This is a genomic window from Billgrantia tianxiuensis (assembly GCF_009834345.1).
Lineage (GTDB): Bacteria > Pseudomonadota > Gammaproteobacteria > Pseudomonadales > Halomonadaceae > Halomonas > Halomonas tianxiuensis.
In genome coordinates this window covers 4,952,827-5,009,687 of the sequence record NZ_CP035042.1, presented here as the reverse complement: position 1 = coordinate 5,009,687, position 56,861 = coordinate 4,952,827, and the positions used below count along the sequence as shown (strand labels likewise).

Annotated in this window: 54 protein-coding genes and 1 pseudogene (1 of these 55 running past the window's edge); 40 read left to right on the top strand and 15 right to left on the bottom strand. The window is 62.1% G+C overall.

What is annotated here, in order from left to right; all coding sequences use genetic code 11:
- The 3 genes in view from EKK97_RS23480 to rdgB are tightly spaced (at most 28 nt apart) and all read right to left on the bottom strand, a layout consistent with a single transcriptional unit that may run on beyond the window.
- Window positions 1-395, bottom strand: the 5' portion of a protein-coding gene (locus EKK97_RS23480; protein ID WP_159555627.1) for a YiaD family glycine zipper/OmpA-like lipoprotein. 283 nt of this gene lie to the left of the window's left edge; 395 of the gene's 678 nt are visible here — the first part of the coding sequence; the start codon lies at window positions 393-395; its stop codon lies off the left edge, out of view.
- Window positions 396-423: 28 nt separating this feature from the next.
- Entirely contained in the window at window positions 424-1,623 is a 1,200-nt protein-coding gene (gene hemW, locus EKK97_RS23475; RefSeq protein ID WP_159555626.1) for a radical SAM family heme chaperone HemW, read from the bottom strand.
- Complete coding sequence (rdgB, locus tag EKK97_RS23470) at window positions 1,623-2,234, bottom strand: RdgB/HAM1 family non-canonical purine NTP pyrophosphatase (protein ID WP_159555625.1); 612 nt, start codon at window positions 2,232-2,234, stop codon at window positions 1,623-1,625. Before rdgB ends, hemW begins: the two co-directional genes overlap by 1 nt.
- Window positions 2,235-2,715: 481 nt before the next feature.
- Between rdgB and EKK97_RS23465 the strand changes: the two genes are divergently transcribed.
- The 4 genes from EKK97_RS23465 to EKK97_RS23450 all read left to right on the top strand — a co-directional run bounded on the left by EKK97_RS23465 (window position 2,716) and on the right by EKK97_RS23450 (window position 7,783).
- The gene (locus EKK97_RS23465; RefSeq protein ID WP_159555624.1) at window positions 2,716-4,083 is read left to right on the top strand and encodes a sigma-54 dependent transcriptional regulator; all 1,368 of its coding nucleotides are present in this window, start codon (window positions 2,716-2,718) and stop codon (window positions 4,081-4,083) included.
- Window positions 4,084-4,582: 499 nt separating this feature from the next.
- A complete protein-coding gene (locus EKK97_RS23460) occupies window positions 4,583-5,254 on the top strand; it encodes a LuxR C-terminal-related transcriptional regulator (RefSeq protein ID WP_159555623.1) in 672 nt (223 codons plus the stop codon).
- 183 nt (window positions 5,255-5,437) lie between these two features.
- Window positions 5,438-6,661 (top strand): sigma 54-interacting transcriptional regulator, encoded by a 1,224-nt coding sequence (locus EKK97_RS23455; RefSeq protein ID WP_159555622.1) that lies wholly within the window; start codon window positions 5,438-5,440, stop codon window positions 6,659-6,661.
- 42 nt (window positions 6,662-6,703) lie between these two features.
- On the top strand, window positions 6,704-7,783 hold the full coding sequence (locus tag EKK97_RS23450) for a transporter (protein WP_159555621.1): 1,080 nt from the start codon (window positions 6,704-6,706) through the stop codon (window positions 7,781-7,783).
- Between the two features lie 53 nt (window positions 7,784-7,836).
- Here the strand turns inward: EKK97_RS23450 and EKK97_RS23445 are convergent, their stop codons facing one another.
- The 4 genes from EKK97_RS23445 to EKK97_RS23430 all read right to left on the bottom strand — a co-directional run bounded on the left by EKK97_RS23445 (window position 7,837) and on the right by EKK97_RS23430 (window position 10,812).
- Window positions 7,837-8,412 (bottom strand): hypothetical protein, encoded by a 576-nt coding sequence (locus EKK97_RS23445; RefSeq protein WP_159555620.1) that lies wholly within the window; start codon window positions 8,410-8,412, stop codon window positions 7,837-7,839.
- A gap of 72 nt (window positions 8,413-8,484) precedes the next feature.
- Window positions 8,485-9,198, bottom strand: a complete 714-nt coding sequence (locus tag EKK97_RS23440; protein ID WP_234287073.1) for a C39 family peptidase — start codon at window positions 9,196-9,198, stop codon at window positions 8,485-8,487.
- Between the two features lie 22 nt (window positions 9,199-9,220).
- Window positions 9,221-9,589, bottom strand: coding sequence for a hypothetical protein (locus tag EKK97_RS23435; RefSeq protein WP_159555619.1), 369 nt, complete (start codon window positions 9,587-9,589; stop codon window positions 9,221-9,223).
- A gap of 89 nt (window positions 9,590-9,678) precedes the next feature.
- On the bottom strand, window positions 9,679-10,812 hold the full coding sequence (locus tag EKK97_RS23430) for a hypothetical protein (RefSeq protein ID WP_159555618.1): 1,134 nt from the start codon (window positions 10,810-10,812) through the stop codon (window positions 9,679-9,681).
- Window positions 10,813-11,855: 1,043 nt separating this feature from the next.
- Here EKK97_RS23430 and EKK97_RS23425 point away from each other — a divergent pair.
- The 11 genes from EKK97_RS23425 to EKK97_RS23380 all read left to right on the top strand — a co-directional run bounded on the left by EKK97_RS23425 (window position 11,856) and on the right by EKK97_RS23380 (window position 22,337).
- Complete coding sequence (locus EKK97_RS23425; protein WP_159555617.1) at window positions 11,856-12,560, top strand: response regulator transcription factor; 705 nt, start codon at window positions 11,856-11,858, stop codon at window positions 12,558-12,560.
- A 137-nt stretch (window positions 12,561-12,697) separates the two neighbouring features.
- Window positions 12,698-13,111 (top strand): CsgE family curli-type amyloid fiber assembly protein, encoded by a 414-nt coding sequence (locus EKK97_RS23420; protein WP_201296972.1) that lies wholly within the window; start codon window positions 12,698-12,700, stop codon window positions 13,109-13,111.
- Between the two features lie 29 nt (window positions 13,112-13,140).
- Entirely contained in the window at window positions 13,141-13,572 is a 432-nt protein-coding gene (locus tag EKK97_RS23415; protein ID WP_159555615.1) for a curli assembly protein CsgF, read from the top strand.
- 11 nt (window positions 13,573-13,583) lie between these two features.
- The gene (locus tag EKK97_RS23410) at window positions 13,584-14,420 is read left to right on the top strand and encodes a CsgG/HfaB family protein (protein WP_159555614.1); all 837 of its coding nucleotides are present in this window, start codon (window positions 13,584-13,586) and stop codon (window positions 14,418-14,420) included.
- 213 nt (window positions 14,421-14,633) lie between these two features.
- Window positions 14,634-15,122 carry a hypothetical protein gene (locus EKK97_RS23405; protein ID WP_159555613.1) on the top strand — a complete coding sequence of 163 codons (489 nt, stop codon included), beginning with the start codon at window positions 14,634-14,636 and terminating at the stop codon, window positions 15,120-15,122.
- Window positions 15,123-15,303: 181 nt separating this feature from the next.
- Window positions 15,304-16,272 carry a hypothetical protein gene (locus EKK97_RS23400; protein WP_159555612.1) on the top strand — a complete coding sequence of 323 codons (969 nt, stop codon included), beginning with the start codon at window positions 15,304-15,306 and terminating at the stop codon, window positions 16,270-16,272.
- Between the two features lie 175 nt (window positions 16,273-16,447).
- Window positions 16,448-17,875, top strand: a complete 1,428-nt coding sequence (locus tag EKK97_RS25225) for a PgaA family protein (RefSeq protein ID WP_236551329.1) — start codon at window positions 16,448-16,450, stop codon at window positions 17,873-17,875.
- A 140-nt stretch (window positions 17,876-18,015) separates the two neighbouring features.
- Entirely contained in the window at window positions 18,016-18,873 is an 858-nt protein-coding gene (locus EKK97_RS26010) for a PgaA family protein (RefSeq protein ID WP_340162991.1), read from the top strand.
- Window positions 18,870-20,828 carry a poly-beta-1,6-N-acetyl-D-glucosamine N-deacetylase PgaB gene (gene pgaB / locus EKK97_RS23390; RefSeq protein ID WP_201296971.1) on the top strand — a complete coding sequence of 653 codons (1,959 nt, stop codon included), beginning with the start codon at window positions 18,870-18,872 and terminating at the stop codon, window positions 20,826-20,828. Before EKK97_RS26010 ends, pgaB begins: the two co-directional genes overlap by 4 nt.
- Window positions 20,825-22,072 (top strand): poly-beta-1,6-N-acetyl-D-glucosamine synthase, encoded by a 1,248-nt coding sequence (gene pgaC, locus EKK97_RS23385; RefSeq protein WP_159555610.1) that lies wholly within the window; start codon window positions 20,825-20,827, stop codon window positions 22,070-22,072. The genes pgaB and pgaC overlap by 4 nt, the downstream gene beginning before the upstream one ends.
- Window positions 22,065-22,337 (top strand): hypothetical protein, encoded by a 273-nt coding sequence (locus EKK97_RS23380; protein WP_159555609.1) that lies wholly within the window; start codon window positions 22,065-22,067, stop codon window positions 22,335-22,337. The genes pgaC and EKK97_RS23380 overlap by 8 nt, the downstream gene beginning before the upstream one ends.
- Window positions 22,338-22,449: 112 nt before the next feature.
- Here the strand turns inward: EKK97_RS23380 and EKK97_RS23375 are convergent, their stop codons facing one another.
- The 6 genes from EKK97_RS23375 to EKK97_RS23350 form a co-directional block, all read right to left on the bottom strand.
- Window positions 22,450-22,830, bottom strand: coding sequence for a hypothetical protein (locus tag EKK97_RS23375; protein WP_159555608.1), 381 nt, complete (start codon window positions 22,828-22,830; stop codon window positions 22,450-22,452).
- 7 nt (window positions 22,831-22,837) lie between these two features.
- Window positions 22,838-24,082, bottom strand: a complete 1,245-nt coding sequence (locus EKK97_RS23370; RefSeq protein ID WP_159555607.1) for a P-loop nucleotide/nucleoside kinase family protein — start codon at window positions 24,080-24,082, stop codon at window positions 22,838-22,840.
- A 28-nt stretch (window positions 24,083-24,110) separates the two neighbouring features.
- The gene (gene hemL, locus EKK97_RS23365) at window positions 24,111-25,400 is read right to left on the bottom strand and encodes a glutamate-1-semialdehyde 2,1-aminomutase (protein WP_159555606.1); all 1,290 of its coding nucleotides are present in this window, start codon (window positions 25,398-25,400) and stop codon (window positions 24,111-24,113) included.
- Between the two features lie 128 nt (window positions 25,401-25,528).
- On the bottom strand, window positions 25,529-26,368 hold the full coding sequence (gene thiD, locus EKK97_RS23360; RefSeq protein ID WP_159555605.1) for a bifunctional hydroxymethylpyrimidine kinase/phosphomethylpyrimidine kinase: 840 nt from the start codon (window positions 26,366-26,368) through the stop codon (window positions 25,529-25,531).
- A gap of 14 nt (window positions 26,369-26,382) precedes the next feature.
- Window positions 26,383-26,814 (bottom strand): protoporphyrinogen oxidase HemJ, encoded by a 432-nt coding sequence (hemJ, locus tag EKK97_RS23355; protein WP_159555604.1) that lies wholly within the window; start codon window positions 26,812-26,814, stop codon window positions 26,383-26,385.
- Window positions 26,815-26,889: 75 nt separating this feature from the next.
- The gene (locus tag EKK97_RS23350; RefSeq protein WP_159555603.1) at window positions 26,890-28,647 is read right to left on the bottom strand and encodes a chloride channel protein; all 1,758 of its coding nucleotides are present in this window, start codon (window positions 28,645-28,647) and stop codon (window positions 26,890-26,892) included.
- Window positions 28,648-28,786: 139 nt separating this feature from the next.
- Here EKK97_RS23350 and argC point away from each other — a divergent pair, with 139 nt between their 5' ends.
- The 20 genes and pseudogenes from argC (at window position 28,787) to EKK97_RS23250 (ending at window position 47,583) form a co-directional block, all read left to right on the top strand.
- Complete coding sequence (gene argC / locus EKK97_RS23345; protein WP_159555602.1) at window positions 28,787-29,821, top strand: N-acetyl-gamma-glutamyl-phosphate reductase; 1,035 nt, start codon at window positions 28,787-28,789, stop codon at window positions 29,819-29,821.
- Between the two features lie 171 nt (window positions 29,822-29,992).
- Window positions 29,993-30,346, top strand: coding sequence for an iron-sulfur cluster insertion protein ErpA (erpA, locus tag EKK97_RS23340; RefSeq protein WP_159555601.1), 354 nt, complete (start codon window positions 29,993-29,995; stop codon window positions 30,344-30,346).
- A gap of 113 nt (window positions 30,347-30,459) precedes the next feature.
- A complete protein-coding gene (locus EKK97_RS23335; protein ID WP_159555600.1) occupies window positions 30,460-31,224 on the top strand; it encodes a transporter substrate-binding domain-containing protein in 765 nt (254 codons plus the stop codon).
- A 112-nt stretch (window positions 31,225-31,336) separates the two neighbouring features.
- The gene (locus tag EKK97_RS23330; RefSeq protein WP_159555599.1) at window positions 31,337-32,008 is read left to right on the top strand and encodes an amino acid ABC transporter permease; all 672 of its coding nucleotides are present in this window, start codon (window positions 31,337-31,339) and stop codon (window positions 32,006-32,008) included.
- A 10-nt stretch (window positions 32,009-32,018) separates the two neighbouring features.
- Window positions 32,019-32,792 carry an amino acid ABC transporter ATP-binding protein gene (locus EKK97_RS23325; RefSeq protein ID WP_267964162.1) on the top strand — a complete coding sequence of 258 codons (774 nt, stop codon included), beginning with the start codon at window positions 32,019-32,021 and terminating at the stop codon, window positions 32,790-32,792.
- A 539-nt stretch (window positions 32,793-33,331) separates the two neighbouring features.
- Complete coding sequence (mnmG, locus tag EKK97_RS23320; protein ID WP_159555598.1) at window positions 33,332-35,227, top strand: tRNA uridine-5-carboxymethylaminomethyl(34) synthesis enzyme MnmG; 1,896 nt, start codon at window positions 33,332-33,334, stop codon at window positions 35,225-35,227.
- Window positions 35,224-35,889: a 16S rRNA (guanine(527)-N(7))-methyltransferase RsmG gene (rsmG, locus tag EKK97_RS23315; protein WP_159555597.1), complete on the top strand. Its 666-nt coding sequence runs from the start codon at window positions 35,224-35,226 to the stop codon at window positions 35,887-35,889. The genes mnmG and rsmG overlap by 4 nt, the downstream gene beginning before the upstream one ends.
- Before the next feature lie 28 nt (window positions 35,890-35,917).
- Window positions 35,918-36,688: a ParA family protein gene (locus EKK97_RS23310; RefSeq protein WP_159555596.1), complete on the top strand. Its 771-nt coding sequence runs from the start codon at window positions 35,918-35,920 to the stop codon at window positions 36,686-36,688.
- A gap of 55 nt (window positions 36,689-36,743) precedes the next feature.
- Window positions 36,744-37,663, top strand: a pseudogene (locus tag EKK97_RS23305) (ParB/RepB/Spo0J family partition protein).
- A 193-nt stretch (window positions 37,664-37,856) separates the two neighbouring features.
- Window positions 37,857-38,255, top strand: coding sequence for an ATP synthase subunit I (locus EKK97_RS23300; RefSeq protein ID WP_159555595.1), 399 nt, complete (start codon window positions 37,857-37,859; stop codon window positions 38,253-38,255).
- Between the two features lie 17 nt (window positions 38,256-38,272).
- Entirely contained in the window at window positions 38,273-39,100 is an 828-nt protein-coding gene (atpB, locus tag EKK97_RS23295; RefSeq protein ID WP_159555594.1) for a F0F1 ATP synthase subunit A, read from the top strand.
- 70 nt (window positions 39,101-39,170) lie between these two features.
- Entirely contained in the window at window positions 39,171-39,398 is a 228-nt protein-coding gene (atpE, locus tag EKK97_RS23290; protein WP_159555593.1) for a F0F1 ATP synthase subunit C, read from the top strand.
- 72 nt (window positions 39,399-39,470) lie between these two features.
- Window positions 39,471-39,941, top strand: coding sequence for a F0F1 ATP synthase subunit B (locus tag EKK97_RS23285; protein ID WP_159555592.1), 471 nt, complete (start codon window positions 39,471-39,473; stop codon window positions 39,939-39,941).
- Between the two features lie 12 nt (window positions 39,942-39,953).
- Window positions 39,954-40,490 carry a F0F1 ATP synthase subunit delta gene (locus tag EKK97_RS23280; RefSeq protein ID WP_159555591.1) on the top strand — a complete coding sequence of 179 codons (537 nt, stop codon included), beginning with the start codon at window positions 39,954-39,956 and terminating at the stop codon, window positions 40,488-40,490.
- A gap of 16 nt (window positions 40,491-40,506) precedes the next feature.
- A complete protein-coding gene (atpA, locus tag EKK97_RS23275; RefSeq protein WP_159555590.1) occupies window positions 40,507-42,051 on the top strand; it encodes a F0F1 ATP synthase subunit alpha in 1,545 nt (514 codons plus the stop codon).
- Window positions 42,052-42,119: 68 nt separating this feature from the next.
- Window positions 42,120-43,004, top strand: a complete 885-nt coding sequence (gene atpG / locus EKK97_RS23270; protein WP_159555589.1) for a F0F1 ATP synthase subunit gamma — start codon at window positions 42,120-42,122, stop codon at window positions 43,002-43,004.
- Window positions 43,005-43,073: 69 nt separating this feature from the next.
- The gene (gene atpD, locus EKK97_RS23265) at window positions 43,074-44,450 is read left to right on the top strand and encodes a F0F1 ATP synthase subunit beta (RefSeq protein ID WP_159555588.1); all 1,377 of its coding nucleotides are present in this window, start codon (window positions 43,074-43,076) and stop codon (window positions 44,448-44,450) included.
- 24 nt (window positions 44,451-44,474) lie between these two features.
- The gene (locus tag EKK97_RS23260; protein WP_159555587.1) at window positions 44,475-44,903 is read left to right on the top strand and encodes a F0F1 ATP synthase subunit epsilon; all 429 of its coding nucleotides are present in this window, start codon (window positions 44,475-44,477) and stop codon (window positions 44,901-44,903) included.
- Window positions 44,904-45,056: 153 nt separating this feature from the next.
- On the top strand, window positions 45,057-46,430 hold the full coding sequence (mgtE, locus tag EKK97_RS23255; RefSeq protein ID WP_159555586.1) for a magnesium transporter: 1,374 nt from the start codon (window positions 45,057-45,059) through the stop codon (window positions 46,428-46,430).
- A gap of 49 nt (window positions 46,431-46,479) precedes the next feature.
- Complete coding sequence (locus EKK97_RS23250; RefSeq protein ID WP_159555585.1) at window positions 46,480-47,583, top strand: SLC13 family permease; 1,104 nt, start codon at window positions 46,480-46,482, stop codon at window positions 47,581-47,583.
- Window positions 47,584-47,621: 38 nt separating this feature from the next.
- Here EKK97_RS23250 and EKK97_RS23245 read toward each other — a convergent pair whose 3' ends face one another.
- Window positions 47,622-48,794 (bottom strand): cation diffusion facilitator family transporter, encoded by a 1,173-nt coding sequence (locus EKK97_RS23245; RefSeq protein ID WP_159555584.1) that lies wholly within the window; start codon window positions 48,792-48,794, stop codon window positions 47,622-47,624.
- 292 nt (window positions 48,795-49,086) lie between these two features.
- On the opposite strand from EKK97_RS23245, the gene EKK97_RS23240 reads away from it, so the two are divergent.
- The 5 genes from EKK97_RS23240 to EKK97_RS23220 all read left to right on the top strand — a co-directional run bounded on the left by EKK97_RS23240 (window position 49,087) and on the right by EKK97_RS23220 (window position 56,174).
- Window positions 49,087-49,899, top strand: coding sequence for an undecaprenyl-diphosphate phosphatase (locus tag EKK97_RS23240; protein WP_159555583.1), 813 nt, complete (start codon window positions 49,087-49,089; stop codon window positions 49,897-49,899).
- A gap of 32 nt (window positions 49,900-49,931) precedes the next feature.
- Window positions 49,932-50,999 (top strand): FAD:protein FMN transferase, encoded by a 1,068-nt coding sequence (locus EKK97_RS23235; protein WP_159555582.1) that lies wholly within the window; start codon window positions 49,932-49,934, stop codon window positions 50,997-50,999.
- A gap of 113 nt (window positions 51,000-51,112) precedes the next feature.
- Window positions 51,113-52,480, top strand: coding sequence for a bifunctional UDP-N-acetylglucosamine diphosphorylase/glucosamine-1-phosphate N-acetyltransferase GlmU (glmU, locus tag EKK97_RS23230; RefSeq protein WP_159555581.1), 1,368 nt, complete (start codon window positions 51,113-51,115; stop codon window positions 52,478-52,480).
- 22 nt (window positions 52,481-52,502) lie between these two features.
- The gene (gene glmS, locus EKK97_RS23225; RefSeq protein ID WP_159555580.1) at window positions 52,503-54,338 is read left to right on the top strand and encodes a glutamine--fructose-6-phosphate transaminase (isomerizing); all 1,836 of its coding nucleotides are present in this window, start codon (window positions 52,503-52,505) and stop codon (window positions 54,336-54,338) included.
- Between the two features lie 126 nt (window positions 54,339-54,464).
- Window positions 54,465-56,174, top strand: a complete 1,710-nt coding sequence (locus EKK97_RS23220) for a DUF945 family protein (RefSeq protein ID WP_159555579.1) — start codon at window positions 54,465-54,467, stop codon at window positions 56,172-56,174.
- A 34-nt stretch (window positions 56,175-56,208) separates the two neighbouring features.
- Here the strand turns inward: EKK97_RS23220 and EKK97_RS23215 are convergent, their stop codons facing one another.
- Window positions 56,209-56,811, bottom strand: a complete 603-nt coding sequence (locus EKK97_RS23215; RefSeq protein WP_159555578.1) for a phosphatase PAP2 family protein — start codon at window positions 56,809-56,811, stop codon at window positions 56,209-56,211.
- Between the last annotated feature and the right edge of the window lie 50 nt (window positions 56,812-56,861).

Below are 56,861 nucleotides of genomic sequence, written 5' to 3'. Positions count from 1 at the left end.
AGCGCGTTGCGCGCCTGCACGGTCAGTTCGCTGGAGTCGAAGCCGAAGGTCACGCTGCTCGGCATGTTGAGCACGATGTCGTCACCACGCCGCTCCACCTCGACTCCGGTGCCGCGCATGCTCTCGCGCAGTTGCTGCTCCTGGCGATCCATGTAGGCGCCAATGCCGGCACCTGCCGCTGCACCTACGGCCGCGCCGATCAGCGCACGGTCGCGACGGCTGGTGCTGCCGCTGCCGGAAAGTGCACCGGCGGCGGCACCCACGGCCGCGCCGACGCCGGCACCGGTCATGGTGCTGGAACGCTGGGTCTGGCCCGAGTAAGGGTCGGTCGTAGCGCAGCCGGCCACCAGGATGGCAGCCGCCAGAGGAGCAACGAGTCGGGAAGCTTTGAACATGGACACTCTCCAGGTCAGGGAAACGCGATCATTCTGCGCCGGACGCGCTTACGAGCGCCAGCAGCTCGTTCAAGAATAATAGACCTTGGGGTGAAGCCTGAAGCCTCTGCGCATCTTCCACGAGAAGTCCTTTATTCCGTGCCGTCTCGAGCCGCCGCTCCAGCACCGCAAGAGGCCGCGCCGTATGCGCCTGCCAGTCACGCATGGCCACGCCCTCGACCAGGCGCAGTGCGTTCATGGCGAACTCCAGCGGCAGCTCGTCGTCGCCGACTTCGATGTGGCCGGCGACGAAGCCGCGAGGATCGTGGCGACGCCGCAAGTAGGCTTCGGGCTGGCGCGCCTTCCAGCGCCGCTCGATCCGCAGCCGCCCCGACTCGTCGAAGCCACTCAGCTTGCCGTGACTGCCGGCACCGATGCCCAGGTAGTCGCCGAAGCACCAGTAGTTGAGGTTGTGCCGCGAACGCCGGCCCGGCTGCGCATAGGCAGAAATCTCATAGCGCACGAAGCCCGCTGCCTCCAGCCGCTCGTGCCCCAGATCCTGGATGTCCCACAACGTCTCCTCCTCGGGCAACGCCGGCGGCCTGGAGTGGAACTCGGTGTTGGGCTCGAGCGTCAGCTGGTACCAGGAGAGGTGCTCGGGCGCGAGCGCCAAGGCGCGCTCCAGGTCGTCCAGGGCCAGCTCGGGGGTCTGCTCCGGCAGGCCGTGCATCAGGTCGAGGTTGAGATTGTCGAAGCCGGCAGCACGCGCCTCCTCGACCGCCGCCACGGCGTCCTCACCGCTATGGATGCGGCCCAGGGCCGCCAGTTGAGTCGGCTGGAAGCTCTGTACGCCGAGCGACAAGCGATTGATACCGGCCCCGCGATAGCCGGCAAAGCGCCCTCGCTCCAGCGTGCCGGGATTGGCTTCCAGGGTGATCTCGATATCCTCGGCGAGCGGCAGGCGCCGGGTCAACCCATCGAGGAAGCGCTCGTAGAAGCCTGCCGACATCAGGCTCGGCGTGCCGCCACCGATGAAGATGCTGCCGAGCCGACGGCCAGCCGCCAGCGGCAGATCGGCGTCGAGGTCGTCGAGCAGGGCCGCCAGATACTCGTCTTCCGGGAGTTCGGCGCCTCTGCCCACACCATGGGAGTTGAAATCGCAGTAGGGACACTTGCGCACGCACCAGGGTACATGCACGTAGAGCGCCAGCGGCGGTAGTGCCGATGCGTCACAAGTCAGGCCGGTCATCAGCGTTGGGACGCATCGCGCAGCGCAGCGACCATGGCCTCGAGGGCCCGGCCGCGGTGGCTCAGACGATTCTTCTCCTCGGCCGCAAGCTCGGCGACGCTCAGGCCACGCTCAGGCAGCCAGAACAGCGGATCGTAGCCGAATCCACCCTCACCGCGTGGCCGCTCGAGGATCTCTCCTTCCCAACTACGCTGGACGATCAGCGGCACCGGGTCGTCGGCATGGCGCAGGTAGACGAGGGCACACCAATAGCGCGCGCTGCGCTGGTGACCGGAAAGGCCGTCCAAGGCCTCGAGCAGCTTGGCATTGTTGCGTACATCGCTCTTGGGCTCGCCGGCGTAGCGTGCCGAATAGATACCCGGTTGCCCCGACAGGGCATCGACCTCGAGTCCCGAATCGTCGGCCAAGGCAGGCAGGCCGCTGCTGCGACTGGCCTCACGCGCCTTGAGCAGAGCATTCTCGACAAAGGTGAGGCCGGTTTCCTCGACGTCGACCACGCCGTATTCCGATTGAGGCCGGATACGTAACCCAAGGGCCGCGAAAAGCTGACTGAATTCCCGAATCTTGCCGGGGTTACCGCTGGCCAGTACCAGCTCATCGGTAGGGGACACGATGCCTCCTCGCTAAGAAGTACAGCAGGCAATCATATTACACGAGCCGGGACCTGGGCTGAACCAATCTCTCTTCCGGCCCATGGGCGGCGTTCTGCAATAGAACGGCCAGGAAATAGAACGGCCAGAAACAGTTGGCAAAGCCGGTACAGCACATTGGGCATGCGGGCTTGTTGTACGCATTCCTGTAACCTATCTTTACATCCAGCCTCGGGCAGTGCCACTGCAGGACGTCACTGCAAAATTGCCATGATGCAGGCGCCGGAAGCGCACAAGCTTTCACGCAACCGCTGGACCCCACGAGGTAACGCCAAGCCATGAGGTTCGATCAGCAAAGTCTGTATGACCATGAGTAGTTAAACAATGTTATGGACCATAGGCGACCCAAGACTATCTAATTTAGAAAACGTATCGACAACGTAAAGAAAAGATACCTAACGCTTGCTTTAATATCGAAGGATTCGAAAAGGGACGAGCGATAATGGATAACAAGGCAAGACTCTTGATGGTGGGATCGCTGGGCAACGACCAGCTAGCATTCGTTGAGCGCATGCAGGAAAAGGGATGGCACATCAACACGGCAGATACCCTGTCCCAGGCGGTGGCTCGGCTCAACGAAACCGAACATGAAGCGGGTATTCTTTGCCTGCATGAAAGCCATGAAGACCTTAAGCAGATCGAGCGACTCGTCATTCGCTCAGACATGGAGTGGATGGCGCTGTTGCGCGAACCGGAACTTGACGACCCGGTGCTGTGCAAGATCCTGGGTAGCGTCTTCATGGCTTTTCAGTCGGAGCCCATCGATATCGACCAAGTTGACTGCCTCATGCAACATGCCGCAGCCATGAAGCGGCTCAGGACCGAAGAGAGCACTGCCAAACCCCAGGAAGCGGAGTTCGAGATGGTGGGAACCGTACCCGCCATGCAGAAAGTGTTCGACACCATCCGGCGTGTCGCCTCCGTCGATGCCCCCGTATTCATCAGCGGCGAGTCAGGAACGGGCAAGGAGCTTGCCGCCCGTGCCATTCACGCACGATCGACGCGCGCTTCGGCTCCCTTCGTCGCAGTAAACTGTGGCGCCTTGCCCAGCAACCTGATCCAGTCCGAACTGTTCGGACATGAAAAGGGTGCCTTCACCGGCGCCAGCCAGCAGAAGATTGGGCAGATCGAGGCGGCAGCGGGAGGCACGCTATTCCTGGATGAAATAGGGGATCTCTCCCTGGAACTGCAGGTCAATCTACTGCGGTTTCTGGAGGAGAAAACCATCCAGCGTATCGGTGCCCTCGACGAGATCCGTGTCGATGTCCGTATTCTATCCGCCACCCACGTGAATCTCGAGAAAGCCGTGGAGGAAGGTCGCTTCCGCGAGGACCTCTATCATCGGCTCAACGTGCTGCAAGTCGATATCCCCCCGCTCAGGGAGCGCCAGGAGGATATCGAGATCCTGGCCAAGTTCTTCTTCGACAAATTCATCGAAGAGAAATCCATGAAGGTTCGCGGCTTCAGCCAGGAGGCCCTAGCTCTCATGCGTCAATATCACTGGCCGGGCAATATCCGCGAGCTGATCAACCGGGTGCGTCGTGCCATGGTCATGTGCGAGCAGCGCTTGATCAAGCCCACCGATCTGGGGCTGGAGCGACGCACCCTGAACCGAAACGTCGTCACTCTCGAGGAGGCGCGCAACAACGCGGAAAAGGAAGCATTGATCTGCGCCCTGCGTCGCAACAAGCACAAGGTCAAGAAGGCGGCAGATGAGCTGGGCGTGTCCCGTGTAACTCTCTACCGCCTCATGGAGAAGCATCAACTGACGCGCAACAGCGACACTTCCATTTCCCTCTCGTCCGCCTGACGCCTCCCCCAGAAGGTCCATGCCCCGTACTGTCGGTATATCCCGGTACGGGCGTGGCCTCACACCCTGGTGCGGCTACGTCATATTTTCGAATTGTAAAAAAACGTTTCAGATGAGAAGGCAGTTGGAAGAGGCTTGTCAGTAGAAAGAAGGAAAAACAGCCAACTCATCGTGTAACGCTCTAATACTGCCAGAAAGAGCGGTAACGGCAAACTTAGCGTGACCTCGCCCCAATGGCCCAGGACAAAACCCACGCAACCAGCTGTTGCATATGATTTTTTTCGCGGCATATGAGTCTGTAAAAGTACTTCCATCAGCAGGCTGGTACCAGCAGATGGAACCGATCAGTATGAGAAACTAGATCCAACAAGAATAAATACCGACTTCTATATGCAAAAGACGTATTAACATCTTTGTCATTTATGACCGAGACTCCCATATGCAAAGGATTTTTACATTTTTTTACATTTAGAAGTTCGAATAAAAGGGAGGGGCGAGCATGACAACCATGGATTACCGGATTCTTCTCGTTACCGCCACCAACCCTCAATCGAAGCTGTTCATCGAGCACCTGCAACATCAGCTCGACCATGAAGTCATTGCTGTCGATACCGAAGCCATGCCCTCCATGGCAGAAGATGAGGTGGTACTGGTGATTCTGGATCTGGATCACTTGAGCGAAGCGAGCATGCAGAAATGGCAAAACGCCGCGGATGGCAAGGAAAATGTCAGTCTTGCCGCGTTCAATGTCCGCGACGAAGGGCACGCCGTCGAACTGCTTTCCTCGCTCAACCTACAAGGTATCTTTTACCGCAATGACAGCGTCGATCTGATCTGCAAGGGAATCGAAGCACTTCGCAGCGGGAACCTATGGATGTCTCGCACCTTGATGTCACGCATGATACAGCTCCTGCGTCGGCAGCAGATGAATTCCTATCGTCCCGCATGCGGCCTGACGCAGCGCGAGTTGGAGATCATCGGTCTGCTCGGTACCGGAGCCACCAATTCGGAAATAGCCGAAAAGCTGTTCGTCAGTGAGCATACCGTCAAGTCCCATCTCTACAATATCTTCCGAAAAATCAAAGTACATAACCGACTACAAGCCATGAACTGGGCGAGAAGGAACCTGTTCAGCGTTCCCCCCAGCTACAAGCGAGAATCGAGGCACTGAATCGGTCGGGAAAGAAAAAGAAGAATAGGAGCGCACCCATAGGGATATCCCGATATGGAAACGCAACCCAACATCATACTGGTGGACCGGACTTCCGACCGTTCGAGAAAAATTCAAGTGGCGCTATGTGCACAGGGCTACTTCGTCTCGCCTGCAGAGAGCCTTTCCAAAGCTTGGCGAATCATGGCGAAAAGGGAGTTCGACGTCGGCCTCATCCATCTTCAGGAGGAGGATTCGACGCATCTACCCGAAGTGGAGAATCTCCTTCTCGACAGCGGCTTCGAATGGGTGGCGCTGATCGATCCCCGACAAGCCATGACTTCGGCTCTTCGGCTTGCCCTGGGCCGGATGTTCCATAGCGTCCATCAACAGGAAGATTTACCTGGCCTAGCCTGTCTCTTGCGTCACATCGCCAAGCGGCAAGCCATTGCCTCACGCATCAAGCAGGAGACGAGACTCAACGTTTCCAGAAGATGCATGATCAGTCATACGCCCGGCATGCACCGAGTCTTCGAACAGCTACGCACCTTGGCAGGCGTCGATGCCCCCGTGTTCATCACCGGTGAGTCAGGTACCGGCAAGGAGCTGGCTGCCAGAGCCATCCATGAACTCTCGCCGCGCGCCCAGGCCCCCTTCGTCACCGTCAATTGCGGCGCCATCCCGGCCAGCCTCATCCAATCCGAACTGTTCGGCTTCGAAAGAGGCGCGTTCACGGATGCCCACTGTCGTCGCATGGGAAAGATCGAGGCCGCTTCCGGAGGGACCTTGTTTCTGGATGAAGTCAGCGAGCTGCCCTACGACCTGCAGTCTACTTTCCTGCGCTTCATCGAGAGCCGTAGCATCTCTCGCTTGGGTAGCCACAAGGAGACGAAGGCAGACGTCCGCATCGTCGCCGCCACCAATCGGCATGTTCCCACACTGGTGGAAGAAGGCAACTTCCGGCTGGATCTCTTCTACCGCTTGAACGTGCTCGAGATCCGGATACCACCGCTACGCGAGAGGAAGGAAGACATCAGACCGCTCGTCGAACTCTTCTTCGAGCAGTTCAAGCAGTACAGGCCCCCCGGCCTGGTGGGCTTCAGTCCCCAAGCCATGGCGCTGCTGCAGGAGCACGATTGGCCGGGCAACATTCGCGAGCTGATGAACACGGTCTGCCGCGCCATGCTCATGTCCGACCCGCCCTATATCGAGGCCGAGAACATTCCCATCGGCAACCCAAGCAAGCCTTATCGACCTCCTTCGCTGGAGCAGATCCGCGAGCAAGCAGAACGCAACACCATCATCAGCGCCCTGAAGCGCAACCGGCACAACGTCGCCAAGGCATCGAGAGAAATGGGGATCTCTCGTGTCACGTTGTATCGCCTGATGGACAAGTACGACATCCAACGCATCGACGACCGCTACTGATCGCGGCAGTTATCCAAATCGGGACATCAAGGGGAAGAAAACATGACCAGAATACACACCCTGCTGCTGCCCACCGCCATCGGCCTGGCCCTGGCTCAGGCGGTAGCCGCCCAGGAAAGCGCCGCACCAGGCGGTATCACGTCGCCCGTGGGACAGGCCCCCGTCGAAGCACCGCCGCAGCAGCCGGAGGTGCAGGCCATCGCCGATATCGGCGGGGTGCTAACGCCCCGCGGCCGTCTGGTCATCGAGCCCTCGCTGCAGTACTCCCATGCGGGGGTCAACCGCCTGACCTTCCGCGGCATCGAAATCCTCAGCACCCTGCTGATCGGCGTGTTCAGCGCCGAGGAGGCCGAGCGGGACATCTGGACCGCCGCGCTCACCGGCCGCCTGGGCATCACCGACCGCCTCGAGATGGAGCTTAAGGTGCCCTACGTCTATCGCGACGATACCATAAGAGCAACCGTGCCCGTGGCTGGCGACAGCAGCTTCGATATCGACCGCGACCTGTCCGGTAATGGCTTGGGGGACATCGAACTCACCGCACGCTATCAGCTCAACCGCGGCCACAACGGCTGGCCCTTCTTCGTCGGCAACCTGCGCTACAAGACCACGACTGGAGACGGCCCCTTCGACATCGCCCGCGACTCCGACGGCATCGAGCAGGAACTGGCTACCGGCTCCGGCTTTCATGCCATCGAGCCCAGTATCACCGCGCTCCTCCCCTCCGACCCGGCGGTCTTCTTCGCCAATGTCGGCTACCTCTACAACATGAGCGATGACGTCAACCAGCAGATCACCGAGGATCTCTGGATCGGCAAGGTCGACCCCGGCGATGCGGTACGGCTCAGCTTCGGCATGGCCTACGCCATCAACCCCCGGGCCTCCTTCACCCTTGGCTTCAAGAACGACTTCATAGACAAGACCAAAACCACCTATTTTCAAGATGATCGAACCGCTACTCAGAGTTCGCGCACGCTCAATGTCGGCTCGCTGCTGCTGGGGTGGTCCTACCAGCTCAACCAGGACGTGTCGGTCAACCTGGGCCTCGAACTCGGCGTGACCGACGATGCCCCCAATACCGTGCTCACTCTCAGGATTCCGTTCGGTACCAATGCCTTCTGAGAGCAGCAGGATCGGTGCCAGGCACCGATCCTGCTGCGTTCGCCCTGAGCCGGCTAGCGAGCCAGCGACTCCACGATGGCCTGGCGCTGCTGGGCCGCGCGCAGTGCAGGCAGGTTGTTCACCTGTACGCCGATATCCATATGCTGGCGGATGTCCCGCTCCGAGGCATCGCTGACTACTGCACCAAGGATGGCGTTCTTGGTCACCGTGTGGAACACCGAGGTAAACCCCTTGCCATCGTTTACCACCAGGCCGGAGAAATCCTTCATCCCGGTCAGGTCGATGCCGCCCGGGGTCAGCTCCACGATGGTGTTGCCGCTGCCCTCCCCTACTCGGGAGACCACCTGGCCATCGATGGACTGGTGTTGGCTGATCGTCTGGGACACGATCTCGGCACCCGCCCCGCTGATGACAAACACGGTATCCATCCGTACGTTGTCGACCAGGGTCTGCAGCGTGGCGCCGAAGCTCATGTCGAGCCCGGCGATCTGGAATCCGCCGCGAAGTTCGCTCAGCTCGGCTTCTCCGAGCGGCGTCAGGTAATCGAAATCGGCTGCCTGTATCGAGGCACTTGCCAGCAACAGCGACAGCGACAGCAGCCATGAGCGAATTTTCCCGTGGCAGCTCACTCTCCGCCTAGCATCACCACCCGCTAGTCGCCTGGCCAGCATTCGTTTGGTGATCGAGCGTGCATGCATCTCTCAGCGCCCCAATTCGTTGATCGCCGGCAGTTGCAGCAGCATCGAGGCTACGTCGGCACGGTCGATGCCGCTGCCGATGGGGGCCGATGGCCGGATCTGCCAGTCGCGCTCATGGTTGAAGTTAGCCTTGGCGATTTCTGAATCGGCGCGCGCGCCCAGTACCAGGCCGCTCCAGATCGATTCGAAATGCGCCTTGGGCACTGCCACGGTGCCTACGGCGGGGTCGCCGATCAGCACGTTGCCGTCATCCATTCCCTTGATCACCACAAAATGGCGATAACCCCCAGTATTGATCAGAGTAATGGCAGGGATACCGATGCGGACAAGATCGTCGAGCCCGACCCGAAAACCGTCCGAACTCAGCCCCTGGGCATCGAGGTAACGCTTCATGTCGAGCATCGAAAAGCCCTGTTCCCGGATTTGTTCGACCTCTCCGCCATGGATCATCGCCTCGAAGACCTCGGCTTCCGTGGTGGGCCTGTCGTAGTGGTAGGTAAGCAGCGTCGCCACGGCGGCGGCACCACAGCTGTAGTCGTATTGCTGAGCGACGACGCCATCCCAGCGCATTTCGTGATGGCTTCTGGCTGGCACGGTCACCGAGCCGAAACCACCATTGAGTGCGATCGTCACCGACCCGGCCTGCAGCAAGGGCGCCTGCAGGCCGATGACGAACCAAGCCGCCGCTGCCCCGAGACGCCACAGGCTCCGGGCCATCCTCCGCTCCTCGCCCGTGCGCTCACTGAGGCGCATAGATGCTGATGCTGACCCCGGTCGAAACGGCATTGGCGTGCCCCGTCATGAGATTCATCAAGGTGATACCGGAAATCCGATCCATGGCGTTGGCTTCGATCGTGATATTGCCCGAGACGATCGTATCGGCGGTGAACGAGGCCCCCGTCGCCACGGCCTCCATGTTCTGGATGCTCTGCACGTTGACTAAGTCGCGGAATCCCTCCTTGCCGGTAACGCTCTCCAGTTCGCTGACCTCGATGCGCTGATGTAAATCGAACCCTGCCGTCACGCCTTCCTCCGCCACCGCCAGAGGACCAGCAAGCCCCACCCCGACTGCCAGTGCCGCGCACACCATCCACTCAAAACGCTTCATGACAACGCTCCCTCTCGCCGCTTCGTCAATGGAACCGAGGAAGGGCCGGCAGCCTGGCCACCGGCCCTTCCTCGCGCACAAGCAGTTCCTCAGTTGCCGATGTGGACGTTGCTGTGCGCCGCCACGTTGGTACCCGCAAGCTGCGAGTTGTAGATGCCGGTAGAGAGGTTCATGTTGGCGATACCACCAAAGGTACCGGCACCTGCCGCCATGGAGGCACCACCGGTAACCAGCGAGGCGCTGCCACCGTTGCCGCCGGTGCCGCCATTGCCGCCGTTGCCAGCGGTGGCAATAGCATCGCCGCCGGTACCGGTACCGCCGCCGCCGCCGCCGCCGTTACCGGTGGAGCTGCCGCCGGCCCCAGCCACGGCATCGCCCCCTGCTCCGCCTTCTCCACCGGTACCGGTGCCAGTGCCGGTGCCAGTACCGGTGCCACTACCGGCACCACCGGTACCGGCTGCCACGGAGGGAGATGCGGTGGCGTCTCCACTGCTGCTACCGCCCGCCGAGGCGGAGTTGTTGTTCTCGATGTCATCTCCGGCGAAGTTACCCGCCAGCCCGCCCGAGGCACTGCTGTCGGCACCCCCGCTTCCGTTGCTGCTGTCGGCGCTGCCACCCTGGCCGGCGCCCAGGCCAAGGCCCAGCCCCAGTCCGGCACCATCACCGCCATCGGCGCCATCGCCACCGACCGCAACGGAGCGACCGCCATCACCGCCGGTACCATCGCCGCCGGCACCGCCGACACCCACACCGGCACTCACTCCCAAGGCATCGCCACCGCTGCTGCCTGAGCCGCCGGTCGCTCCGTCACCGGCATTGATGTTGATGCGCGAACCGGTCACCGTGGAACGCAAATCCTGAATCGCCACCACGCTGGTGCTGGTGTTGTAGGATTCACTCATGGCCCAGGCATCACCACCGGCGCCGGCTGCACCGCCAGCTCCACCCATGCCGCCGGCCCCGCCGTTCCCGGCACTGCTGGTCGCGCTGCTGTTGGCGTAGATGCTTGCTTCACTCCCGGCATCGGCGCCATCGTCCATATCGCTGGCGTTGTTCCAGGCGCCGGAACCGGAGGCACTGTTGCTGCTGCCACCGCCGCCACCATCGCCGCCATAGCTGCTGCCGCCACTACCACCAACGGCCACCGCGTCAGCATGCGCAAACGAAATGGCCATCACCAGAGCCAGCAGCGAAGATCCCGCTATCGCATAGTGCTTTTTCATGTCTTTTCTCCCTTATCATGCATGATGAGTGCTCCTAACCATGACCATGACGCTCACGCATTTCGCTCGGATTGGTCCTAGGAAAATCCGTTTTTTCTTGCCTTCGTACCTGTCGTACATGCAGAACTCATGGTCGTAGAATAGATGGCACTCTTCATGCCATAAGGGATGCAGAAACTTACAAAACAATAACATATGAATTTTTCACATTCAGGAAACGGCTTTCCTGACATGCCATTCACGCAAGTACACGAGCAGATTCATCAGGAAAGGTTTCGCCAATATGACAGCTAATTTCCGAGAATCATCAGCTCAAGGCACAAGCTGTTCAATCTCATTGGTTTACGAAAAGAACACCGAGTAACCAATTCTTTACACTGCAACAAGACAGGCAAGAGCGGCCAGTGTTGGTAGAGCAAGCCTGAACCGGGAAACTCCTAATTCTTATGTCCCGCTCGGTAGGGGAGACGTTGTCATCAGCACTCTCCGTCGAACTATACTGAAGAAAAAGTAACTTTTTTGAGAGTACTTCATTGAGATCCAACTCTCCCAGGCAGCCTTGGCCTGATAACATACTGATATTTTCCATAAAAATTCGAACGGCTCACAAGTGTCAGCCATATGAAACATGTTCGGAAAAGAAAGATGCAATTTTCAGCTATCACAAGGAGCCGAGACATGGTCTGGCAATGTATCCTTCGTGAAACAGAAGGAGAGGATTCAGAAGAAACTCCGTGAACCTTGCTTAATCTATCCTTTAAGAAATTGTAACAATCCCGCCTTTCAAGTGAATTTTATTCAAGAAAATTTCATAGTCTACGAAATGCATCGATTTTGCAAGAAGCCTGCCTGCGTTACATATCCTTGAAAAATATATTTTTTCTACCCGAAAGTATGAGAAATCTCATTCATTCCAACTAAACAATACATGCTGAAACATAACTTTACATACGGGCTTTAATTGAACCAAGATGTCCCATGCTTTCCATGAGATTTGAAGAAGGTCACACCAAGAAAAGCATACTTTTTAGGGGACAACGGGCATGGAACTTGGAAGAGGGATTATCCTGCTAGCTACCGAAAGCAACCCACAAACGCAGCTCTTTGTCGGTTACGTTCATCAGCAATTGCAGCGTGACTTGTACATCGTGCCACCAGAAACGCCTGGTGAAGCGTGCAGCCTCGTTGGAGAAGACAGCGACTCGCGAACTGTCGTCCTGCTGGACATCGATCATCTCGAAGAGACGACCATGCAGGCATGGCAGGCGCAGTATCACCAGCAGCCGGGCTGGATATTGACGGCCTTCAATCTCAGGAACGAAGACCACGCCGCTCAGCTGTTGAGCCTCATGCAGCTGAAAGGTGTCTTTTACCGTAGCGACAGCCTCGAGCTGATCTGCAAGGGCCTTCAGCGCCTGCTGGCTGGAGATTTCTGGCTGTCACGCTCACTGATGACGCGCTTGATTGACTTTTATCGACGTCAGCAGATCAACTGCTACCGTCCCGCTTGCGGCATTACGCAGCGCGAGCTGGAAATCATCGGCTTGCTTGGCTCCGGCGCTTCCAACACCGAAATCGCCGAACTCCTTTACGTAAGTGAGCATACGGTGAAGTCGCACCTCTATAACATCTTTCGCAAGATCAATGTCAGCAACCGCATGCAGGCTGTGAACTGGGCCCGGCAGAACCTGGGACCGCCTCCCCCGATGCCGCTTCAACGCTACGACCGAGCCTCACCCAATCACTGATTCGAGAGCGAAGGACAATGGCTTTCTTTCGCAAGAAATTTCCAATGGCCCTTTTCCTGGTGGCACTTGGTTCCCTTGCCTTGGCCGAGGTGGAGACACCAAGTTCCAGCCTGCCTACAGCCCCGAGGGAGCCGCAAGTGCCTCAAGGCGCAATCGAAGAGGAAGAAGCGCTGGAAGAGGGAGAGGCAACGGAAGAACTGTCGCGCCAGTTTCGCCTGGGCGAGCCCGGACTGTCAGGCGTGATCGTCGATCGCACCATCACCATGATGGGCAAGACTTTCTACCGGCGTTTCAGCCAGTTGAGCTCGGAAAGCCACATTCTATCCAGCACGACACTGTCCGTGCACGAACGCCCCGACGCGCGTTGGGGAAGCCAGGTCTGGGTCGCGGAGAACAATCGCATTCTCTTCCAGGCCGCGCTCCCTCCCCGATTGAGCGATATCGACCGATATGCCGAGGCAGCCGTGGAACAGGTGGAGCAGCTCCTCGTGCAACGCAGCATCATGCAGGCGCTCGAGAGCGACCCGGACCTGGCCGACGAGGAAATCTAGCGGAAAGGATGCACTAGAAGGAGAACACCATGAAACAACATCCACGTTCACTACTGCGGAAGCTCTCTCTTGTCGGGCTGCTCCTATCCTGCTCGGTGGGCACTCAGGCGGGAGAACTCATCTACCGTCCCATCAACCCTTCGTTCGGAGGGGATCCCCTGCTGGGCAACCACCTGCTCAACAAGGCTCAGGCACAGGACACGCACAAGGATCCCAACGCCCCGGATTTCGGTCGCTTCTCCGAGGTCGACTTTTTCCTTCAGGACCTGCGCGCCGATCTCATCAACCGTGCTATCGACGATGCGCTCGATCCCAACAACCCCGGGGGAAGCGAAAGCGTCATCGACAATTCTTCGCTCAACGTCAGGTTCGTCAATGTAGGTGGCGGCGCTTTCCAGATGGTGATCACCGACAAGAGAACGAACGAAGTGACACGCATCGATTTCGGAACTCCATTTTAAGGGGCCTGAACATGAAAGCACTCAGAATCGGTTGCTTGTCCGGGCTGATCTTCCTTGGTGGATGCGTCAGCATGGTCACCTCGCCCGAAGGGCTGGAGGGAGCACCGGCTACCCTCGTTCCTCGAGCAGGAACCTATCTCGACCTGACCAGCCTGCCACGCCCAGCGGCTCCGATACTCACGGCCGTCTATGACTTCAGGGACCAGACTGGCCAGTACCGTCCCCAGCCTGCCAGCACCTTCTCGACAGCGGTGACCCAAGGCGGAGCCGCCATGCTGAGCTCCGCGCTAGCGGATTCGGGCTGGTTCGTGCCGCTGGAGCGAGTCGGGTTGCAGAACCTGCTCACGGAACGGCGCATCATACGTGCGAACCTGGAAAGAAACGGACGCGAACACGAGCTGGGCTCTCTCAACGCGGCCCGCATCCTGATGGAAGGGGGGATCATTGCCTACGACTCCAACATGAAGACGGGCGGCGTAGGCGCCGAGTATTTCGGCATCGGATCGTCCGGTCAGTATCAGGTCGATCAGGTTACCGTCAACCTCCGCGCCGTGGATATTGCCACCGGCGAAGTCCTGGCCAACGTAACCACCAGTAAGACGGTTTATTCCTATGAGGTTCGTGCCGGAGTATATCGCTTCGTCAGTTTCCGTCGCCTACTGGAGGCCGAGGCAGGGTATACGCACAATGAACCCGTACAAATGGCGGTAATGTCGGCCATCGAATCCGCCGTCATACATCTCGTTACACAGGGAGTCGATCGAGGGCTATGGAACCTGGCCAACCCCGGCGACCATAATCACGAAATTCTCATGGCCTATCGAGAATCGGCTCCCCCCATGCTATGAAAACGCTAGAGTTTCAAGGCGCCATATTCTGGCGCCTTTTTTTTACATTACTGGGGACAGAAGGTTAACTTTTTGCGTCAGTTAGAATCATTCTTTCAGCAGCGACCCAGGTGCTAAAAAATTAATACTGAAATTGGAACTTATGAATTATGGAAGGAGTTTACTCGCAAGCCGACACTGTTACTGAACGTAAAAGCCACAGAGTAAGTCGCCATGAAAGACTACGGAATTGTTACACTTGCGATAGGGATGACTCTGCTGGCAAACGCCGCCAAGGCGACCGATCTCATGCCGGGATCTGAGCTCTATTCAGAGCCATCAGGTACTCTTTCTCACCAAAATGCCACGATTTATCAGGCTGGCTACGGCAATGATTCCGTCATCGTACAGAACGGTAGTTACAATAGCGCACAAATCATTCAGCAAGGCTCGGCCAATATCGCCAGTGCCAGGCAGTTGGGAACGGCAAATGAGGCTCGGGTAGTACAGGGCGGCGCTCAGCTGGAGGCTTCGATTCTGCAGAAGGGTCACGGACACGATGCCGAAATCGTGCAGGCCGGATACGGCAAGGAGGCCACCATCAATCAGCATGGCGTATACGGCAGCGCCGAGATTCACCAGCTGGGGACCCATCGTACCAGTCCCATTACTGTTACCCAGTTCTCACGTGGGCAGGCCGCCGTACAGGTCTATCGATATTAAGGCTTAGAGGCTTTACTCCTGACTCACGGGGAAGATGCAGGAAGCATGACCAACGAAAAGGGATGTAAAGACGCTTGAAACCGTAAGTGGGAAAACGGAAGTGATAGTTTGGCTATCGTTTCTCGAACACCGCCCTGGCGGCATCGGCTCAACCAGGGATTTCAACGAGAGGGAATGAAAAATGAAGTTCAAGATGACTGTAATGGCAGCGGCTATTGCCTTCTCAGGTACGGCTCTGGCCAATGGCAATGTATCGAATGTCGACCAGGTAGGTTACGACAACGATGTGAGCGTATCCCAGTACACCCAAGGCTGGGGTGGGAACAACACCTCGGGCGTCAGCCAGGACGGTGTCGGCAACGGTGCGACCGTTCATCAGCAGGGCTGGTGGGGCTACAACGTTTCGGACATCGATCAGGAAGGTCTGGGTAATGATGCCGACGTCTTCCAGAATGGCACGAACAACAGTGCCGCCATTACCCAGTCCGGCCAGTTCAACTCATCCGATAGCCAGCAGATCGGCACGCAGAACGTTCTTGAAGTAAATCAGGAAGGCGCCAAGAACAGTGCCTCCACCTACCAGAACGGTTGGAACAACTTTGCCGATATCAGTCAGAGCGGCTTTGCCAACAGCTCCGACACGGTACAGGATGGCAAGTACAACATCGCGCAAGTGCGGCAGAATGGGGTCAAGAATGCCTCCGATATCACCCAGTCTGGCATTAACAACTATGCCGACGTCGATCAGGACGGCCGCTTCAACGACTCCACCATCGTACAGGCAGGTACCGGAAACGTTGCCGAAGTCCTTCAGCGCGACACGAAAAACACCGCCGACATCACCCAGGACGGCAAGTACAATACCGCTACTGTCGATCAGAGCAACTTCAACAACGATGCCATCATCGTTCAGAACGGCCGCAACCACTACTCCGAGGTGACTCAGAGCGGCTACAACGATCTGGCCGACTCCTTCCAGTCCGGCAACGGTCATTACTCTTCCATCACACAAGCGGCCTCATCCGGTTACCTTGGCGGCCTGATGAGCCTTGCCACCAACACGGCCACCCATGTGCAGATGGGCCACAACAACGCCGCGACCACCTCACAAGTGGGTGGCGGCAACACCGCTCACGTCTTCCAGAACTGAGCGCGCCTGCGGAAAGGTCCTGCCGAGGCGGGACCTTTTTTGCGCACTACAGCAAAGGAAACTCAAGTAAGCACGACGAGCCGAGCGCCGGTTGCGTAGACCGAGACACCTCGCCGCCTCAACGACCCTGTCACGGCCATCCGCTGCGAATGCCGAACTGATGAGACATAGGCTGATGAAACGCTTGCTTGATGCTGTGCCTCTCTGCGCGATTGCGCTCCTGCCCCTGGCGGCCTTGGCGGACGCCTCGATCGACTCCCAGCGACAGGCTCTGGTACAGCAAGCCGTCGAGAGTGGCAAATGGGACACGTCGATCATGTCATTGCGCTCGCTATACGAGCGTACGGGCAATGTATCGGTACGCAGTGACCTGATTGCCCTGCTGATCAGGGCCGAGCGATTCGAGGAGGCCCTGTCGGTCTGTGCCGACTGTTACCCCGCGGAGTTCACCTCACACGAGCTGCTCGACCTTGGGGGCGCGGCACGCAGGCAGGGAGAACTCGACCTCGCACTGGAATTCTTCACGACCCTGACCCACCGCGAGCCCGAGGAACCGGCCGCCTGGCTGGGCCAGGCCCTGGTCTACGTCGACCAGGGCCGCTACGTGCTCGCCGAAAGCACACTGAAGCGCCACGAGATACTTGCCGGCCCCACGCTGGAAGCGATGGAGGCGAGAGGCTACCTGGCCGCCGAAACGAACGATGCCCTGGCCGAACTGCAGGCACGCCAGGCTCTGGTCGAACGCCAGCCGGAGCGCGTCAACGAAATACGTGCGCTCTACCGCCTCGCGGTGGGCCTCGGTGCCAGTGAGCCTGCCCGCGAACTGCTCGACCGCCACCCCGACCTGTTCAATGCCAGCGATGCGCTATGGCTGCATTACTACGAGGGGGTAAACGACATCCGCCTCGGGATCCATGTCGATGATCACCGAAGCATCGAGCGGGGCCTTGGCCGGCTCGACCAGGTGCTGGAGTCGGAGGATGTGGACCACGATCTTCGCCTGCTGGCCGAGCACGACAAGATCGTGGCGCTGGCACATTTGCGCCGCTTCACCGAAGCCGAGGCGATGAGTCAGCGGCTGCTCCTGCAGTACGGCTCCCTGCCCAACTATGTGCTGCGGGCCAGGGCTCATGCCCTCAGCGGGCTGGGTCGCCCCGAACAGGCCATCCCGATCTACCACGCCATTCTGCGCGACGAGCCGCAGCGGGGCGACGACCTGAGCGATCCGCTCTACGAAGGGCTGTTCTTCAGCTATACGGATGCGCGACGCCACCGCGAGGCACAGCGCCTGCTGGCAGAGTGGCGGCGCGCCGAGCCTCTCTATCGCAGGGACTTTACCGGCACGACACAGATCGAAAATCCCAACCTGCAGAAGGTGCTTCTGCTCGACACCATGCTCATGGCCTGGCGCGGCAATGAGCACGAGGCGCACGCGCAGGTCGACGCCTACCTCGCCGAAGCACCTGCCAACCCTTATCTGTGGCAGCTGAGGGGGACATTAGCCGCTGGCGTGGCTGGCCCGAGCAGGCCCAGGCCGACTACCAGCGTGCCGCATCGCTGCTTGGCCCCGAGCAACGCGACACGGCACGTCATGGCGAGCTGATCGCCAGGCTCCAGCAAGGCCGTTGGAGGGGCACGGTCGGACAGGTCCGCCATGAACTCGACAGCGCCAAGCCCAGCGTATCGAGGGACAACCTCGAACGAGAGTGGCGGGAGCAGCGCGCAGCGGAGCTCGCCCTCTCCGTGGAGCGCAGCGATGGGCAAGGCGGCGGTAGCACTCAGGCCTCACGGGAGTGGCTCAGCGACGTCGTGTTCCGCTCGCCACGCAACGACAACGGCTCACGCTACTATGTGCAGCACCGCCACCAATACGGCACCTTCGACGAAGGGTCGCTGCGGGCGGGATACGCCATCGCAGGCTATGAATGGAACCTGTTTCCCAGCCAGCTGACGCTGTCAGCCGGGCATGGCATGCAGCTCAATGACGAGCCGCATTTCGGCGCCACATTGCGCCACGATTTCACCGATCACCTCGCCGTCACGCTTGGCGCCGAATACAACAGCCTCACCACTCCCCTGCGCGCCCTCAACGACGAGGTCCACGCCGACCGTTATCGCGCCGCCGTGACCTATCGTCACGACGAAAGGCGCACGCTGGGTACGGAGCTGAGCCTGACCGACTTCGACGATGGCAACCTGCGTCGCAACATCCTCGGCTACTGGCAGGAGAGGCTGTACCAGCGCGACCGCTGGCTGCTCGCCGCAACGGGCTGGATCGGCGCATCGCGCAACGACGACGTGCAGGCCAGCTACTACAACCCCGAGCGCGACACCCACCTCAGTGGGGAGCTGCTGCTCGAGTACGCCCATCCCCTGGGTTACCGCCAAACCTTTACCCAAGGCGTCACGCTCGGTGCCGGTCGCTACTGGCAGCGTGGCGAAGCCAGCGAAGAAACCTGGAGCCTCGGCTATCACCAGCGCTGGGAGTTCCTGCCCAGCGTCTCCCTGGAGTATGGCATTGCCCGGGAGCGGGCCGTGTACGACGGCCAGGCGGAACACGACACGGTACTGACAGGAGCCTTGGTGTGGAGATTCCCATGAGCGCCAGATCGGCCCTTCTCTTCGGTCTGCTGGTCATCGCGAGCCTGGTACAGCCGGCCCTGGCGGCACGGGAGCCTGGCGATTACGTAGTGATCAGTTATCACGACGTGGTCGACCTGAGCGTATCGCCGGGGGTGGCCCTGCTGCCGCAGACGATCACCCGGCCCCGCCTCATCGAGCACTTCAACCTGATCCGCTCCCGCGGCTACCAGCCCGTTTCGTTCCAGCAGGTACTCGACGCCGAGGCCGGCATTGCTGCGCTGCCTGACAAGGCAGTCCTGCTGGTCTTCGACGATGGCTACCGAAGCTTCTACGACATCGTCTACCCATTGCTCAAGCTGTATGGCTATCCCGCGATTACGGCCGTGGTGGGCAGTTGGATCGACGTGCCCCCGACAGGCCGAGTCCCCTACGGCGAAACCCTCCTCGAGCGCGATCGCTTCATGACCCGCGAACAGCTGCGGGAGCTGCACGACGATCCGCTGGTCGAGATCGCCTCCCATACCTACGACCTCCACTACGGTCTGATGGGCAACCCGCAAGGCAACCAGCAGGCCGCCGCCGTCACCAGCCGCTGGCAACCCTCCGGCTACGAAAGCGAAGCGGACTATCTGCAGCGTATCCACAGCGACATGCGCAGGGCGAGTCACCAGTTGGAGGAGATTACCGGAACGGCGCCACGCATCATGGTATGGCCCTATGGCGCCTACAGCCGAGCCACGCTGGACATCGCTGCCGAACATGGCATGCCCCACAGCTTCAGCCTGCTCAGCGAGCCCAACCGGATCGGCCAGGGGACAGCGGTCATGGGCCGCTATCTGATCGACCAGGAAACCAGCCTGCAGACCTTCGAGGAGATACTCGGCAATCGCATCTGGGAGCGGGACGAGCTGAGGATCGTCCATGTCGATCTCGACTACGTCTACGATCCCGATCCCATCCAGCAGGAAGCCAACCTGGACCTGTTGATCGACCGGATCTACCGCTTCGGCATCACCACGGTCTATTTGCAGGCCTTCGCCGACCCCAACGGCAACGGGGTGGCCGAGGCCCTCTACTTTCCCAACCGCCATCTCCCCATGCGCGCGGACCTGTTCAACCGGGTCGCCTGGCAGTTGAAGAAGCGTGCCAACGTCAAGGTCTATGCCTGGATGCCGGTCCTCGCGTTCGACCTGGGCCCAGGCCACGAATACGTGACGGATGCGCGAACCGGGCGGGTCGCGAGCGAACATTACCTGCGCCTGTCGCCCTATTCCGCGACCAACAGACGCATCATTGGCGAGATCTACCAGGATCTCGGCAGGCTGACCAAGTTCGACGGCCTGCTATTCCATGACGATGCCTACCTCACCGACTACGAAGACGCCGGCGAGGACGCCTTGGAAACCTATGAAACGGCGTGGAACCTGCCCCGCGATATCGACACGATGCGCCGGGACGCAACGCTGGTGGACGATTGGACACGCAGGAAAACCGCTTTCCTGACGGATTTCACTCTCGAACTGGCGCAGTCGGCCGACTACTACCGTCAGGCGGACAACAAGCGATTCACGACGTCACGCAATATCTACGCGCTTCCCATCATCGAGCCGCAGAGCCAGGCGTGGTTCGCCCAATCCGCGGAGAATTTCGCCGCCGCCTACGATTACGTGGCGGTCATGGCGATGCCGTACATGGAAGAGGCGGACGACCCTCAGCGCTGGCTACAGGAACTGGCGCAGGACTCCCTGGCGAACGTGCCGGCCGAGCAGCTCGTTTTCGAGCTGCAGACCCGAGACTGGCGAGACGAGAGCCCCATACCCAACGAGACCCTGACGAGTTGGATCGACACCGTCAAGCATGCCGGCATCCAGCACATCGGCTACTACCCGGATGATTTCCATAACAATCAACCCGACATGAATGCCTTGCGGCCGCACTTTTCCATAGGACGAAGATTTGGGGTGAGCAAATGAATATCATCGACGCGCTCTCCATCTTCACCTTTTCCTACCCTAGCGTCATGGCGACGGTATGGATCTGTGGGGGAATCTATTTCTATCTCCACTGGGAGAGGAAACAGCCATGGCCGGATTGCTTTCATTGGGATGCCGAGTCTCCCAAAGTCACCATTCTGCTTCCCTGCTATAACGAAGGCGCCAACATAAACGAAACCGTAGGGCATCTCTTCCAACAGAATTATCCCAACGTCGAAATCATCGCCATCAACGATGGGAGTACCGACGATACGGCAGACAAGCTGGAGGCCTTGAAAACGTTCTCCCAAAGCCTGCGGGTCATTCACCAGTCCAATAGAGGCAAGGCAAGCGCACTCAACCATGGCCTATCCGAAGCCACAGGAGACATTATCGTAGGGATCGATGGTGATGCCATTCTCGACTACGACGCCATAGGCTACATGGTAAGTCATTTCGTTCAGAGCCCCCATGTCAGCGGCGTTACCGGCAATCCCAGGGTTCGCACACGCTCGACTGCAATTGGCAAGATACAAACGGGAGAGTTCTCCTCGATCATCGGCTTGATCAAGCGGGCCCAGCGAATCTACGGCATGGTCTTTACCATTTCAGGCGTCGTATGCGCCTTCCGTCGCAGCGCCCTCGAGGCCATCGAAGGCTGGAACACCGACATGGTGACGGAAGATATCGACATCAGCTGGCGACTTCAGCTCGCGGGCGGTCAGGTCAGGTATGAGCCGCGGGCCATCTGCTGGGTCTTGATGCCTGAAACGCTGCGCGGCCTGTTTCGCCAGCGGCTACGCTGGGCCCAGGGTGGCGCGGAAGTCTTCCTGAGATACTTTTCGCAAACGGTGAGGTGGAAGAACCGTCGTTTCTGGCCACTACTGCTGGAATATATTGTGAGCGTAGCCTGGTGCTACTCCGCGTTCTTCATGATCTGTCTATGGCTGATTGCCCTGCCTTATGCTTCGCCATTGACGGACTACCCCAATCTTCTTTACTCATACTTTGGCGGTGAACTCATACTGATTGGGCTCACCCAGTTCATCGTTAGCTTCACGATAGACAGCAGATACGAGAGGGGAATGTTGCGCTGCGCTTACTGGTGCATTTGGTATCCCCTTGCCTACTGGATGTTGAACATGGCCACCGTAGTCATTGCCTTTCCCAAGGCCCTAAGGAGGCAAAAGGGTAGGTTTGCCACTTGGACAAGTCCGGACAGAGGAGAAATCTTCCATGAATAAGCTCGCTCCCGTCGTCATCCACAACCCCGGTAAAAAGAACCTGGTTTACAAGGCAAGGGATGGGCTCATGGTTGCCTTGACCTTCTTCCTGTGGGCTGGGCTGTTTTCCAAATTCTACCTGACGATCTTCGAAGGAGAGATGCTAGCCCTAAGCATGATCACGGTGACGCTGGCCAAGCTCATCGTCGTGGGGTTCTTCGTGACCTTCCTCGTCTTTCACTGTTGGGCGATCTATAACCGCTACCTCTACAACCAAAGCAGGTAGCGCGCTGGCAAGCGTAGTTGAACCAACCTTTAGGCTGGCCTGAAGGGTAGCCGCCAGGGAGGGCGGCTATAGCACAGCGATTCGCCTGCGCAAGCATTTGTACAGTGGTTCCTTAGCGAACGCGTAGCCTCACCACACTATCCTGCCCACTGGTGCTGGAACGGCTGACGCTCCCCCCCTTGCGAACCTCCACCGTCAAAGCACCCTCGCGACTCGTCTGGCGCACGCTGGCTTCCAGCGCTTCTCCTTCGTAGATACGTTCGATGGGAACGGTTTCTTCCAGCTCATGTGTCGTCGAGCGATCTGCGTCTTCTATCGTCAACGAGGCTTGAAACCGCGTGCCGGGCTCACCATCGAAGAGCACTTGAATCGTGTTTGCCGAACCGCCGTGAGAATGCTGCGCTTCCATTGACATCCGGTTCTCTCCTGCTGCGCCAAGGCCAGCGCTCATCCCTGTCAGCCCTGCCACAAGAAGCAAAAAAAGTCTTTTCATGACGCCCTCAGCTGTAACTCAGGCTGACCCGTTTCTCGACCAACAGCGCCAAGGTATCGCCGACATGCTCGGCAGTGGTATCGATTCGCAATAGATGAGGGCGCTCCTCGTCGCGGAATTCCTCGAACAGCGCCTGCTGCCGTTCGAGCACGTCAAGGCTCATGGCCGGGTCGCTCCCCTGCCGCTTGGCGCGCTTGGCGATACGTGCACGCAGGGTTTCCTCGTCGGCCTCGAAGCTGACGATGAGCACCGGCAGGCCGCGCGCCTCGCCCTGCTGTCGTAGCAGCTGCCGCTGGGCGTAGGTCAGGCAAGTGGCATCGATGCAGGTCGGAATGCCGGCGTTGAGCAACAGCCCGGCCAGGCTGGCCAGACGATGGTAGGTACGCTCGGTCGTCTCCGCACTGAAGATATCCACAGCCGGATCCTGCACTGCCGCCTGTGGAGAAAGTCCGAAGAGGCGCCGCCGCTCGGCATCCGAGCACAGTCTCACGGCCCCCAGCCGCTCGACGATTTCGGCCATGAAGCGGCTCTTGCCGCTGCCGGACACGCCGACACCGATGATCAGCGGAGGAAAGCGAAAATTGGAGACCCGCTCGGCCAGATCGAGATAGCGCCGGCACTCGGTCATGATCTCGGCGACCCGAAACGCCGGCTCGCGCTCCGGCTCCCAGTGCTGCAGTGCTCGCCGGGCACCGGCAAGCGAGCGGCATACCGCGAACACCGAAATGAGCCGGGTGAGCGCGTAATCGCCCGAAAGCCGCAGGTAACGGTCGAAGGCATAATGGGCAAGCCGCGTCTCATCGCGCACGTACAGGCCCACCAGCAGCGATACCAGGTCGAAGCCCGGATCGAGGCAGCGCTTGGCCAACGGATCCGTGGCCTCGAGATCGAGGGCATTGGCCATCACCAATCGCTGGCGATCGCACAGCGGCATAGCCTGGCGTCCCGCGACCCAGCTCGGGCGCGGCTCGCCGCGCTCTTCGAACCAGGGTTCGAGTCGCAGCATTTCCTGCGCCAGCCAGTCCTTCAACCGCAACAGGCAGCGCCGATCCTCCTCGCCCGTCAGCCGCGCCTCTAGCGCGCTCACCTCATCTTCGACCAGCGCGCGCGTGGCGGCCAGGCAAGCCGGCGAGGCCACGTAGGGAAGATCGTCGACGAAGGTGCGATGGGACGCCACCAGCGAATCGATCAGTTCATCCACGCCGATGGCGCTCGATGAAGAGGTCGGGCAGGGTGCTGAAGTGGCGTCCATGTTCACTCCCGTTAACGGTTGAGCTTGATCAAGGCTGGCGTACCTGGGCAAAGGCCTTCTCGGCAGCGTCCAGCGTCCATTGAATGTCTTCTGGCGTATGGGCACTGGACATGAAGCCCGCCTCATACGCCGAGGGCGCCAGGTAGACGCCTTCGTCCAGCATCGCCGCAAAGAAGCGACGGAAGGCATCGGCATCACAAGCCGTGGCCTGGGCGAAGTTGTCGACCCGGGACTGTCCGGTGAAGAACAATCCGAACATCCCGCCGGCACGCTGGGTGATCATGTCGACGCCGGCGGCATCGGCACGCTCCTGCAGGCCGTGGCAGAGCGTCTCGACGCGCTGCGCCAGGGCATCGTGGAAGCCGGGCTCGCGCAGCTTGGTCAACAGCGCGATGCCCGCCGCCATGGCCAGGGGATTGCCCGCAAGCGTACCTGCCTGATAAACCGGCCCCAGCGGTGAGATCTGCTCCATGATCTCACGCTTGCCGCCGAAGGCCCCCACCGGCATGCCGCCACCGACGATCTTGCCCAGACAGGTCAGGTCGGGCTCGATGCCGTAATGCGCCTGGGCACCGCCCATGGCCACCCGAAAACCGGTCATCACCTCATCAAAGATCAGCACACTCCCGTATTCGGTGCAAACCCGGCGCAGGGTTTCGAGGAAGCCGGGCTGCGGCGGGATGCAGTTCATGTTGCCGGCCACCGGCTCGACGATGATGCAGGCGATCTGGCTGCCAATCTCCTCGAAGCAGGCCTCCACTTCGTCGAGATCGTTGTAGGAAAGGGTGATGGTGTGCTCCGCCAGCGCAGCGGGCACGCCGGGTGAGCTAGGCTCGCCGTGGGTCAGCGCACCGGAGCCGGCCTTGACCAGCAGCGAGTCGGAGTGGCCATGGTAATTGCCCTCGAACTTGACGATTTTGTCACGCCCGGTGAAGCCGCGTGCCAGGCGTATCGCCGACATGGTGGCCTCGGTACCCGAGTTGACCATGCGCACCAGGTCGATCGACGGAATCATGTCGCAGATCAGGTCGGCCATGGTGGTCTCGATCGCCGTCGGGGTGCCGAACGAAAGACCGTTGTCGAGCCGGCTGCGCACGGCACCCAACACATCGGGGTCGGCATGGCCGGTGATCATCGGGCCCCAGGAACCGACGTAATCGACGTAGCGTTTTCCTTCCACGTCGAACAGATAGGCCCCCTGCGCTCGCTCGATGAACACGGGCGGCCGCTGCAGTCCCTTGAAGGCGCGCACCGGGGAGTTCACGCCGCCGGGAATATGACGGCAGGCCTGTTCGAAGAGCGTTGCGGATGTGGTCATGTGAGCCTCATTGCGGTCGCGAGTGTGATGGCGTTCCATGGCAGGAGGGGCATCGCTTGCCGCCTCCGCGTTGTGGATAACTTCTTGGATAACCTTGGAATGCGCGGTGAAGTTCCGGTGATTTTCGCTCATTGAGGGGGTAGGGTCACGCCCTGCCCGGCGCCGTGAACTCCCTCTGTCACGGCAAGGCGGCGCGGCAACGATTGTGCCTTGCCCGGCTGCCAGGCGTGCGCCAGCGCCTGCCAGGCAAAGCGCTGGGCTCGCTCGCAGGCAAGCTGCAACGGATCGCCCGCTGCCAGCCGCGCGGCAAGCGCCGAGGCCAAGGTACAGCCCGAGCCATGGAAACTCCCCTCCAGGCGCCTCCAGCGCCAGGCGAAGCGTCCTTCGGCGCTGTACAGCGCCAGCTCGACCTCGTCGCCAGGAACGCCGACATCGGGATCGTCACTGCCGCTCACCAACACGGCACGACAGCCGAGCGAGAGCAGGCGCCGGGCTCGTTCACTGTCATCCTGGGCTTGCGGATCGGCCAGGCGCGCGAGCTCGAGACGGTTGGGCGTCAGGATATCCACAAGGGGAAGCAGCCGGGCGCGGAAGGCATCGACCAGGGCGGTTGTGGATAACTCCTTGCCGCCTCCTGCCTTGAGTACCGGATCAACCACCACCGGCACCCCGGGATGCGCCTTGACGACGTCCACCACGGCATCGAGCGTCTCGAGACTAGCCACCAGCCCGACCTTGATCGCCGCCAGACGAAATTCACCGAGCCGCCTAGCCATGTCACCGATCAGATTGGCCGGAACCGGCACCACCCGGTGCACATCATGGCAGTCCTGTACCGTCAATGCCGTGGGCACCGTCACTGCCCAGCCGCCGCAGGCGGATATCGCTTCGCCGTCGGCGGTGAGTCCCGCTCCACCGGTGGGGTCGTGGCCGGCCAGCACCAGCACGACCGGGAGTTGTTCGTTCATTTCACTCGCCATGGTCAGAACGGCTTGATCACGACCAGGATCACGATGACCAGCAAGGCAATCACAGGTAGTTCATTGAACCAGCGGAAGAACACATGAGAGCGCTGGCAGCGACCCGCGGCGAACTGCTTTAGATAGACCAGGCAGACATGGTGGTAGGCCACCAGCAACACCACCAGCAGCAGCTTGACGTGCATCCAGCCCATGCCAAGCCAGTGGGGCATGAGGTAGAGCAGCCAGATCCCGAATGCGATCACGGCGATCATCGACGGGGTCATGATGCCCCGATAGAGTTTGCGCTCCATCACGAGGAAGGTGTCAGCGGCCTGCCGTTCCCCCTTGTCACGCGCCATGGCGTGGTAGACGAACAGGCGCGGCAGGTAGAACAGCGCAGCAAACCAGGTCACCACGGACACGATGTGCAGGGCCTTGATCCACAAATACATGCTGGCTCCTCGGGCGGGTTTCTCAAGTAGAGTGGCGATAGCCGTCTGAATCGGCGACGGAGATCGCTGCACAGATCATTTCAGCGAATAGTAACGCTCGATGGCGCCGCGGGTGATGATACCCGAAATCCGCTTGTGCTTCGGACGCCGGCCATACTCCACGTAGAGAGCGTCGACGGCCTGGTCGTTGAGTCGCGTGAACGCCTCCGACAGGGTCGCCTGCAAATGAATCGGCGCCATCTCCAGGCGTAGGCCCGGCACTTCCAGCAGGTCGATCAGCGCCTCCTCGGGAGCGATCTCCTCGAGCTCCTGATCGTCGATCAGGGCACGGGCCAGGTCCGCGGCCTTGAGCGCCAGCGTCGGCTTGTCGTCGGTCGAGCGCAGGATCAGGATCCAGGCCGGCTTGGCATCGAGCAAGGCACGGGCCTGGTCGCGCGTCACCATGCGCGGAGTGGTGACGAAACTGCGCTCCATCACCGCCGGCACCGACACCCGCGAGAGCGCCTGCATCAGCGGCTGCTGCAGCGGATGCAGGCCATGGCGGGTCATGCTGATGAAGAAACCATCGCAGCGGCACAGCTGGCGTGCCGTCAGCCCCGATACCACCACTGCCAGCATGCCCGGCAGGATGATGTTGGGGTTATGGGTCAACTCCAGCAGCGCCATCAGCGCGGCCAGCGGTGCCTGCAGCACGGCTCCCATCATCGCCGCCATACCGAGCATGGCATAGAAGCCGGGCTCCGAACCCAACTGTGGGAAGAGCCAGGCTCCCACCAGATCCGCCAGAGCGCCGGCGGCGGCACCGACCACCAGCACCGGGCCGATGATGCCGATGGGAATACCGCTGGCCACGGTCACCGCAGTGAGCAGCAGCTTGGCCACCACCAGCGCCAGCAGCACGTCCACGGCCAGGTCGCCTGCCAGCGAGGCATCCAAGCTGTCGTAGCCGATACCCTGCACGTCGGGGTACCACCACGCCACCGCCGCGGTGGCCAGCGCCACCAGCATCAAGCGCAACACCACCGGCAAGCCGCTGATGCGCTCGCTTCTCGCCACATGAATGAAGAGTCCGGCCAGCAGGCCGATGAACAGCGCCGTGATCACGATCCATGGCAAATTCGCCAGCGAACCGAGACTGACGCTGGGCACCTGAAAGGCCGGCTCCGAACCGTAGACCAGCATTGCCACCAGCGCGCCCATGGTCGAGGCCAGGATGACCGGCATGAAGCCGGCGATGGTGTACTCCATCATCACCACTTCCATGGCGAAGATGACCCCGGCGATCGGCGTGTTGAACGACGCCGAGATTCCCGCCGCCGTACCGCAGGCCACCAGTACCCGCAAGCTGTTGTGAGGCAGGCGCAGCTGCTGGCCAAGGCCACTGGCCGCCGCCGCGCCAAGATGAATCGCCGGCCCTTCGCGGCCGGCGGAGAGCCCGCCCAGCACCGTGGCCACCCCCACCCACCACTGGTTGATCCAGTTGCGCAGGGGAAAACGGCCCTGATGATATGTCAGACGTTCGATGACGTGGCCGACCCCCAACTTTCGGGCCGCCGCCGGCTGGCGCCACAGGAAGATGCCGATCAGGGTCACGGCAACCAGCGGCAGGCTCGAGCGCACCAGCGGCGTCAACCCCTCGAAGGCCTCATGATCGCCGCCGGGCATGAACAAGACTCCACCCAGTTCGAGCAGCAGCCGGAAGGCGACCATCACGGCACCGGTGAGCAGCCCGGACAGCACCCCCAGTACACAGAGTTGCGGCAGGGCATCGACGCTGGCCAGCTTGCGGCGAAAACCTTCCAGACTGAAGGTGGGAAGCGAGAGGCGCGGCACGATTCGTTCCTGTGCTGATGGTTCCTTGGACGCGATGGCAAGCGGTTGGGTCGCCAGCCTCTCTCTTGTGTATCATATCCGGACAGGGCGGTCCCGTTGACGATCGCCCCTGCCAGACCAACTTCGGAGGAGTCGCGTTGTGATCAAGGTCGGAATCGTCGGCGGTACCGGGTATACCGGGGTCGAGCTGCTCAGGCTGCTGGCCCAGCATCCCGAGGTCGAGGTCGAAGCCATTACCTCACGTTCGGAAGCCGGCGTTCGCGTCTGCGACATGTACCCCAACCTGCGCGGTCACTACGATACGCTCGCCTTCAGCGAGCCCGACCCCCGCCGCCTTGGCGCCTGCGATGCCGTCTTCTTCGCCACGCCGCACGGTGTCGCCCATGCCCTGGCTGGCGAACTGCTCGCCCAGGGCACTCGGGTGATCGATCTCTCCGCCGATTTCCGCCTGCGCGATGCCGAGGAGTGGGCTCGCTGGTACGGCCAGCCACATGGCGCCCCGGAACTGCTCGAGGAAGCCGTTTATGGGTTGCCGGAAATGCATCGCGAACGCATTCGCCAGGCGCGCCTGATCGCCGTGCCCGGCTGCTACCCCACGGCGGTGCAGTTGGGACTGCTGCCGCTGCTCGAGGCCGGGCTGATCGACGCCGAGCACATCATTGCCGACTGCAAGTCCGGTGTCACCGGGGCCGGCCGCGGCGCCAAGGTACCCTCGCTGCTGGCCGAGGCCAGCGAGTCGATGAAGGCCTATGGCGCCGCCGGCCACCGCCACCTGCCTGAAATCCGCCAAGGCCTCGGCGATGCCGCCGGTGGCGCGGTGGGCCTGACCTTCGTGCCGCACTTGACTCCGATGATCCGCGGCATCCATGCCACCCTCTACGGTCGCCTGAAGGGTGAACCGGGCGATCTCCAGGCGCTGTTCGAGCAGCGCTTCGCCGAAGAGCCCTTCGTCGACGTGATGCCTGCCGGCAGTCATCCCGAGACCCGCAGCGTCAAGGGCGCCAACGTCTGTCGTCTGGCCGTGCATCGCCCCGGCGATGGCGACACCGTGGTGGTACTGTCGGTGATCGACAACCTGGTCAAGGGTGCCTCGGGCCAGGCGGTACAGAACCTCAACCTGATGTTCGGCTTCGCCGAAAATGCCGGACTCGCCGTACCCGCGCTGATGCCTTGATGGTGCGACAGCGCCTCCTCGGAGACCTGCCGACGGCTCAGCCCCGAGCGATGCCGTCGGCGAGTCCTTTGCCCTTAGGCGAGCCCTTTTCCTGATGAATAGTTGACCGTTTTGCTGGGGATTAGGGATAATCGCGTGTTACCCATTCATTCAGCTCAAGGAGAAGGGCCCATGAGCGGTGCACAATCCTTCGTGCCCACTCCCATGATGCTCTCCGAGGCTGCCAGCAAGCGGCTCAAGGCGCTCATCGAGGAAGAAGGCAAGCCCGACCTCAAGCTGCGCGTCTATGTGACGGGAGGCGGCTGTTCGGGTTTCCAGTACGGCTTCGACTTTGCCGAATCGGTCGGTGAAGACGATACCCTCATCGAGTTCGGCGAGGTCGCCCTGGTCGTCGACGAACTCTCCTACCAGTACCTCGTCGGCTCCACCGTCGACTACGAAGAGGGGCTGGCCGGCGCCCGCTTCCTGGTCCAGAACCCCAACGCGACGACCACCTGTGGCTGTGGCGCTTCCTTCATGGTGTGATTCTCTAGCCTACACCGCCAGAACAGCACAGAATCGGCCCAACTTGACGCTTCCCTGTGGACTCGCCATGGTTTAAAGGCGTAATGCCACAACAATTCACCATGGGGAAACGTATGAAACGACACGTGAAGACGGCCACCCTGGTTACCGGCATCGCCTGTGGACTGGGTCTTTCCAGCCTGGCTGTCGCCAATGAAACGCTCGACGTGGTCACCGACCCGAGCTTCGTGCCCTTCGAAATGATGGATCAGGAAACCGGTGAGATGGTCGGTTTCGACATGGACATCATTGCCGAGGTAGCCGAGCGGGCCGGCTTCGATTACGAACTGCAGACCATGGACTTCAACGGCATCATTCCCGCCGTCCAGACCGGCAACGTGGACATCGCCATCGCCGGTATCACCATCACCGAGGAGCGCGCCCAGATCGTCGACTTCTCGGATCCCTACTACGACAGCGGCCTGAAGATCCTGGTACGTGCCGACGAGGATGGCGTCGAGGAGATCGAGGACCTCGAGGGCAAGACCATCGCCACCAAGGTCGGCTCCACCAGCTACGACTTCCTTCAGGAAAACCTCGGCGACAGCGCCGATATCACTCCCTACCCCGGCAGCAGCGACATGTACATGGCCCTGCTCGGTGGCAGCGCGGACGCCGTCTTCTACGACGCTCCCAACGTCGCCTACTTTGCCCAGACCCGCGGCGAAGGCCGGACCAAGGTCGTCGGCCCGCTCTACGAGGGCCAGCAATACGGCATCGTCTTCGTCAAGGGCAGCGAATGGGTCGAGCCCGCCAACGAGGCCTTGGCCGAGATGCGCGAGGACGGCACCTACGACGACATCCATGCCAAGTGGTTCGGCGACACCAACGACGAGTGAGTCATACCGCGCATCGATATAGCGGGGCCGGCCGGGCAAGTCCGGCCCCGCCGCGCTGTCCCACTGTCCCGGGCGCTCTTGCCCCGCCAAGCCCCCTGACGGGAGAATCCACGTGGATGTCACCTTCCAATTCGACTGGGAGGCGGCCTTCGCCTCCATTCCCTTCCTGCTGAAAGGGATCCCCTACACCCTGCTGATCTCCTTCGGTGGACTGGCCATCGGCTTTCTCATCGGCATTCTCTTCGGCCTGCTGCGCATCAGCCCGCTCGTCTGGCTGCGGGTACCGGCGATCGCCTATATCGAGATCTTCCGCGGCACTCCGGTACTGGTACAGGTACTGTTCATCTTCTATGGCCTGCCCCAACTTCTCGGCGGGCCGATCAATGCCCTGGTCGCCGGCATCGCCGCCATCGCGGTGAACTCCGGCGCTTACATCTCGGAGATCGTGCGCGGCGGCGTGCAATCGATCGAGCGTGGCCAGCGCGAGGCGAGCCTGTCGCTAGGGCTGTCGCGGGTACAGTCGTTTCGCTACATCATCTGGCCCCAGGCCTTTCGCCGCATGATCCCGCCACTAGGCAACCAGGGCATCATCAGTATCAAGGACACCTCGCTATTCTCGGTGATCGGGGTTGGCGAGCTGGTCCGCCAGGGCCAGGTCTACATCGCCACCACCTTCAACGCCCTGGAAGTCTACTTGATGGTCGCCCTCCTCTATCTGGCGATAACCCTGAGCCTGTCATTCGCCCTGCGCCTGCTCGAGCGCAAGGGCCTGGTCGGACAATAAGGAGCGCGACATGAGCCGAGACGAATCCCTGGCCGACACCCAGCCCATCGTGCGCCTTGACAGGGTGAACAAGCACTTCGGACAACTGCACGTGCTCAAGGACATCGTGCTCGAGATCCAGCCTGGCGAGGTGGTGGTGGTTATCGGTGCCAGCGGCTCGGGCAAGTCCACCCTGATCCGCTGCATCAATGGCCTCGAGGAGTTTCAGGCCGGCCACATCGAAGTCGATGGCAACGAACTGCTACCGAACGGCAAGAGCGGTCGCGCGCTGCAGAGAATCCGCACCGAAGTCGGCATGGTGTTCCAGCAGTTCAACCTCTTTCCACATCTCAGCGTGCTCGATAACGTCACGCTGGCGCCCATGAAGGTGCGCGGCTGGAGCCGAGCCGATGCCACCGAGACTGCCTACCGCCTGCTCGAACGCGTCAGCATCGCCGACCAGGCGGACAAGTACCCATCCCAGCTCTCCGGCGGGCAGCAGCAGCGCGTCGCCCTGGCCAGAGCGCTGGCCATGGAACCGCGCCTGATGCTGTTCGACGAACCCACCTCGGCGCTCGATCCGGAAATGATCGGTGAAGTGCTCGATGCCATGCGAGAGCTTGCCCGCGAGGGTATGACCATGGTCATCGTTACCCATGAGATGGGATTCGCCCGCGAGGTCGCCGATCGAGTGGTCTTCATCGATCGCGGAGAGATCGTCGAGCAAGCGGCACCGGACACTCTTTTCGACTCTCCACGGCACGAGCGCACCCAGAGCTTCCTGTCGCGGGTGCTCAAGCACTGAGGGGCCCACAGATAGCCGCTGCTCTCCACCCTGGCAGGCCCTGTCGCACTCGGCAGGGCTTTTTTTCGGCCTGTGGATAAGAATTTTTGCTCTACCCTCGATTCATCGCTCCAAGCGGCATGGTTGCCGCCTTCTCGTTCGCCTCGCGTGACTGTTCACAGTCGCGGTGACAAGCCAGGTAGGCAACGGTGGAAAAAAGGTGTAGCGTCCGGGCTGTGGAAAAGCTTGGCGTTCATCCACAGCCCCCGCACCGGCAACTCTCAGCTCGTCACCCTCTTCTCCGCATAGAAGTTAACAAAGCAAACCGTTAACTTGGCTGGAATTTTTCTGCTTATCCACAAATATTGTCCACACCAGTAGTCACAACCACAGCAGAACTTCTTTCTTTTTAGATATTCTGTTTTGGTTATCTGGGAGGAAAACGAGCCTGCGGGCAGAGGCGGTGTGGAAAACCCTGACGCTTACCCACAGGAGGTTTATACTGGCAGGCTGTTTTTCGTCACTGGCAACATCCGCGCACTAGCGCAACGAGGTGCACCTTGGAGTATCCCGACCGCTTTGACGTCATCGTCATCGGCGGCGGCCATGCGGGAACCGAAGCCGCTCTGGCCTCCGCCCGCATGGGCTGTCAGACCCTGCTGCTGACCCACAACATCGAGACCCTCGGGCAGATGTCGTGCAATCCCGCCATCGGCGGCATCGGCAAGAGCCACCTGGTCAAGGAGATCGACGCGCTGGGGGGAGCCATGGGCCTGGCCACCGATCTCGGCGGCATCCAGTTCCGCGTGCTCAACGCTCGCAAGGGACCGGCCGTGCGGGCCACCCGTGCTCAGGCCGACCGCGTACGCTACAAGGCGGCCATCCGCGGCATGCTGGAGAACCAGCCGAACCTGACGATCTTCCAGCAGGCTGCAGGAGATCTGCTGGTGGAAAACGACACGGTGCGCGGGGTAGTCACCGAGACCGGCATCCGCTTCCGTGCCGAAACCGTGGTGCTGTGCACCGGCACCTTCCTCGGCGGCGTGATCCATATCGGCCTGGATCGGAGCCGCGGCGGGCGTGCCGGCGATCCTCCCTCCAATGCCCTGGCGGAGCGTCTGCGGGCGCTGCCGTTCCGGGTCGACCGGCTCAAGACCGGCACCCCGCCACGGCTGGATGCCAAGAGCGTGAATTTCACCGTGCTCGAGGAGCAGCCAGGCGACAGCCCGACGCCGGTGATGTCCTACCTGGGACGTCGCGACATGCATCCGCGCCAGGTGAGCTGCCACATCGCTCATACCAATGAGCGCACCCACGAGATCATCTTCGCCAACCTCGACCGCTCGCCGATGTATTCGGGCGTGATCGAGGGCGTCGGGCCGCGTTACTGCCCGTCGATCGAGGACAAGGTGCACCGCTTCGCCGACAAGGCGAGTCACCAGGTGTTCATCGAACCGGAAGGGCTCGATACTCACGAGCTCTACCCCAACGGCATCTCCACTTCGCTGCCCTTCGACGTGCAGCTGCAGGTGGTGCGCTCGATCAAGGGATTGGAGAACGCCCACATCACCCGGCCCGGCTACGCCATCGAGTACGATTTCTTCGATCCCCGCGATCTCAAGCACTCGCTGGAAACCAAATTTATCCACAACCTGTTTTTCGCCGGGCAGATCAACGGCACCACCGGCTACGAGGAGGCCGGCGCCCAGGGGCTGCTCGCAGGCCTCAATGCCGCGCGTCGCGCCAAGGGGCTCGAGGCCTGGTGGCCACGCCGCGACGAGGCCTACCTCGGCGTACTGGTCGACGACTTGATCACCCTGGGCACCAAGGAGCCCTACCGCATGTTCACTTCACGCGCCGAGTACCGGCTGCTGCTGCGTGAGGACAACGCCGACCTGCGCCTTACCGAGGCCGGTCGCGAGCTGGGCCTGGTGGACGAGGCGCGCTGGGCTGCGTTCAGTACCAAGCGCGAGGCGATCGAGCGCGAGGGCGCCCGGCTCAAGGCCAGCTGGGTGCAGCCCGGCACGGCGGCAGCGGCGGCCATCGAGGAGAAGACCGGCAAGCCGCTGTCCCGCGAGTACAGCCTGCTTGACCTGCTCAAGCGGCCCGAACTCGGCTATGGCGACGTGGCGCACCTCACGGGCGAGCCCGTCGACGACGAAGCCGTGGCAGAACAGGTCCAGATCCAGGCCAAGTACCAGGGCTACATCGACCGTCAGCAGGACGAGATCGACAAGCTCAAGCGCCACGAGGCCACGCCGCTGCCGGCCGATCTCGATTACGCCCAGGTCGAAGGGCTCTCCCATGAGATTCGCCAGAAGCTCGCCGAAGCGCGGCCCGGGACCTTGGCGCAGGCCTCACGGATCTCCGGCGTGACGCCGGCGGCGGTGTCGATCCTGCTGATTCACCTGAAGAAACGTCGCCTGCTCGAGGACAATCGGGTGGCCAACGGATGAGCGATGTCATCACGTCAACGGTGACAGCACGGCTCGACGAAGGGCTTGCCGCGCTTGGCCTCGATATCGACGGCACACAGCGCGAACGGCTGCTGCGTCTGGTCGGGCTGTTGCACAAGTGGAATCGCGCCTATAACCTCACGGCGATACGCTCACCGGAAGAGATGGTGACCAGACACGTGCTCGACAGTGCGGCGGTTCTGCCCTTCGTCGATGAGGGCGCACTGCTCGACGTAGGCGCCGGTCCCGGTCTGCCCGGGCTGGTGCTGGCGATTCTCGAGCCGGGCCTCTCGGTTACGCTGCTCGACAGCAACGGCAAGAAGGTGCGCTTCCAGCGTCAGGCGGTGTTGGAACTGGGGCTTGCCAACGCCACGCCGGTACAGGCTCGTGTCGAGGCCTTCGCAGCACCGGAAGGCGGCTATGCCCAGGTGATCTCGCGGGCCTTCGCCAGCCTGGCGGACTTCGTGCGGCTGACCGACCATCTGGTGGCGCCGGGTGGCCGCTGGCTGGCCATGAAGGGGCCGGCTGCCGACGAGGAACTGGCCGACCTGGACGCCGGACTGGCCTTGCGCGAGCGCCACATGCTGGCGGTGCCTTTTACCGCGGGGGAGCGTCAGTTGCTGATCGTCGAGCGAACCGATTCCAACCCAGGCCGCCAGTGAGCGTGCCTTCGACGCAAGGAAGTCGCCCGTGACCCAAATCATCGCCTTGACCAACCAGAAGGGCGGCGTGGGCAAGACCACCACCGCCGTCAACCTGGCCGCTAGCCTGGCAGCACTGGACCGCCGCGTGCTGTTGGTCGACCTCGATCCCCAGGGCCATGCCACGATGGGTAGCGGTGTCGACAAGCACTCGCTCGAGGGCAGCGTGCTCGACCTGTTGCTGGGCGAGAAGAGTGCGCCCGAGGTGATGTTGGATTGCCCCACCGCCGGTTATACCCTGCTGCCGGGCAATGGCGACCTGACCGCCGCCGAGGTGGAACTGCTCGACCGTGCCGAGGGGCGGGAGCGCAGTCTGACCGAGTCCCTGGCCAGCGTCGCCAGCGAATACGACGTGGTGTTGATCGACTGTCCGCCCTCACTCAACATGCTCACCGTCAACGCGCTGACCGCCGCTGACGGCGTGCTGATCCCGCTGCAGTGCGAGTTCTACGCCCTGGAAGGGCTCTCGGCACTGCTCGACACCGTGGAGCAGATCAAGGACAGCGTGAACCCGAACCTGGCGATTTATGGCATCCTGCGTACCATGTTCGATGGTCGCAACAGCCTGACGCGGGACGTTTCCAAGCAGCTGCGCGATTACTTCGGCGAAGCGCTGCTCAAGACCACAATACCGCGCAACGTGCGGGTGGCCGAGGCGCCGAGCCACGGCCTGCCGGTGACCAAATACGCCCGCTTCTCGCGTGGCAGCCAGGCCCACCGGGTGCTGGCCAAGGAACTGATTCGTCGCCTGTCGCTGTGACGCGACCGGTGAAAACCGCCTGTCGTGATCCGCTCGTTGTGATGAGGGAATGCTGATGACGCGTAAACGCGCCCTGGGCCGCGGCCTGGATGCCCTGATCGGTGCCGGCGCCCGTCGCCGCGAGACTCTCGAGCTGCCCGAGGTGGAAGGCCAGCCCGATGACGAAGACGAGGCCAGCGTCGCCCAGCCCGCTGCCGTCGAGGAGCGGCTCGAGCGCCTGCCGCTGGGCCAGCTCTCGCGTGGCAAGTACCAGCCGCGCCGCGACATCCAGCCCGAGGCGCTGGAGGAATTGGCCGACTCGATCCGTGCCCAGGGCGTCATGCAGCCCATCGTGGTACGGCCGGTCGGTGAATCGCGCTACGAGATCATTGCTGGCGAGCGCCGCTGGCGTGCCGCCCAGTTGGCCGAACTCGACACCATCCCGGCAGTGATCCGCGAGGTCAGCGACGAAGTTGCCCTGGCGCTGGCGCTGATCGAGAACATTCAGCGCGAGAACCTCAATCCGGTGGAGGAGGCGCTGGCGCTGAAGCGCCTGATCGACGAGTTCGAACTCACCCAGCAGCAGGTCGCGGATGCCGTGGGTAAATCTCGCGCCCAGGTCACCAACCTGCTGCGCCTGCTGGCGCTCGACCCCGAGGTGCAGACGCTGCTCGAGCGCGGCGATCTCGACATGGGACACGCCCGCGCCCTGCTCGTGCTGCCCGCCGCCAAGCAGCGCCGCGCGGCGCATGAAGTGGTCAACAAGGATCTCACCGTGCGCGATACCGAGGCGCTGGTGAAGCGCCTCGCCCAGGGGGAGCCGAAGAAAGCCGCCGCCCCGGCGCCCAGCCCGATGTGGCACGCCTCGAAACCCGTCTTGGCGAGCTGCTCGGGGCGCCGGTCAAGATCCAGCACGGTCGTGGTGGCAAGGGACGTGTGACCATACGCTACTCGAGTCTGGACGAGCTCGACGGTATTCTCGAGCACATTCGCTGAGTCGACCGGCCTGCTGCCGCTGTCGACAATTGCTCCGCCTTTGGTCGCAAAGCCGCGTCATTCGTACGTAAAAGCGCCTTGTTCGGTTGAACCGGTTGAGGTGCTTCCCTATAATCCGCCGTTGTTTGCCTGAGCGACACGCTCGATTCAGTCGGCGCTTGGCCGCCTCAAGTCAGGGCAGGACTGTCAACAGATGCACCGACACACTGCCAGAAGACGCGGAGGGGTTGCCATTGCCCGGCTGGTACAGGTGCAAGGGCTCGTCACGCTCGCGATGACAGGCATCGGCGCGTTGATGTCGGGTAGCGGCGCAGCGCTGTCAGCTCTGCTGGGCGGGCTGGTTAGCCTGATTCCCTCCCTTTACTTTGCTTGGCGCATCGGCTCGGTTCGTGGAGGCAGACAGGCACGTCGCTTCGTCTCGAATTTCTACCGGGCCGAGGCGGGAAAGTTCGGTTTGACGGTGGCACTGCTTGCCGCGGTGTTCGTGACAGCGCCTCCCTCAAACCCAATTTACTTCTTTGTCGCATATATGGCGGTTCTGCTCGCGCACTGGCTGGCTCCTTGGCTCATGCGTGACAAACCGGCTCCCTGAATCGAGGTAACGACAGCATGGCAGCAGGAAGCGAAGTCACGGCAACGTACTACATCCAGCACCACCTACAGAACCTGACCTTCGGCCGTCACCCCGAAAACGGCTGGTCGTTCGCCCACTCCTCGACCGAAGCACAGGAGATGGGGTTCTGGGCCATCCACGTGGACACCATGGGCTGGTCCATCGCCATGGGCCTGCTGTTCATCTGGCTGTTCCGCAAGGCCGGCAAGATGGCCACCACCGGCGTTCCCGGCGGCCTGCAGAACGCTGTCGAAATGGTCATCGAATTCATCGAGGGGCTGGTTCGCTCCGCCTTCCACGGCAAGAATCCCATCATCGCCCCGCTGGCGCTGACGCTGTTCGTGTGGATTCTGCTGATGAACACGCTCAAGATCATTCCGGTCGACTACTTCCCGGAGCTCTTCGCTCGTCTCGGCGTCGAGTACATGAAGATCGTACCCACTACCGACCCCAACGCCACGTTGGGCATGGCCCTGGGGGTATTCATCCTCATTATCTACTACAGTCTCAAGGTCAAGGGCGCCAGCGGCTTCGCCAAGGAGCTGTCGCTGACCCCCTTCAATCACTGGCTGCTGATCCCCTTCAACCTATTGCTGGAAGTGATCGGCCTGCTGGTCAAGCCTTTCAGCCTCGCCATGCGACTGTTCGGCAACATGTTCGCCGGCGAGGTGATCTTCATCCTGATTGCGCTGCTGCCGTTCTGGGCGATCTGGGTGCTGGACGTGCCGTGGGCCATCTTCCACATCCTGGTGGTCACCCTGCAGGCCTTCATTTTCACGGTGCTGACTATCGTGTACCTGAGTGCCGCCCACGAGCACCACTGAACCGAGCAACGCTTGAAACGCTTCAACCCCTAACCCGCTGAAACCTCAACTCAATACCAGGAGTAACATCATGGAAATGGTCTACATTGCAGCTGCCATCATCATCGGTCTGGGCGCTCTGGCCACCGGCATCGGCTTCGCCATCCTCGGTGGCAAGCTGCTCGAGTCCACTGCGCGTCAGCCCGAGCTGGGCGACCAGCTGCAGACCAAGACCTTCATCATGGCCGGCCTGCTCGACGCCGTGCCGATGATCGGCGTCGGTATCGCGATGTACCTGATCTTCGTCGTTGCCGGTTAACGACCTGCCGAGCGCCAAGGCGCTCGGTTTGCTCGTTTCCGGTCGCCACGAACCTGTCAGAGGTACATTCCCGTGAATATCAACATGACGCTAATCGGGCAGACGATCGCCTTTGCGATCTTTGTCTGGTTCTGTATCAAGTATGTGTGGCCGCCGATCAGCACCGCGCTTCACGAGCGCCAGAAGAAGATCGCCGATGGTCTCGATGCGGCCAGCCGGGCGTCACGTGACCTCGAGCTTGCTCAGGAGCAGGCGGCTCAGACGCTGCGTGAGAGCAAGGAGCAGGCTTCGCAGATTCTCGAGCAGGCCCACAAGCGCTCCAGCCAGATGATCGAGGAAGCCCGCGAACAGGCTCGCGCCGAAGGCGAACGTCTGGTCGCCAGCGCCCGCGCCGAGATCGACCAGGAGATCAATCGCGCCAAGGAAGAGCTTCGCGCCCAGGTGGCGACGCTTGCCATCACCGGTGCCGAGCGCGTCCTGGAAGCCTCCGTCGACGAGAAGGCACACCGCAAGCTGCTTGACAAGCTCGCTGCCGAACTGTGAGGGAGGTGATCCATGGCGGAACTGTCTACCGTCGCACGACCCTACGCCAGGGCAGCGTTCGAGTTCGCACGCGATCACCAGGCGCTGGAAAGCTGGTCTGACTGGTTGGGCAAGCTGGGAGCTGTCGTTGCCGTGCGCGACGTACAGAAGCTCCTCGCCAGCCCCAGTCTGACCACCGAGCGCAAGGTCGAGCTGATCGTCGAACTGGCCGAGGTCGAACTCGATGAAGCGTCACGACGCTTCCTCGACACCCTGGGCGAGAGCGGACGACTGGCCACGCTGAGCGCCATTGCCGAGCACTTCGAGCAGCTGCGCGCCGAGCACGAAAAGCGTATCGAGGTCGTCGTCGTCTCGGCATACGAACTCGACGACAAGCAGCAGAACAAGCTCGCCGGCGCGCTCAAGAAGCGGCTGAATCGCGAAATCTCCATTACCACTCAGGTGGATCCGAAGCTTATCGGGGGCGCCATCCTGCGCGCCGGCGACACCGTCATCGACGGGTCGGTGCGCGGTCGACTGAACCGCCTCTCCGAAGCCCTTACCGCCTGAGTCTGAGGGACATGGCATGCAGCAACTGAATCCTTCCGAGATCAGCGACATCATCAAGCAGCGAATCGAAAAGCTGGATGTCGCATCCGAAGCCCGCAATCAGGGCACCATCGTCAGCGTCTCCGACGGCATCGTGAAAATCCACGGCCTCGAGGACGCGATGTTCGGTGAGATGATCGAATTCCCCGGCAGTATCTACGGCATGGTGCTCAACCTCGAGCGCGACTCCGTAGGCGCGGTGGTGCTGGGCGACTACCTGCAGCTGGAAGAGGGCATGACCGCCAGCTGTACCGGCCGCATCCTCGAGGTGCCGGTGGGCCCCGAGCTGGTCGGCCGCGTGGTCGATCCGCTGGGCAACCCCATCGATGGCAAGGGCGACGTGGGCGCCAAGCTGACCGACGCGGTGGAAAAGGTCGCGCCGGGCGTCATCACCCGCCAGTCGGTGGACCAGCCGATCCAGACCGGTCTCAAGGCGATCGACGCCATGGTGCCGATCGGCCGCGGCCAGCGCGAGCTGATCATCGGCGACCGTCAGATCGGTAAGTCGGCCATCGCCGTCGACACCATCATCAACCAGAAAGGCAAGGGCGTCATCTGCGTCTACGTGGCCATCGGCCAGAAGCAGTCGACCATCGCCAACGTGGTGCGCAAGCTCGAGGAGCACGGCGCGATGGAGCACACCATCGTGGTCGCTTCCGGCGCCGCCGATCCGGCCCCGATGCAGTTCCTGGCGCCCTATGCCGGCTGCACCATGGGCGAGTACTTCCGCGACCGTGGCCAGGACGCGCTGATCGTCTATGACGATCTGACCAAGCAGGCCTGGGCCTACCGTCAGGTCTCCCTGCTGCTGCGCCGTCCGCCGGGCCGTGAAGCCTACCCGGGTGACGTCTTCTATCTCCACTCGCGCCTGCTCGAGCGTGCCGCTCGCGTCAACGCCGACTACGTCGAGAAGTTCACCAATGGTGAAGTGACCGGCAAGACCGGCTCGCTGACCGCGCTGCCGATCATCGAGACCCAGGGCGGCGACGTTTCCGCATTCGTTCCGACCAACGTGATCTCGATCACCGACGGTCAGATCTTCCTCGAGACCGACCAGTTCAACGCAGGTATCCGTCCGGCCATCAACGCCGGTCTGTCGGTATCTCGCGTGGGTGGTGCGGCACAGACCAAGATCATCAAGAAGCTCGGCGGCGGCGTGCGTCTGGCACTCGCTCAGTACCGTGAGCTGGCGGCCTTCTCCCAGTTCGCCTCCGACCTGGACGAAGCCACCCGCAAGCAGTTGGAGCACGGTCAGCGCGTTACCGAGCTGATGAAGCAGAAGCAGTATTCGCCGCTGTCAGTGGCCGAGATGGGGGTGTCGCTGTACGCCGCCAACGAAGGCTTCCTGGATGACGTCGACGTCAGCAAGGTGCTGGACTTCGAGCGTGCCCTGCACGAGTACATGAGGTCCGAGCATGCCGAACTGCTCGACAAGATCAACCAGACCGGCGACTACAACGACGAGATCCAGCAAGGGCTGAAGCAGGGTCTCGAGCAGTTCAAGGCCACTCAGAGCTGGTAAATCCGCCGGCCCGCCCCGACGGGCGGGCCCTGGACATCTTCTGAGGGCCACGAACGAGGTAGATCGCTATGGCAGCTGCAAAAGAGATACGCACCCAGATCGGGAGCATCAAGAATACGCAGAAGATCACCAGCGCCATGGAAATGGTCGCTGCGTCGAAGATGCGTAAAGCGCAAGATCTGATGAAGGCCAGCCAGCCTTATGCCCGGCAGATCCGCAACGTGGCCAGCCACCTGGCCGACGCCAATCCCGAGTACAAGCACGACTACATGGTCGAGCGCGACGAGGTGAAGCGGGTCGGCTACATCGTGGTTTCCACCGACCGCGGCCTGTGCGGTGGCCTGAACGTCAACCTGTTCAAGGCCGTCATCAAGAGTGCCGTGGCATGGCGCAACGAAGGGGCGGAGCTCGATTTCTGCGCCCTGGGCAGCAAGGCCGGCGGCTTCTTTCGCAACTACGGCGGCAATCTGGTCGCCGCCAAGAGTGGCCTGGGCGAATCGCCCGAAATGGAGGACCTGATCGGCAGCGTCAAGGTGATGCTCGATGCCTACGACGAGGGGCGGCTGGATCGTCTCTACGTGGTATACAACGAGTTCGTCAACACCATGACGCAACGCCCGGTGGTTCGCCAGCTGTTGCCGCTCGATCCCAACATGGGAATGGATGCGGAAGACGAGGACAACAAGCGTCCCGGTAGCTGGGACTACCTGTATGAGCCGGATGCCAAGGCGCTGTTGGATAGCCTGCTGGTTCGTTTCATCGAATCCCAGGTGTATCAGGCGGTGGTCGAGAACGGAGCCTGCGAGCAAGCGGCCCGGATGATCGCCATGAAGAACGCCACCGACAACGCCGGCAGCCTCATCGACGATCTGGAGATGGTCTACAACAAGGCCCGTCAGGCCGCCATCACCCAGGAAATTTCCGAGATCGTCGGCGGCGCCGCTGCCGTATAGCGCCCGGGGAGAGCCCAAGGCTCTCCCGGCAAACAGGTTTCATTTGCAGGTATTTGAGAGGATCGCAAGATGAGCGGACGTATCGTACAAATCATCGGCGCGGTGATTGACGTCGAGTTTCCGCGGGACTCGGTTCCCAAGGTCTACGACGCGCTCAACGTCGCCGACTCCGAGACCGTGCTCGAGGTCCAGCAGCAGCTGGGCGACGGCGTGGTGCGTACCATCGCCATGGGCTCCACAGAGGGCCTGAAGCGCGGCCTGGAGGTCGTCAACACGGGTGCTCCCATCTCCGTGCCGGTGGGCAAGGAGACCCTGGGTCGCATCATGGACGTGCTGGGCCGGCCGATCGACGAGGCCGGTGACATCGGTGAGCAGGAGCGCATGCCCATTCACCGTCCGGCACCCACCTATGCCGAGCAGGCGGCTTCCAACGAGCTGCTCGAGACCGGCATCAAGGTCATCGACCTGGTCTGCCCGTTCGCCAAGGGCGGCAAGGTCGGCCTGTTCGGTGGCGCCGGCGTGGGCAAGACCGTCAACATGATGGAGCTGATCCGCAACATCGCCATCGAGCACAGCGGTTACTCCGTGTTCGCCGGCGTTGGCGAGCGGACCCGCGAAGGTAACGACTTCTACCACGAGATGACCGAGTCGAACGTTATCGACAAGGTATCTCTGGTTTACGGTCAGATGAACGAGCCGCCGGGCAACCGTCTGCGCGTGGCCCTGACCGGCCTCACCATCGCCGAGAAGTTCCGCGATGAAGGCCGCGACGTGCTGCTGTTCGTCGACAACATCTATCGTTACACCCTGGCCGGTACCGAGGTATCCGCACTGCTGGGCCGTATGCCCTCCGCGGTGGGCTACCAGCCGACCCTGGCCGAGGAGATGGGTGTGCTGCAGGAGCGTATCACCTCCACCAAGGTGGGCTCGATCACCTCCGTGCAGGCGGTCTACGTTCCTGCGGACGACCTGACCGACCCGTCGCCGGCCACCACCTTCGCCCACCTGGACGCCACCGTGGTATTGGCGCGTTCGATCGCCGAGCTGGGTATCTACCCGGCCATCGACCCGCTGGACTCCACCTCGCGCCAGCTCGATCCGCTGGTCGTCGGCGAGGAGCACTACGACACCGCCCGCCGCGTGCAGGGCGTGCTGCAGCGCTACAAGGAGCTCAAGGACATCATCGCGATCCTGGGCATGGACGAACTGTCCGACGAGGACAAGCAGACCGTGGCCCGCGCGCGTAAGATCCAGCGCTTCCTGTCGCAGCCGTTCTTCGTCGCCGAGGTGTTCACCGGCTCCCCGGGCAAGTACGTGTCGCTGAAGGACACCATCCGCGGTTTCCAGGGCATCCTCGACGGCGAGTACGACAACCTGCCGGAGCAGGCCTTCTACATGGTGGGTAGCATCGACGAGGCCGTCGAGAAAGCCAACCAGATGAAGTAATCCCGTCCATTGGGGGACTTCGCTATGGCGAAAAGCTTCACATGCAACATCGTCAGCGCCGAAGCCTCGATCTTCTCCGGTGAAGTCGAGCAGATCGTGGCCTCGGGCATCATGGGCGACCTGGGCATCCTGCCCGGGCACGCCCCGCTGCTGACCGAGCTCCAGCCGGGGCCGATTCGCGTGATCCATGACGGCGGGCAGGAAGAGAACTACTACGTTTCGGGCGGCTTCCTCGAAGTGCAGCCCGATGTGGTGACCATCCTGGCCGATGCGGCCTCCCGTGCCGGCGATCTCGACGAGGCCGCCGCCGAGGAAGCTCGCCAGCATGCGCTGAAGGCATTCAACGACAAGTCGTCGGAGCTGGACTACACCCGCGCCGCCGCCGAACTCGCTGAAGCCGTGGCTCAGTTGCGCACGATCCAGCAACTGCGCAAGAAGGGCGGCAAGGGCTGATTCCAGCCTGGCTGCCATGAAACGCCCCCGAACGCTGTTCGGGGGCGTTTTCGTCTCTGTTATCATGAGTGCGCTGGACCGGAAGTGCCCGAGCCATACTCATGCCGCCACGCGGGGTTTCTCATCCTTGCGTCAGGGTCTCAGGAGAATGCCATGTCGTTGAGCGAACAGCTGCAGGAACACAAGGAAACCCTGATTCTCGCCGTCGAGCAGGACGATCGAGAACGCCTCGACCAGTGGCTTCCTGAGCTGCGCGCGGCAGACCTCTCCGAGATTCTCGAGGAAATGGCCGAAGAGGACGGCGATCTTCCTACCGTACTCAAGCTGCTCGACTGCCTGCCGTTGGAGCGCCGCGCCAATGTCCTTGGCTATCTCACCGGCGAGGTACAGGTCGAGGTGGCGGCAGCCATGTCCGACGAGCTGCTGCTCTCGGTGCTGGAGGAGATGGGCTCGGATGAGCGAGCCGACCTTTTCAACCTGCTCGACGAGGATCGTCAGGAGACGCTGCTGCGGCGCATGGCGCGCCAGGAGCGCGAGGACCTGAAGCGGCTGGCAAGCTACGAGGAGGGCACCGCCGGGGCGATCATGACCTCCGATTACGTCGCCATCCCCAGCGGCATGACGGTATCGCAGGCGATGATGCGGGTACGCCAGACGGCCCCCGACGCCGAAACGGTCTATCAGCTCTACATCATCGACCCTGAGGGCAAGCTGGCAGGCACGCTGTCGCTGCGCCAGTTGATGGTGGCGCGTCCCGGCGCCAAGGTCGACGACCTGATGATCAAGGACGTGATCAGCGTGCCGGTGGATGAGGCTCAGGAGGAAGTGGCCCGGCTGGTGGCCCGCTACGACATGCTGGCGGTACCGGTCATCGATCACGATGAGCGCCTGGTCGGCATCGTCACCCATGACGATGCCATGGACGTGGCCGAGGAGGAGGCCACCGAGGACTTCCACAAAGGGATGTCCATTGGACAACTCGAGGACGGTGTCAGCCGGGTGCCGATCTGGAGCCTCTATCGCAAGCGCGTGACCTGGCTGGTACTGCTGGTGTTCGCCAACCTTTTCTCCGGTGCTGGCATCGCCTACTTCGAGGACACCATCGCCGCCCAGGTGGCGCTGGTGTTCTTCCTGCCGCTGCTGATCGGCAGCGGCGGCAACGCCGGCGCCCAGGCCGCCACGCTCACGGTACGCGGCATGGCCACCGGCGACGTCGGCGTCAAGGACTGGGGCAAGCTGCTCGGCCGCGAGCTGCTGGTGGCCGGTTCCCTGGGCCTGACCATGGCCTTGGCGGTGGCGCCCATCGGCGTGATGCGTGGCGGCGAGGCGGTGGCCATGGTGGTGGCGGCAAGCATGGTGACCATCGTACTGTTCGGCAGCCTGCTCGGCATGTGCCTGCCGTTCATCCTCAACCGCGTGGGCTGGGACCCGGCCACCGCCTCGGCACCGCTGGTGACCACGCTGATCGATGCCAGCGGGGTGGTGATCTATTTCACCATTGCCACGGCGGTGTTGACGGGACTGTGAGCAATGACAGCCTGAGCACGCCCTGTGGCCTACGGTGCCAGGGGCGAGCATGCTGAGAGCGCTGCGGCGGCGGCTGCGTCAGGACCTGCTGCTGATGGTTCTGTTAGCGGCATTGCCGCTGCTGCTAGTGGCGCTGCCCGAGCAGGCAGGCAGCCTGCACCATCTGGTGCACTGGGATACCTTGGCGGCTTTGTCGGCGCTGATGGTGCTATCCCGCGCGCTGGAAGAGAGCGGCGCCTTGAGCCGGGTTGGCCGTCGCCTGGTATCGCGCACGGGCAGCGAGCGCAGCTTGGCACTGGTTCTCGTGCTGTTGTCTGCCGCGCTGTCGGCGGTAGTGACCAACGACGTTGCGCTGTTCATCGTGGTACCGCTGACTCTGGGGCTGCGCTTGGTGGCCACATTGCCGATTGCGCGATTGGTGGTGTTCGAAGCGTTGGCGGTCAACGCCGGCTCGGCGATAAGCCCTATCGGCAATCCCCAGAACCTGTTCCTGTGGCAACAGGCCGAGGTCGGTTTTCTCGCTTTCAGCGTGGCCATGGCGCCTCTGTCGCTGGGCCTGCTGGTATTGCTGCTGGCAGCGATACCGCTCGCTTTCCCCGCTCATGCCATCGAGCTGTCGCCATCAGGCTCGCCGCCGCCGCTCAAATCCAGGCTGGCTGGGTTATCGCTGGCCCTCTATGTGCCCCTGCTGCTGCTGATCGATGCCGGGCTGGCACTGCCTAGCGCCGTGGGGATCGTCGCACTCTACTTGCTGTTTCAGCCTCGCGTGGTGCGCTACGTGGACTGGCTACTGCTATTGGTCTTCGTGTTGATGTTCATGGTGCTGGGCCTTGCCGTCAAGCTCGGTCCGATAGCCCAAATCGTCGAGCACCTTGCTACCTGGCCCGGCGGCATGCTGACGGCGGGAGCGGTGCTTTCCCAGGGTATCTCCAACGTGCCGGCGGCGATTCTGCTGGATGGCTTCACCGACGACTGGCGAACCCTGGCCTGGGGCGTCAGCGTGGGCGGGTTCGGTCTTGCCATCGGTTCGATGGCGAATGTCATCGCGCTGCGGTTGGCCAGGGAGAAGGGGCTGTGGCGTGAATTCCATCGCTGGTCGCTGCCGATGCTGCTGCTGGGCTGGCTGATGGGCCTGCTGCTGCTATCGATCTGAGCCCAGGCCGTGAAGGGCGACGGAGATGAGTCGCGGGGTCAACGCATCGCACTGGCGGCACGAGTGACGAACAGTACCTCGACATGGCCCAGCCACTCGATGTCGCTGGCCTGAGCCTTCAACTGGCTGGCCAGGCATTGCGGCGGCTGATGGATCGTATCGGAAATGATCAATGCCACGGATACCTTGCCGTCCAGGTAGTGCAGCTGCAGGTCGGTCAGGTTGCGCCAGGCGGGATGATGATTCCAGCGTGCATCAAGGGCGGACGTCACTTCCGGCCTCAGCGGCAGGCCGGGGAAGCGACTGGGGTCGCCCTCTCCAGCGTCGTCCTCGGGATCGATATGAAAAGTCACATCGGTTAGGGCGGGAAAGGCGCGGCGCAGGCGGCGGCTGACCTCGTTGCCGATTTCGTGGGCCTCGGAGACGCTCACCATGGGACCCACCACGATGTGCAAGTCCACCATGACCCAGCCGGCCGACTGGCGGGTGCGCAGGTCATGGACGCTCTCGACGCCGGGTACGGCGCAGGCTACTTCGTGCATCGTCTGCTGGGCATCGGCGGGCAGCGCGGTGTCGACCAGCTCGCGAGCCGACTCCCACAGCAGGTCCCAGCCAACCTTACCCACCAGCAGGCCGACGATTACCGCTGCCACTGCATCGAGCCAACCGGCGCCGTACTGGGCGCCAACCAGGGCGATCAATACCACGGCGGTGGAGAGCACATCGGAGCGCGAATGCCAGGCGTTGGCCTCGAGCAGCTTCGACTGTACCTGCTTGGCCACCCGCATGGTGTAGTGGAACAGTGCCTCCTTGGTGAGCAGGGCCATCAGGGTCAGCAGCATGGCCCACACCCCGGGAGCAGCGATCTCGGTGCCGGCAAGCAAGCGCTGCAGGCTCGACCAGGCGATGGCACCGGCGACGAAGATCAGCACGCTGCCCAGCAGCAGGGTAGCCAGGGTTTCGATACGGCCATGGCCGTAGTGGTGGTCATGGTCCGGTCCCTGGCGGCCATAGTGGGTGGCCACCAGCACGAAACCGTCGGTGATCAGGTCGGAGAAGGAGTGGATGCCATCGGCCACCAGGGCCGCCGAACCGACCAGCGAACCCACGGCCACCTTGGCGCAGCCCAGTAGACCGTCGAGCCAGGCAGCCACGTAGGTGGCTCGCTTGGCATCGCGACTGTTAGCGGTCTGGTCCATGGTGGCGATCATGTGGCGTGGAGCTCCGTTATGCTTCCGTTCGACGGGCTATCGGTTACGTCTCGATCAGCCGGCGAGAGGCGAACGATTCTCTTTTCATTTTTCCATTTCTACCATCCAGTTTGAAGCGCAAGGGGCGCAGCGGGCGCTGGCAGATCGGAGCTATCGACGAGGGCTCGTTGCGGCAACCATTTTTTGCCATCGAGACGCGGCGGACAAGCGGCGAGCGTCCGTGTATCCTCTTCGCGTCCTGCCGTGCGTTTGCCGTCAGGCTGCGCATGTCCTCGCCATAGGAGATCGCCACATGGATTGGCTTCAGGTCGTCGTACTGTCAGTGGTCCAGGGACTGACCGAATTCCTGCCCATCTCGAGCTCGGCTCACCTCATCCTGGTGCCCGTGCTGACCGGGTGGACCGACCAGGGGCTGGTCTTCGACGTGGCGATGCACCTGGGTAGCCTGCTGGCGGTAGTGTTCTACTTCCGTCATGATTTGCGACGCATGAGCGTGAGCTGGGTAATATCGTTGCGTGGAGGCACCACGGGACAGGACGGGATCGATCGAGATGCCCGGCTGGCCTGGTGGGTGCTGCTGGCGACCATCCCGGTCTGTGCGGTCGGTTTTGCCTTTCACGACGTCATCGAAGTCAGCATGCGATCGCCGATCCTGATCGGTGTTTCCCTGATCGGCTTCGGCCTGCTGCTGGGCTATGCCGACTGGCACAAGAGTGAAGGGCGAAGTGAGTATCAACTTACCTTTCGCGATGCCATGTTGATCGGCCTTGCCCAGGTACTGGCGCTGATCCCCGGCACGTCGCGCTCCGGCATTACCATTACCGCAGCGCTGCTGCTCGGCATGAGCCGCGAGGGAGCGGCGCGCTTCTCCTTCCTACTGTCTATCCCGGTAACGGCCCTGGCCGCTGGCCTGGAGATCGTTGGGCTGGTGCAGATGCCGCGTGACATCGACTGGTCGGCGATGGCGGCTGGCGTGGTACTGTCGGGGGTGAGCGCCTACCTCTGCATTCACTATTTCATTGCCTTCATCAAACGGATCGGCATGCAGCCCTTCGTTGTCTATCGCATCGTGCTCGGGCTATGGCTGCTGTGGATCTTCTGGTAGCCATGCAACACTCGTCGAGGAGTCCTGTTACCATGAACCCTGCTCTGCGTCCTGTGGTGATCTCTCTGCTGCTCTTGGGGCTGCTGCTGACCGGCTGCTCCGAGAACGATCGCCCGCTCGATTCGCCAGTCCGGCTGGAGGGGGACATCTTCGGCACCTTCTACCAGGTGACCGTCGCCGACAGCCTGACCCAGGGCCGGGCGCGCGAGCTGGAGGAGGGGGTGCTCGAGGTGCTGGAGCAGGTGGATGCCGCCATGTCGATCTATCGCGACGACTCGGAGCTGATCGCCTTCAACCAGTCGCCGGTAGGCGAATGGCAACCGCTGTCCAACGAACTCATCGAGGTGCTGGCGATCAGCCAGTCCGTCGCCGAGGCAAGCGGCGGTGCCTTCGACATGACCGTCGGTGGGTTGGTCAACCTGTGGAGCTTCGGCTCCGAGGCACGTCCGCGCGAAGTGCCCGATGACGAGACCCTGCAGGCGCGCCTGGACGAGATCGGTCCCGACAGCATAGAGGTCGACGAGAACGCGCTTCAGGCACGCCGGCTACGCGACGTATTCGTCGATCTCGGTGGCGTGGCCAAGGGGCACGCTACCGACCGGGTCGCTGCCTACCTCGACAGTGAGGGCATCGAGCATTACCTGGTCAATCTTGGCGGCGACCTGATCGTACGCGGCTACCGCGACAGAGAGGGCGAGCCTTGGCGCATTGGCATCGAGGCGCCGTTGGACGATCGCCAGGAAGCCACCCATATCGTGCCGCTGCACGACATCTCGGTGGCAACCTCCGGTGATTACCGCAACTATTTCGAAGAGAATGGACAACGCTTCTCGCACACCATCGACCCGCGTACTGGACATCCCATCGAGCATCGGGTGGCATCGGTCACGGTGGCGCATCCTTCCAACGCCTGGGCCGACGCCTGGGCCACGGCAATGATGGTGCTGGGTGAGGAGGGGCTGGCGCTGGCACGCGAACAGGACCTCAAGGTGCTTTTACTGGTGCGCGAGGGCGAAGGCTGGAGCAGTGTGGCAAGCCCCGGCTTTGCCGATTTTCTCGGCGGGGGACTGAGCGACGAAATGGGCCTGGAGGTGCGCTGAGCCGCCGCGTCGAGAACGGTGGCACGCTACCTCGTGCGAGGCGTCACTCGTGAGTGACGGACGAGTTCCCTGGCCCGATGACTGGAGCCATTCGAATGGACAAGGAGTCTTCGATGACCCTGGATGTAGTGATTCTTGCTGCCGGGCAGGGCACACGAATGCGATCGACCCTGCCCAAGGTGCTGCATCGCCTGGCCGGCAAGCCAATGGTGCGTCATGTGCTCGATACCGCGCGCAAGCTCGAGGCGGAACGCCTGCACGTGGTGGTGGGCCATGGCGCCGAGCGGGTGCGCGAGGCGCTCGCCGACTATCCGGTGCGTTTTGCCCTGCAGGCCGAACAGAAGGGCACCGGGCACGCGGTAGCGCAGGCGCTGGATGGCTTGGGCGAAGGCAAGGTGCTGGTACTGTATGGCGACGTGCCGCTGATCCGTCGCGAAACCCTGGCCAAGCTGCTGGAGGAAGTGGGCGAGTCGCGCATGGCGCTGCTCACCGTGACACTGGATGACCCGACCGGCTATGGGCGCATCCTGCGCAACGCCGATGGCCAGGCGGTGGCCATCGTCGAGCAGAAGGATGCCAGCGAGAACGAGCTGGCCATACGCGAATGCAATACCGGCATCATGGCCATGACCGCGGCCCAGCTCAAGCGCTGGCTGCCGCGGCTCTCCGCCGACAATGCCCAGGGCGAATACTACCTGACCGACGTTATCGCCATGGCCGCCGCCGAGGGGGTGACCATCGCTACCGCCCAGCCTGCCGACCCGCTCGAGGTGGAAGGGGTCAACAACCGCCTGCAGATGGCACGCCTCGAGCGTGCGCATCAGGCGCGCATCGCCGATGAACTCATGGTTCAAGGGGTGGCGCTGCTCGATCCGTCGCGCATCGACGTGCGCGGCCGCCTGAGCTGCGGTCATGACGTGGAGATCGATGTCGGCTGCGTGTTCGAGGGCGATGTGGAACTGGGCGAAGGCGTGCGTATCGGTGCGCACTGCGTGATTCGCGACAGCCATATTGGCGCCGAGAGCGTGATCGAACCCCACAGCGTGATCGAGGGCGCCGTGGCGGCCGGTCATAACCGCGTCGGGCCCTTCGCCCGACTGCGTCCCGGCACTCGCCTGGCGGTAGGGGCCAAGGTGGGCAACTTCGTCGAGACCAAGAACGCCGAGGTGGGCGAGGGCAGCAAGATCAACCACCTGAGCTATGTCGGCGATGCGCGGCTGGGGCGTGAGGTCAACGTCGGGGCTGGCACCATCACCTGCAACTACGATGGCGCCAACAAGCATCGTACCGAGATCGGCGACGGCGCCTTCATCGGCTCCAATACTGCCCTGGTGGCCCCTGTCAGCGTCGGTCGTGGCGCCACGGTCGGCGCCGGTTCGACCATCAGCAAGGACGTGCCCGACGACGCTCTGGCCGTCTCCCGTGGACGCCAGATCAGCAAGACCGGCTGGGTGCGTCCGACCAAGAAGACTCGAGACTGATCGACAAGCGCGAGGAATCGTCATGTGTGGAATCGTCGGTGCCGTTGCCCAGCGCAACGTGGAAGGCATCCTGCTCGAGGGCCTCAGGCGGCTGGAGTATCGCGGCTACGATTCGGCCGGCATGGCCGTGCTCAACGCTGCCGGCGAGCTGCAGCGTCGCCGGGCGCTGGGCAAGGTGGCTGCGCTTGAGGCCATGCTCGAGGAGGCCGCTCTACCGGGGCGTTGTGGCATTGCCCACACCCGCTGGGCGACCCATGGCAAGCCCAGCGAGGAGAATGCCCATCCGCACCAATCGGGTAACCGGCTGGCGCTGGTTCATAACGGCATCATCGAGAATCATGAGCCACTACGCCGTGAACTCGAGGCCGATGGCTACGCCTTTTCCTCGCAGACCGATACCGAGGTGGTAGCTCATCTGCTGGAGCGTGAATACCGTCATGGCGACGGCCTGCTGGCCGCCGTGCAGCGAGGGCTCGCGCAACTCGAGGGTGCCTATGCCCTGGCGGTGGTACACGCCGATGAACCCAATGTCGTCGTCGGCGCGCGCAAGGGCAGCCCACTGGTAGTGGGGGCAGGCATCGACGAGGCCTTCCTGGGCTCCGATCCGCTGGCCCTGCTGCAGGTCACCGATCGCTTCATCTACCTTCAGGAAGGCGACGTGGTGCGCCTCGCCGACGGTGGCAAGATCGAGATCTTCGATGCCGAGGGTCAGGCCGTACAGCGTCCGATCCAGACTTTCGAGCACGGCGACGGCGCGGCCAGCAAGGGTGAGTATCGCCACTTCATGCAGAAGGAGATCTTCGAGCAGCCCGCTGTGATCGCGGCGGCCCTCGAAGGCCGGCTGGGTGAACGTAGCGTGCCGTCCGAGTGCTTCGGCCCCGACGCCGAAGCGCTGTTCTCGCGGGTAGAGCAGCTGCATATCGTGGCTTGCGGCACCAGTTATCACGCTGGCCTGGTGGCCCGCTACTGGCTGGAGCGCTATGCCGGTATACCGGTACAGGTGGAGGTGGCTTCCGAATACCGCTACCGCACCGTGGTGGTACCCGACAACACTCTGTTCGTGACGCTGTCGCAGTCCGGCGAGACCGCCGATACCCTCGCGGCGCTGCGCTTCGCCCGTGAGCAGGGCTATCTCGGCAGTCTGGCGATCTGCAACGTACCGGGCAGCTCGCTGGTGCGTGAATCCGACCTCACCCTGATGACCCAGGCAGGGCCGGAGATCGGTGTCGCCTCCACCAAGGCTTTCACTACCCAGTTGACCGCGCTGATGCTCTTCACCCTGGCACTGGGGCGGGTCAAGGGGCTGGACGCCGAGACTCAGGCCGAAGTGGTTGCCGGCCTGCGTGCCCTGCCGCAGCTGGTGAGCAGGGTCCTCGAGCTGGATGACGCCATCGAGTCCCTGTCGACCGAGTTCGCCGAGAAGCACCACGCGCTATTCCTCGGGCGCGGCGCGCATTTCCCCATCGCCCTGGAGGGAGCCCTCAAGCTGAAGGAGATTTCCTACATTCACGCCGAGGCATATCCCGCCGGGGAGCTCAAGCACGGGCCGCTGGCGCTGGTCGACAGCGAGATGCCGGTGGTATCGGTCGCCCCCAACGACGAACTGCTCGACAAGCTCAAGTCCAACTTGCAGGAAGTCCGGGCGCGTGGCGGCGAACTCTTCGTTTTCGCTGATGAACGGGTTGGAATCGAAGCGCAGGAGGGCGTGCGCGTGTTGTCGCTGCCTCACGTTCACGATGCCCTGGCACCTATCCTCTATACCGTCCCGCTGCAGCTGCTGAGCTATCACGTGGCGGTGCTCAAGGGCACCGATGTCGACCAGCCACGCAATCTGGCCAAGTCGGTCACGGTGGAATGAAGCCGAGATAATCCGTCTTACTTTTCTCGATTCTTGTCGTTAAACTTCGATCTTGAACTAGGCAGTAACAAGTGACTTGTTACTGCCTAATTTCAATTAAACGAAGAACGAGAAAAGGACATCGCCGTGGGGAAAGGACAGAGTCGTCAGGGAAGTTTCCTGAAACGCTTGTTGGTGATTACCGTAGGGCTTGCACTTGTCGTGGGCCTGGGAGCTCCCTATTGGTTGGGCCAGCAGGTGGAAAAGAAGTACGCCGAGTATCTGCAGCAGTTGCAGAGTCTCGGCTATATCCAGGTCGAGAACCTGACTTATGAACGTGGCTGGTTCGACGCACAGGCCAGTTATGAACTCGTTCTCGAGCCCGAGTTTTCCCAGGCATACGAACAGCTCATCGCGACGGGTACCGGCGTGGAGTTCGAGGAAGAGCCGCTGCGGGTCTTCGTCAGCGACAGCATCACCCATGGCCCCTTCATGGGCGCCCTGGCCAGCCTCGATGGACGAATCGACGGTTCGGGTTGGCTGTTCGAGCAACTGATCCAACTGGAGGAGAGCGAGGCAGTGTCTCGCTATACCGCCAGGGTAGGCTTCGACCAGGTGGTGACCGGAGAGTGGGCGCCCATGGCGATGACGCTGACGGCAGGACCGATGCTCAGCGATATCGGCCTGGAGATGCGCTACGAGATCGACTACCTGGGCGGTGAATTCCGCTACGATCCGGCCGGGGGAGAATACCGCAGCACCAGCCGCTTGGGACAGGCCCGGCTGGAGGAGCCCAGCGCCGTGCATACCTTCGAAGGCGCCACGTCGAACCTTGTGGCCTCCTTCCCCCAGGGCGTACTGCGTGAGGTCACCTTCACCTCGGACGACGGTCCGATGCTGACGAAGAGTCGTGACCCGGCGCAGGCGGGCGATTCGCGGATCGATGGACAGAACATCGAGGTCCAGCTCGACTTCGATGAGCAGGGGCGTTTCGAACGCTTCGCGACCCGTTTTGCCATGCAGGGCTTCGAGGCTGAGGAGCCTGAGCTGTTCCTGGCCCTGCAAGGCATCGAGGCCGACTTCACGGCGACTCGCCAGGGCGAGGCCAGCTGGTACGGGCAGCTTGGGCTGAACCTCGATGGAATGACGATGCGCGAGCAGCATTCGCCGGGCTTCGAGGCGCAGAGCGTGAATTTCCGCCTGGGCCTGGAGCCGGAATCCGAGTCGCACCTGCGAGTTGCGCAACTGGTAGCCGCAAGCGATCTTCGCATTCAGGGCATGAACGATCCGATCGCGTTCCATGTCGAGTCGAGCTATGGGCAACTTTCGCGTGAGGCGTACGACACGCTATGGCAGCTAGTCTACGAAGCGATCGACGTCTTCAGTCTGGACGACCCCGACGCCGTGCTCCCCGTGTTCGAACGTATGGAGCAAGCGGGCGAGGCGCTGATGGCAGGTCGCTCTTCGCTGACCTTCAAGCCGGTCACGTTCAGCATGGGCGATGCTGGCCTCGACCTGGAGCTGGAGGCCGATCTGGCACTGCAGGAGATGTCGAGCTTCGATGAAAGCAGTCTGCTCGCTCCCGAGAACCGTCTGGATCTCAGCGTGGAGGCGTCTGCCATGCTGCTGCACCGGGTAGCCCGCGAGACCCTGCGGCAGCAGTACAACGGGATGATCAGTGGCAACGAACTCGACGCCATGGCCAAGGAAGTGGTGGCAGGCAGCCTGGAACCGATGCTGGAACTTGGCGTGGTGCGTCGCGAAGAAGGCGAGCGTTATTCGCTCGCGGTGCAGCTACGCGATGGCCAGTTGCTGGTGAACGGTGAGCCTGGCGAGTGGCTGCTGGGTCAGTTCTGACCTCCTGCAGCTGCCATTGACGCTGGGTGGGCGCCTAGCGCTCCACCCAGCCGCGGCGGATCAACGGAGCGAACAGCAGGCGATAAAGCCGCATGGCGACGTGATGATAGAACGGCAGGATCAGCCAGGTGCGGCTGACGCCGACCAGCGAGGCCATGACGGCGGCCAGCAGCAGGGCGCCGAACATGTCCTGGGGGAAATGCACGCCGAGGAAGACCCGGGCCCAGGCCACCGGGATCGCCAGCAGCAACAGGTAGCGACCGATACGCCGCGTACCGGCATGCAGTAGCAGGCTGAAGGCCATGGTCAGCATGATCGTCGCATGGTTGCTGGGGAATGCGGGAGTCGGGGCGTGTTCCAGGAACGTCTGGCCGACCGGGACCATGAAGGGTCTCGGGCTAGGCCAGAGGTGGCCAACCAGCCAGCTTGCTGCCAGGGCGAGCAGAGTAGCGACGAACGCCTCCAGCAGAGGGCGCTTCAAGCGCTCGCTACCCCGCAGCCAGCCGACGACCAGCAGGGCCGGCACCATCCAGATCAGGTAGACGGCCAGCAGTTCGGCCATCCACAGCAGGCGAGGATCGCTGTCAGGGGCGGCGTTCAGCCAGGCAAACAGGGCAAGATTCAGCGTGTTTTCCATGTGTCCTGGGCGCGTTGGGGCGCCGTTTCCTCGTGCATTCAGGCGGGAAG

What these genes read in the sequence shown, in the direction of transcription:
- hemJ (WP_159555604.1), bottom strand. Translation starts at nt 26,814, where the DNA reads ATGTATTTGTGGATCAAGGCCCTGCACATCGTGTCCGTGGTGACCTGG.
- EKK97_RS23240 (WP_159555583.1), top strand. Translation starts at nt 49,087, where the DNA reads ATGGATTGGCTTCAGGTCGTCGTACTGTCAGTGGTCCAGGGACTGACC.
- glmU (WP_159555581.1), top strand. Translation starts at nt 51,113, where the DNA reads ATGACCCTGGATGTAGTGATTCTTGCTGCCGGGCAGGGCACACGAATG.
- glmS (WP_159555580.1), top strand. Translation starts at nt 52,503, where the DNA reads ATGTGTGGAATCGTCGGTGCCGTTGCCCAGCGCAACGTGGAAGGCATC.
- thiD (WP_159555605.1), bottom strand. Translation starts at nt 26,368, where the DNA reads ATGAACGAACAACTCCCGGTCGTGCTGGTGCTGGCCGGCCACGACCCC.
- EKK97_RS23440 (WP_234287073.1), bottom strand. Translation starts at nt 9,198, where the DNA reads ATGGCCCGGAGCCTGTGGCGTCTCGGGGCAGCGGCGGCTTGGTTCGTC.
- EKK97_RS23380 (WP_159555609.1), top strand. Translation starts at nt 22,065, where the DNA reads ATGAATAAGCTCGCTCCCGTCGTCATCCACAACCCCGGTAAAAAGAAC.
- EKK97_RS23465 (WP_159555624.1), top strand. Translation starts at nt 2,716, where the DNA reads ATGGATAACAAGGCAAGACTCTTGATGGTGGGATCGCTGGGCAACGAC.
- atpD (WP_159555588.1), top strand. Translation starts at nt 43,074, where the DNA reads ATGAGCGGACGTATCGTACAAATCATCGGCGCGGTGATTGACGTCGAG.
- hemL (WP_159555606.1), bottom strand. Translation starts at nt 25,400, where the DNA reads ATGACCACATCCGCAACGCTCTTCGAACAGGCCTGCCGTCATATTCCC.
- erpA (WP_159555601.1), top strand. Translation starts at nt 29,993, where the DNA reads ATGAGCGGTGCACAATCCTTCGTGCCCACTCCCATGATGCTCTCCGAG.
- EKK97_RS23300 (WP_159555595.1), top strand. Translation starts at nt 37,857, where the DNA reads ATGCACCGACACACTGCCAGAAGACGCGGAGGGGTTGCCATTGCCCGG.
- atpE (WP_159555593.1), top strand. Translation starts at nt 39,171, where the DNA reads ATGGAAATGGTCTACATTGCAGCTGCCATCATCATCGGTCTGGGCGCT.
- EKK97_RS23235 (WP_159555582.1), top strand. Translation starts at nt 49,932, where the DNA reads ATGAACCCTGCTCTGCGTCCTGTGGTGATCTCTCTGCTGCTCTTGGGG.
- EKK97_RS23425 (WP_159555617.1), top strand. Translation starts at nt 11,856, where the DNA reads ATGGAACTTGGAAGAGGGATTATCCTGCTAGCTACCGAAAGCAACCCA.
- pgaC (WP_159555610.1), top strand. Translation starts at nt 20,825, where the DNA reads ATGAATATCATCGACGCGCTCTCCATCTTCACCTTTTCCTACCCTAGC.
- EKK97_RS23410 (WP_159555614.1), top strand. Translation starts at nt 13,584, where the DNA reads ATGAAAGCACTCAGAATCGGTTGCTTGTCCGGGCTGATCTTCCTTGGT.
- atpB (WP_159555594.1), top strand. Translation starts at nt 38,273, where the DNA reads ATGGCAGCAGGAAGCGAAGTCACGGCAACGTACTACATCCAGCACCAC.
- atpG (WP_159555589.1), top strand. Translation starts at nt 42,120, where the DNA reads ATGGCAGCTGCAAAAGAGATACGCACCCAGATCGGGAGCATCAAGAAT.
- EKK97_RS23430 (WP_159555618.1), bottom strand. Translation starts at nt 10,812, where the DNA reads ATGAAAAAGCACTATGCGATAGCGGGATCTTCGCTGCTGGCTCTGGTG.
- EKK97_RS23435 (WP_159555619.1), bottom strand. Translation starts at nt 9,589, where the DNA reads ATGAAGCGTTTTGAGTGGATGGTGTGCGCGGCACTGGCAGTCGGGGTG.
- rsmG (WP_159555597.1), top strand. Translation starts at nt 35,224, where the DNA reads ATGAGCGATGTCATCACGTCAACGGTGACAGCACGGCTCGACGAAGGG.
- EKK97_RS23325 (WP_267964162.1), top strand. Translation starts at nt 32,019, where the DNA reads ATGAGCCGAGACGAATCCCTGGCCGACACCCAGCCCATCGTGCGCCTT.
- EKK97_RS23460 (WP_159555623.1), top strand. Translation starts at nt 4,583, where the DNA reads ATGACAACCATGGATTACCGGATTCTTCTCGTTACCGCCACCAACCCT.
- EKK97_RS23280 (WP_159555591.1), top strand. Translation starts at nt 39,954, where the DNA reads ATGGCGGAACTGTCTACCGTCGCACGACCCTACGCCAGGGCAGCGTTC.
- EKK97_RS23415 (WP_159555615.1), top strand. Translation starts at nt 13,141, where the DNA reads ATGAAACAACATCCACGTTCACTACTGCGGAAGCTCTCTCTTGTCGGG.
- EKK97_RS23215 (WP_159555578.1), bottom strand. Translation starts at nt 56,811, where the DNA reads ATGGAAAACACGCTGAATCTTGCCCTGTTTGCCTGGCTGAACGCCGCC.
- EKK97_RS23335 (WP_159555600.1), top strand. Translation starts at nt 30,460, where the DNA reads ATGAAACGACACGTGAAGACGGCCACCCTGGTTACCGGCATCGCCTGT.
- EKK97_RS23370 (WP_159555607.1), bottom strand. Translation starts at nt 24,082, where the DNA reads ATGGACGCCACTTCAGCACCCTGCCCGACCTCTTCATCGAGCGCCATC.
- EKK97_RS23450 (WP_159555621.1), top strand. Translation starts at nt 6,704, where the DNA reads ATGACCAGAATACACACCCTGCTGCTGCCCACCGCCATCGGCCTGGCC.
- EKK97_RS23245 (WP_159555584.1), bottom strand. Translation starts at nt 48,794, where the DNA reads ATGATCGCCACCATGGACCAGACCGCTAACAGTCGCGATGCCAAGCGA.
- EKK97_RS23455 (WP_159555622.1), top strand. Translation starts at nt 5,438, where the DNA reads ATGGCGAAAAGGGAGTTCGACGTCGGCCTCATCCATCTTCAGGAGGAG.
- hemW (WP_159555626.1), bottom strand. Translation starts at nt 1,623, where the DNA reads ATGACCGGCCTGACTTGTGACGCATCGGCACTACCGCCGCTGGCGCTC.
- EKK97_RS23260 (WP_159555587.1), top strand. Translation starts at nt 44,475, where the DNA reads ATGGCGAAAAGCTTCACATGCAACATCGTCAGCGCCGAAGCCTCGATC.
- EKK97_RS23400 (WP_159555612.1), top strand. Translation starts at nt 15,304, where the DNA reads ATGAAGTTCAAGATGACTGTAATGGCAGCGGCTATTGCCTTCTCAGGT.
- mgtE (WP_159555586.1), top strand. Translation starts at nt 45,057, where the DNA reads ATGTCGTTGAGCGAACAGCTGCAGGAACACAAGGAAACCCTGATTCTC.
- EKK97_RS23250 (WP_159555585.1), top strand. Translation starts at nt 46,480, where the DNA reads ATGCTGAGAGCGCTGCGGCGGCGGCTGCGTCAGGACCTGCTGCTGATG.
- atpA (WP_159555590.1), top strand. Translation starts at nt 40,507, where the DNA reads ATGCAGCAACTGAATCCTTCCGAGATCAGCGACATCATCAAGCAGCGA.
- EKK97_RS25225 (WP_236551329.1), top strand. Translation starts at nt 16,448, where the DNA reads ATGAAACGCTTGCTTGATGCTGTGCCTCTCTGCGCGATTGCGCTCCTG.
- EKK97_RS23375 (WP_159555608.1), bottom strand. Translation starts at nt 22,830, where the DNA reads ATGAAAAGACTTTTTTTGCTTCTTGTGGCAGGGCTGACAGGGATGAGC.
- pgaB (WP_201296971.1), top strand. Translation starts at nt 18,870, where the DNA reads ATGAGCGCCAGATCGGCCCTTCTCTTCGGTCTGCTGGTCATCGCGAGC.
- EKK97_RS23405 (WP_159555613.1), top strand. Translation starts at nt 14,634, where the DNA reads ATGAAAGACTACGGAATTGTTACACTTGCGATAGGGATGACTCTGCTG.